This is a genomic window from Mesorhizobium sp. GW821-FHT07A06 (genome assembly GCF_059419085.1).
Genome location: NZ_JBWKRC010000004.1, coordinates 1 through 52551 on the forward strand (window position 1 = coordinate 1; position 52551 = coordinate 52551).

The window sequence follows — 52551 nt, forward strand, 5'->3', positions numbered from 1 at the left end:
CGTCATGCGAAAGATCGTCGTTACCCTAAATGCTAGACTAAGGGACGCCGCCATTTCTCAGAGTTGATGACGAAGTTTGGAGGCTTCAGCCAATCTCGAACGTTGGCGACGGCCGCTCGATACGAGCAGCGCAATCCCGGTCAGGAAGGAAACCTTCGAGAGCCTCGGCCTGCGAAGTCTCAGGTCGGGTCTTCGCGATGCAGGTCATGGATGGCGACGCCATCGACATTGGTCGGCAAGGTCAGCCACTTGCGATGACGCAAGGTGCGCTGGGTGTCTTCCAGGCCTGTCTCCCAGTGCTCACGCATCGAGGTGCCGGAGAATTCATAGTCCTTGGCGTGCCCCTCATAGCCTTTGTGCTGGTAGATCAGGTGCACGATGTTGACGATGCCGGCATCCGAATAGTCCGCGATCAGCGCTTCCTCCGCCGGCGTCAGCTGCTCCCTGGGCACGCGCTTCAGCGCATCGAGCAGGCGCATCTTCAGGCCATGGATGCGCTTGAAATTGTCCGTGTTCTGGCGCGTGCGGCTGGAATACATGATGTCCTTGTGGCGGGACAGCACGTCCGGCATGCTGCGCGGCAGCACGCCGCGGGCGCTGAACAGGTCGACCTGGAACACCAGGGAAGACCGGTCCTCTTCCTGATCGAGCAGATATTGCAGCGGCGTATTGGAAACGATGCCGCCGTCCCAATAGTACTCGCCCTCGATGCGGACGGACGGAAAGGCGGGCGGCAGCGCGCCGCTGGCCATGATGTGCTCGGGACCGATGCGCACCTTCTCGGTATCGAAATAGACGAAATTGCCGGTGCGGACATTGACCGCGCCGACGCTCAGCCGCTTCTTGCCGTCATTGAGGATATCGAAGTCGATCAGGCTCTCCAGCGTGTCCTTCAATTCGGCGGTGTCGTAGAAGCTGGTGGCGCCCTCGGCGCCCGGGTGCTCGAACCAGGGATTGGGATTACGCGGCTTGAAGAAGCCGGGCTGGCCCATGGTCATGGTCATCCATGACGAAGTGCGGTTGCGGATGTCGCGGTAGATGTCGCCTTCCGGCGTATAGGCCCAGATCTTGCGGCCGGAGATCGTCTGCCAGAACTGTTCGAGCCGCTGCAGGCGTCGGCTCTGTTCGTTGCCGGCAATGATCGAGGCATTGATGGCGCCGATCGAGACGCCGGACAGCCAGCTCGGCTCGCAGCCGGCATCGGCCAGCGCCTGGTAGACGCCGGCCTGATAGGCGCCAAGCGCGCCGCCACCCTGGAACACCAGGGCGATGCGGTCATACTGCGCCGAGATCTCCTCGATGGTGGCGGCGGCTTCCTTGTTTCGATTGCGTTCAAGCACGAATTTTCTCCGGCTGGGCTTTGCTGGTTGCGACCCGGTCGTGATCGGCAAGATAGTCGTGGACGACCTCGCCCAGCCCAAGTGTCAGATCGGCCTTGAAGTGGACGGCGGAGACGATGTCGAGCACCGGCAGCTTCGCCACGTCGGCCATGACATGGGGCCGCAGATCGAGTGCCGCGGGCGCCGTCCAGGCCTCCTTCAGGGTGATGTCCGTGAGGTAGTAGCGCACCAGCTCGCAAATGCGGGGCGTGCCGTCGACATGCGGGATGATCTTTATAAGGAAGTTTGGCGCGGCGAGTGCCGCGAGCACGGAATCGTGATCGGCTTCGCGGTGCTTGTAGCCCATCGTGCCCGTGGCGCACAGAACGCTGCCATAGTGCAGCGTGCCGACGATCACCTCGCCCTCATGGGCGATCTTCGGGTTGGCCAGTTTCTTCGGAAAACCCCAGAGCTCACGGCCGCCGGCGATCGGCGCGTCGTCGTCGAGATACATCGAATGGACATAGCCGCCATGCTGGCCCTTGTATTTCACCGGAATGACCTGGCCGGTCTCGGTGTAGTCGCCGAAGCCCGTGGAGTCAGGCATGCGGATGAATTCGTACTTGACCAGCGGCTCGTCGATTTCCAGCGGCGCCGGCACGACGGCCTCAAGCGCCTCGCGCGTCGTGCGATAGGTTATGATGATGTATTCGCGGTCGAAGAAACGGTAGGGCCCGGGCGGAAAAGACGGATTGGTCAGCGGCATCGCATAGGCGCGCTTCACGACATCGGCGATTTCCAAGCTGCCCCCCCAAGGTCCTGTCGGCGAATTTCGTTCAGGATGACCGCGCGAATGCGCTGCCGATTATGTTGCACGGCACCATGACAGTGCCGTGTCAGCCGGACGAGCATGTCTCGAGCCGGTCGAGAGCCGCGCCGAGGCTGTCGACCGGCTGTAATCGCATCGACACATGGCTCTGTCATTGTCATGCTGCGGCGCACAATTATATCCTCCTGTTCCCCTCCCACTTCTCGCGAGATCACCATGGGTTCCCTGTCTTCGAAGAATGCCCTCGTCACCGGCTCGACCAGCGGCATAGGCCTGGCCATCGCCCGCGCCTTTGCCGCCGAGGGCGCCAACGTCACCATCAACGGCCTCGGCGATGCCGCGGCAATAGAGCAGGAGCGCGCCGGCATCGAGAAGGATTTCGGCGTCAAGTGCCGCTATTCCGATGCCAACATGATGGACGGCGCCGCCGTCACGGCGATGGTTCGCGACGCCGAGGCGGCGTTCGGCGGCCTCGACATCCTGGTCAACAATGCCGGCATCCAGCATGTCGCGCCGATCGAGGAATTCCCCGACGACAAGTGGGAAGCGATCATTCGCATCAATCTCCTGGCGGCCTTCTACGCCATCAAGGCGGTGGTGCCGGGCATGAAGGCACGCAAATGGGGCCGCATCATCAACACGGCTTCCGCGCATGCACTCGTCGCCTCGCCGTTCAAGTCGGCCTATGTCTCGGCCAAGCACGGCATTGCAGGCCTGACCAAGACGGTTGCCCTGGAAGTCGCGCAGGACGGTATCACCGTCAACGCCATCGCGCCGGGCTATGTCTGGACGCCGCTGGTCGAGAAACAGATTCCCGACACGATGAAGGCGCGCGGCATGACCGAGGAACAGGTCAAGCATGATGTGCTGCTCGCCGCGCAGCCGACGAAGGAATTCGTCACCGTCGAGGAGCTTGCCGCGTTGGCACTGTTCCTGTGCTCGGATTCCGCCAGGCAGATCACCGGCACGACCTTGCCGATGGATGGCGGCTGGACGGCGCAGTAACGCATCGGTCGCAACATTTCCGTTTTTATCGACCGGTACCCAAAAGGCGGCTTCCTACCGCCGCGGGATATCCTGATCGCGGCCGCGGAGGATTGGGAGGTTTTGCGCAGCCATGGGCCGTGGGCGCGCCGCCACTGGCGTATCGCGAGGGTCAGGAGGCCTGTTCGAGCGGAGGAAGCTCAAGCAGCGCCTGGGCGGCCGCGACGTCGGTGATGAGAAGCTTGGCGTTGGTCGCCGCGATCCCGGCGCGGATGGCGTGGATCTTGCGCAGGCCGCCCGACGAGATGATCACCTTCGGCACCCTGCTGATGTCGGCGGGATTGATGGCCATGGCGCGATGGTTGACGGGATGGTCAAGCACATTGCCGTCGGCATCGACGAAATGGCAGAGCACATCGCCGACGGCGCCGGCATCCTTGAGGCTCTTGGCGTCCGACCAGTTGAGGATGCCGCGGCGGAAGATCGAAGCCTGGGTGCCTACATCGCCGACGCTGAGCAGCGCGATGTCGACGGCACGGGCCCGCTCATAGAGCTGTTTGAGATCGTCCTGTTTCCACAGTGCGTCGGCCAGTTCGCGGTCGGGCACAAAGACAGGCGCGGTGATCTGGTAGAGTTCCGTGCGGTAGAATTCGGCGAAGCGCCAGGCGACGGCCGAAGGATTATGCGCGGTCGCATGGGTCAGGCCGCCGAGCAGTGAAATGACGGTCATGTCGTCGACCTCGCGCCAGATCAGCGACCGCATGCAGACCTGCAGCGTGGCGCCCCAGCCAACCCCGATCGACAGTCCGTTGGTGACCTGTTCGGAAATGTAGCGTCCGGTCGCGTGGCCGACGACGGCCGCGACGCTCTCCTCGTCCTGGCTCGACGCGGGCACGACGATCGCCTCGGTCAGGCCGAGGTGCTTTTCCAGGTTCCGCTGCAGGCGGATCAGCGATTCGGCCTGCGAATTGATGGTGATCTGGACCGTACCGTCCTCACGCGTGGCCGCAAGCAGGCGCAGGGCCTTGATGCGGCTGATGTCGAGATGCTGGGCAACCTGTTCCTGGGTCAGGCCCTCGACATAATAGAGATAGGCGGCTCTCAGCTTGAGTTCGTCCTGGTCGGACTGGAATTTCGTCCGCCTCGGTCGCTTTTCCGAACCTGCCATGCCCACTTCCCTCAAGACGTATCCCCATTAGACGATTTGCCGGCGGAGGGAAATCACGCGGCCGCTCGCGCGCCGGCCGCCCGTCGAAATCCAGCAAGCGAAAAGCCTGCCCAAGTTCATCTTACGGAATTGTACAATAATTCTCAATATGGCATAAATGTACGAATTATGACGTCGCTCGGGCGCAGCCAGAAGGATATGATATGCGAATACTGCTCTCCAATGATGACGGAATCGACGCGCCCGGTCTGGCGATCCTGGAAAGGACGGCTGCGCTGCTGAGTGACGACATCTGGACCGTGGCGCCGAGCGGCAACCGTAGCGGCTTTGGCCATTCGATCACGCTGCGGCAGGCCTTTGCCGTTGAGCAGGTCGCGCCCCGACGCTATTCGTGCACCGGCACCCCGGCCGACTGCGTCATCGGGGCGATGCACTGGGTGTTCCGCGACGGCGCGAAACCCGATCTGGTGCTGTCGGGCATCAATGAGGGGCGCAACGTCGCCGAGGATGTCTCCTATTCCGGCACCATGGCGGTGGCGCGCGAGGCGGCGCTGTGCGGCATTGCCGGCGTGGCCTTCTCCATGCCACGCGACAGCCAGGCCTATGGCGATGACGAGGTCGCATGGCTGGCGGCGCGCATCGAAGGTTTTTGGAACACCCGCCAGGAATGGGCCCAGGAGGGACATTGGCTGAGTGTCAACCTGCCGCGCAATGTGCCGGCGCCGATGCGTTCGGCGCGCATCGGCCGCGACAAATGCGCGACGCGGGTGATCATCCATGCCGAGGATGGGCGCAGCGCCCGCATCGAGCCGCTGGCCGACCGCAACTACGCCACGACGCCGGGTGACGAAAACAGCCTGATCGATTCCGGCATTGCCTCGGTCACCTGCCTGAACTGGATGGGCCATGCCGTCGTGCCGGCGGGCGCCTTGTCGGAACTCGACGGGACCCTTGAACAGGCGGTCGCCTAGGACTTGATCCCGAAAAGATCGGACTAGAGCGTTTCACGGAAACGGCGAAACGCTCTATCTCTTTGTTTTTGAGGCAATTTCGAAGGGAAAGCGCTATGCGCCTTGCCCGGGAAAACCGCTCACACTTTTCCTGGAATTGCTCTAACCGGATTCGAACTGAAAAGGGCGCCCGGATCGCCGGCGCCCTTTTTTGTTCTCGATCGTGGCGCGATCAGTATTTCGGGTAGACCTCGAGCAGGCAGTCGTCGAGATAGCTGTTGACGAAGCCGGGGATGGTCACCGCGCGGGTTTCGATGCCGCCGTCGTCATGCAGCACGTGCTCGAGATAGCCGACCTCGCGGTTGCCACCCATTTCGGGCACCAGCTCCTCGCGGGTGGTGAAGGCGATGGACGAGCACCATTCGAGCCTCACACCATCGTGGCCGCGCGAGCGCTGCTGGTGCAGGTGCCCGCTGGCGATCATCTTGAGCTGCTTGTGCTCCATCAATTCGTGCAGGTTCTGTCGGCCGATCGGGTCGACTGTCCAGTAGGTCAGCTCGGTGCTTTCCGGGGTGTCGACATAGAGCGGCTGATGCGAGAACAGCGCCAGGTGCCGCTCACCAAGCGTCGCCAGCTGTTCGCCGATCCAGTCATATTGCTGCTGCTCGCCCTCCAGTCCCGAACCGACACGCAGCGAGTTGATGCCGAGCAGCCGCCAGTTGTCGCGGTCGATCGACCATCTGTCGGCGCCATAATAGCGCTCGTAACGGTGAAGCCTGGTCGGGCTGATGGCACTGCCCATGGCGGTTTCGGGTTGCGACAGGCGCGGATTGTCGCCGACATCGTGATTGCCGGGGATATAGCGGATGTCCTTGCCGGCGCGCTCCAGGAAGGAGCGGCAGAAGGGATAGTCTTCCTCGAAGCGTATGCCGTCGAGCGTGATGTCGCCGGTATGGATGATCAGGTCGTGATCGGCGGCCTTCAGCACATCGATCATGAGCTCGTTGTTCTCGTGAAACCGATGGGTTCGCGGCGAGAGGTGGGTGTCGGATATCTGCATAATTCGAATCGAGGCCATGGATCTCTCTTTGCCGGTGGGCGTGGTCTGATGCGTCGTCGCCTCAGAATTGTACAATTGTATTGACTTGAGAAAGATAGTTCAATATTCGATTTTAGCGATCAACGGATCGCCAGCCCGAGCGCGTCTTCGCCGCGCGGATTCCGGAGGGATCGGGCGGGAGGTTACCGGAACGGGGAGGCACCATGTCCGGCATCGAGATCAGGAACCTCAACAAGAGGTGGGCGACCTTTGACGCCGTGAAGGATGTCAGCTTCGAGGTGAAGCCCGGCACGCTGACGGTGCTGCTTGGGCCGTCCGGCTGCGGCAAGTCGACGACGCTGCGGCTGATTGCCGGCCTCGATGCGGTCACTTCGGGCCACATCTTCATCGGCGGCAAGGACGTCACCGTGCAGCCGCCGGCCAAACGCGGCTTGGCCATGGTGTTCCAGTCCTATGCGCTCTTCCCCCACCTCAGCGTTGCGGAAAACATCATATTCGGTCTCAAGGTGCGGCGGGTGCCGGCCGGGGAGCGGACGCGTCGCCTCAAGAAGGCAGCCGACATTCTCGGGCTGGGGGCGCTTCTTGACCGCAAGCCTTCCCAGCTTTCGGGCGGTCAGCAGCAGCGCGTCGCCCTCGGCCGGGCGATCGTGGCTGAGGCGTCGGTGTGCCTGATGGACGAGCCGCTGTCCAACCTCGACGCGCAGCTTCGCCACGAGATGCGCAAGGAAATACGCACCATCCAGCAGGCGTTGGGCATGACCATGGTCTACGTCACGCATGACCAGATCGAGGCGATGAGCCTTGCCGATCAGGTCATCCTCATGCGCGGCGGCCGTATCGAGCAGAAGGCGGAGCCGGCAGGGCTTTATCTGCGGCCCGCGACATCGTTCGCGGCAAGGTTCATCGGCACGCCGCCGATGAACCTCGTCTCGCTGGCCGATGGGCCGGCTGGCGCCATCATCAAGGGATCGGCGGGGCCGGCACTGGTCGAAGGCAAGGGCGATGGGCTGTCGCTCGGGCTGCGGCCGGAGGAGATCCGGATCGAGCCGGATGGCGTCGTGCCCGCCATCATCCGCGGCATCGAATATCACGGCGCCGACAGCATTCTGGAGTGCGCCGTCGGCGACCAGATTCTGCAGGTGCGCGTGGACGGCATCCGCCGGCAGTCCGTTGGCGACCAGGTGCGGCTGGGCTGGCTGCCCGACGCCATGCACGTCTTCGACGAGGCGGACGGCTACAGGGCCGAGCGCAAGGTGTTGGTCGGTCAGGCGGCCGGCGAGCGCGTGCTGCGCGCGGTGCCCTGACCTGCGGGGAACGGCCCACGGCCTCGAAGCAGGCCGATTGGCGACGACAACGAGAAAACATCACAAACCGGAGGAAACGATGTTTGCAAGAAGTGGCAAGTGGCTTGGCGCCGCGCTGTTGGGAGCAGGCCTGAGCCTCGGCGTGGCGCAGGCCGAGCCGGTGGAAATCAGTTTCTATTATCCCGTGGCCATCGGCGGTCCGGTGACCAAGATCGTCGACGACCTGATCACTCGGTTCGAGGCGGCCAATCCCGACATCAAGGTCAAGGCGATCTACTCCGGCACCTATTCCGAGACGATCAGCAAGTCGCTGACCGCGTTCAAGGCCGGCCAGCCGCCGGAACTGGCGGTCATGCTGTCGGCCGATCTCTTCACGCTGATCGACGAGGGCGCGATCGCGCCGATCGACGACCTGGTCAAGACCGACGACGACAAGGCCTGGCTCGCCGGATTTTCGCCGGTGTTCATGACCAACAGCAAGAGCGGGGACAAGACTTGGGGCATCCCGTTCCAGCGCGGTACGACCGTGTTCTTCTGGAACAAGGATGCCTTCAAGGCGGCCGGTCTCAACCCGGATGTCGGCCCGCAAAACTGGGAAGAAGTCGTCGACTTCGCCACCAAGCTGACCAAGCGCGACGCCAGCGGCAACGTCACGCAATGGGGCATGCAGGTGCCGTCGTCGCTGACCTCCTACTGGTTGCTGCAGGGCTATGTGGCCCAGAATGGCGGCACGATCGCCGATGTTTCGGGCGACAAGACCTATTTCGATTCTCCCGAGGTCGTCGAAGGACTGCAATACTGGACGGACCTGGCGCTCAAGCACAAGGTAATGAAGCCCGGCGTGATCGAGTGGGCGACCAATCCGAAGGACTTCTTCGAGGGCCGTGCCGCCATGATCACCACGACCAGCGGCAACCTGACCAATGTCAAGACCAACGCGCCGTTCCCGTTCGGCGTGCAGATGCTGCCGGAGCACAAGAAGCGCGGCGCGCCGACCAGCGGCGGCAACATATTCATCTTCAACGGCACGGCGCCCGAGAAGCAGCAGGCGGCCTTCCAGTTCGCGAAATGGCTGACCTCGGCCGATCAGGCCGCCGAATGGAGCATCAAGACCGGCTACATCGCGCCGCGCGACGATGCCTGGAACACGCCGGCGATGCAGGCCTATGTCAAGGAATTCCCGGGTGCCGCCGTCCCGCACGACCAGATCCCCTACATGGTGCCGGAGCTTTCGACGCACGAGAACCAGCGTGTCGCCCGCGTCATCGATGACGGCATCGAGGCCGCGTTGACCGGTACCAAGACGCCGGCACAGGCGATGAGCGATGCGCAGCAGGAAGCCGACCGCATCCTGAAGCAGTATCGCTGACCGATACGAAGGGCGGTGGGTCGAAGCCACAGTGACAGGAAAGGGTGTCTCGTGACACAGGGGCGAAATCAGATCACCGCGTGGCTGCTGCTGTTGCCGGCCGTCGTGCTGCTGGCGGCGTTCACCCATGTCCCGGCGGTGATGACGCTGGTCAACAGCTTCTACAACACGCCGCGCGGCGTACGCCCGGCAAAGTTCGTCGGGCTCGGCCACTACAGCGACATGCTGAGCGACCCGGTGTTCCTGGCCGCGCTGAAGAACAACGCCATCTATGCCATCGGCACGGTGCCGGTGGCGATCGGCCTCGCCATGCTGATGGCGCTGATCGTCAACTCGTCCATCCGCGGCAAGGCCCTGCTGCGCATGTCGTTCTTCCTGCCCACCATCCTGCCGATGATCGCGGTGGCCAACATCTGGCTGTTCTTCTACACGCCTGGCTACGGCCTCATCGACCGCTTCCTTGGCCTGTTCGGCTTTGCCGAGCGAAACTGGCTGGGTGATGGCTCGACGGCGCTGGGCAGCCTCATGGTGCTGGCGGTCTGGAAGGAGGCTGGCTTCTTCATGATCTTCTACCTGGCGGCGCTGCAGCAGATCAGCCCGTCGCTGTCGGAGGCCGCGGCTCTCGAGGGCGCCGGGCGCTGGTACTTCTTTCGCCGCGTCACCTTCCCGCTGCTGATGCCGACGACTTTGTTCGTGCTGATCAATGCCATCATCAATTCGTTCCGGCTGATCGACCACGTCATCGTCATGACCCGTGGCGGCCCCGACAATGCCAGCACGCTGCTGCTCTACTACATCTACCAGACGGCGTTCCGCTTCTGGGATACCGGCTATGCCGCCGCGCTGACCATGGTGCTTTTGGCACTGCTCGCGGCGCTCGCCTTCGTGCAGTTCGGCATTCTCGACCGGAGGGTCCACTACAAATGACCGTCACCGCTCTCCCCCAGCCGGTCCAGTCGCGCGAGCAGGGTTTCTGGCACGCCATCGAGGTGATCGGCTGCTATCTGCTCGGCGCGCTGTGGATCCTGCCGCTGCTCTATGCGGTGTGGATGGCGTTCCATCCCGCGGGATACGAAGTGCGCTTCGACGTCACGGCGCCCCTGACATTAGGCAATTTCATCCAGGCCTGGAACGCGGCTCCGTTCGCGCGCTATTTCCTCAACACCTTCGTGCTGATCACGGTCATCCTGGCCTCGCAATTCGTCATCTGCACGCTCGCCGCCTATGCCTTCGCCCGCTACGATTTCCGCGGCAAGACGCTGGTGTTCATGCTGGTGCTGATCCAGCTGATGATCATGCCCGAGGTGCTGCTGGTCGAGAATTACCGCACCATGGTCAAGCTAGGCCTCGTCGATACGGTGCTGGCGATGGGCCTGCCCTACATGGCCTCGGCCTTCGGCATCTTTCTTCTGCGTCAAGCCTTCCTGACCGTGCCCAAGGAACTCGACGACGCCGCACGCGTCGAAGGGGCCGGGCCGCTTGGCATACTGCTCAAGGTCTACGTTCCGCTGTCGCGCCCGATCTATGTCGCCTATGGGCTGGTCTCGGTCAGCTACCACTGGAACAATCTCCTGTGGCCGCTGGTGATCACCAATTCGGTCTCGACCCGGCCGCTGACGGTCGGCCTGCAGGTCTTCGCCTCGCCTGACCAGGGCGTACAGTGGAGCATCATCTCGGCAGCCGCGTTGATGACCTCGGCGCCGCTGCTGATCGGCTTCCTGCTGTTCCAGCGCCAGTTCGTGCAGAGTTTCATGCGGGCCGGCATCAAGTAGCCGCCTCTTGCCGGAACATCGCGGCGTCCGCCGCGCAGCTTTGCGGTTCGATGGCTGTTCGGCATCCCGGACAGCCTGCCGTAACGCGCGGCATCCGGCTTTTGCCACCGGCCATTCCGTGCCTGCCGGACGCCTCCGGAAGGGCACGAAAGTGCGGTAATTTTGGACATTAGTCTTGACAGAAATACAGATGTTCAATACCCGTCAAGCACTTGAACAAGCCTGCAATGTGGGAGGAATAAGCGGTATGGCTTCCAATATTTCGTTGACGGGCCTTGCCCGCGATCTCGATGAGCGTGGCAAGTCGGGCAAGCCCATCCGCATCGGCCTGATCGGCTCCGGCGAGATGGGAACCGACATCGTCACCCGCGTCGCCCATATGTCCGGCATCGAGATCGGCGCGATCTCGGAGCTGAACCTGCCGGCCGCCAGCAGGGCGGTGGATATCGCCTTCCAGGAAACCGGCCATGCGCGCGAAGTGTCGAACGCTTCGGCGATGACGGCTGCCATGGAAGCCGGCAAGGTGGCGGTCACCAACGACGCCAACCTGGTCATCAACAACGATCTCATCGACGTGGTCATCGACGCGACCGGCGTTCCCGCCGTCGGTGCCGAGATCGGCTTGCGCGCCATGGAGCATGGCAAGCATCTGGTGATGATGAATGTCGAGGCCGACGTCACCATCGGCGCCTATCTGAAGAGCGAGGCCGATCGGCTCGGTGTCACCTATTCGCTGGGCGCCGGTGACGAGCCGTCCTCATGCATGGAACTGATCGAGTTCGTTTCGGCCATGGGCCATCCGATCGTCGCCGCCGGCAAGGGCAAGAACAACCCGCTCAACATCGACGCCACACCGCCCGCCTACGAGGAAGAGGCCAAGCGCCGGCACATGAATGTGCGTATGCTGGTCGAGTTCGTCGATGGTTCCAAGACCATGGTCGAGATGGCGGCGATCGCCAATGCAACCGGCCTGGTGCCGGACAAGGCCGGCATGCATGGCCCCGCGGCGACACTCGGCGAGCTCTCGAAAGTCCTGGTGCCTGAAAAGGACGGTGGCGTGCTGTCCAAGGTCGGCGTCGTCGACTACTCGATCGGCAAGGGCGTGGCGCCCGGCGTCTTCGTCGTCGCCGACATGTCGCATCCGCGCATTTCGGAGCGCATGGAAGACCTGAAGATGGGCAAGGGCCCGTATTTCACCTTCCATCGCCCCTATCACCTGACCTCGCTCGAAGTGCCGCTGACCTGCGCCCGCGTCGTCCTCTACGGCAAGGCCGACATGGTGCCGCTGGCAAAGCCGGTGGCTGAAGTTGCCGCGGTCGCCAAGAAGGACATGCAGCCGGGCGAGAAGCTCGATGCGATCGGCGAATATTGCTACCGCGCCTGGATCATGACGGCGCCGGAAGCGCATGCGGCGCGAGCCATTCCCTGCGGCTTGCTGCAGGGCGGCTCGGTGACGGCGCCGATCAAGAAGGGCGAGCTCATCACCTATGCCAACGCGGCTCCCGCGCCGGGCTCCAAGATCGCGGAGCTGCGCGCTCGCCAGGACAAACTCGTCTACGGAACCGTGGGAGCCTGATCATGGCCACAGCCAGCAAAGCCGTCGCGGACAGCCGCGCCAACCTGCCTTTCGTCTATCGCCAGTACAGCGCCGAGCAGCTCAAGCAGGTGCTCTACAAGATGTACCTCATCCGCCGCTTCGAAGAGGGCGCGGAGGAAAGCTACATGCGCGGCCTGATCCACGGCACCATGCATCTGTCGATCGGCCAGGAAGCCAGTGCCATGGGCATCTGCATGCCGCTTGGCGAGGATGACCAGATCACCTCGACGCATCGCGGCCATGGCCACTGCATCGCCAAGGGTGCGGAGGTGAAGCGCATGTTCGCCGAGTTCTTCGGCAAAACCACCGGCTACTGCAAGGGCCGTGGCGGTTCGATGCACATCGCCGATGTCGCCAAGGGCAATCTCGGTGCCAACGGCATCGTCGGCGGCGGCATTCCGATCGCGGTCGGTGCCGCGCTCTCCTCCAAGATGATGAAGACCGGCAAGGTCGTCGTCTCCTTCTTCGGCGACGGCGCCAACAATGAGGGCGCCTTCCACGAAGCGCTGAACATGGCGGCCGTCTGGAAGCTGCCTGTCATCTTCGTCTGCGAGAACAACGGCTACGGCATGTCCACATCGACGGCCCGTTCGACCGCGGTGAAGAACATCGCCGATCGTGCCGCCGCCTATTCGATGCCCGGCGTCATCGTCAACGGCAACATCTTCTCCGAAGTCGCCGAGGCTTCGTACAAGGCCATCGAGCGGGCGCGCGCGGGTGAGGGGCCGACGCTCATCGAATCCAAGACCTACCGCCATCGCGGCCATTCCAAGAGCGACCGCAATCGCTATCGCACCAAGGAAGAGATCGAGGACTGGATGTCGAACCGCGACCCGATCACGCTGTTCGAGAACGAACTGCGGGAATTCGGCTTCATCGACGACAAGGGCATCGAGGCCATTCGCGACGCCGTGGCGCAGGAGATCGCCGACGGCATCGAGTTCGCCAAGGCGAGCCCTTCGCCGGATGTGAGCGAGACTGGAAATTACGTGTATACGGAGCAGGCGTGATGGACGCGATGGTGCGTGAACTGAGCTACGCCCAGGCGATCCAGGAAGCCATGGCGATCGCCATGGACATGGACGAACGCGTCTTCCTGATGGGTGAGGATATCGGCGTCTATGGCGGCGCCTTCCAGGTGACCGGCGACCTGGTCGACCGTTACGGCGCCGACCGGGTGATGGACACGCCGATCTCGGAGCTGGGCGGCGCGGGCGTCGCTGTCGGCGCCGCCGTCACCGGCATGCGGCCGATCTTCGAATTCCAGTTCTCCGATTTCGCCACGCTGGCCATGGAGCAGATCGTCAACCAGGCGGCCAAGATGCGCTTCATGCTGGGCGGCGAGGTTTCCGTTCCCGTGGTGATGCGCTTTCCGGCCGGCTCCGGCACGGGTGCCGCCGCGCAGCACAGCCAGAGCCTGGAGGCCTGGCTCGGCCATGTGCCGGGCCTGAAGGTCATTCAGCCGGCGACGCCCTATGATGCCAAGGGCATGCTTTTGGCCGCCGTCGCCGACCCCGATCCGGTGATGATCTTCGAGCACAAGCTGCTCTACAAGGTGAAGGGCCCGGTGCCGGAAGGCTACTACACGGTGCCGATCGGCAAGGCCGACATCCGCCGCGAAGGCCGGGATCTCACCATCGTCGCAACCTCGATCATGGTGCAGAAGGCGCTCGACGCCGCCGCCTCGCTGGAAGCCGAGGGCATCGATGTCGAAGTCGTCGATCTCCGGACCATCCGGCCGATGGACAAGCAGACCGTCATCGACAGCGTCAAGAAGACGTCGCGGCTGATGTGCGTCTACGAAGCGGTCAAGACATTGGGCATCGGCGCCGAAGTAAGCGCCATGATCGCCGAGAGCGAGGCGTTCGACTATCTCGACGCACCGATCGTGCGGCTGGGCGGCGCCGAGACGCCGATCCCCTACAATCCGGAGCTCGAAAAGGCCACCGTGCCGCAGGTTCCCGACATCATCACCGCCGCGCGCGACCTCGTGAAAGGGGTTCGCTGAGACATGCCGACAGAAGTCATTCTTCCCAAGGTCGACATGGACATGGCGACCGGACAGATCTCGCGCTGGTTCGCCACCGAAGGCCAGCAGGTCAAGAAGGGCGACGTGCTGTTCGAGATCGAGACCGACAAGGCGGCGATGGAGATCGACGCGCCGGCCAGCGGCGTGCTGCGCGACGTGACTGGCAAGGAAGGCGTCGACATTCCGGTCGGCGCGCCGGTCGCCTGGATCTATGCCGATGGCGAGGCTTATGGGGCCAAGCAAGACACGGCGCCAATCCCCCCCCTTGTGGGGGAGATGTCGACCAAGTCGACAGAGGGGGGCGCTGTCCCGCCAACGTCGCATTCTGTCACGCCCCCCTCTGCCTTGCCGGGCATCTCCCCCTCTGGGGGGGAGATCGGCCAATCGCCGTCGGGCGCACGCGCGACACCGCTTGCTCGTCGTCTGGCGCGTGAGGCGGGCCTTGCCCTTGCCAGCATCACCGGCACCGGTCCTTACGGCCGCGTGGTCAAGGCGGATATTGACGCGGCGATTGCCAAGGGCGGTGCCAAAGAGGCCCCAGCATTGGCTCCTGAAGCTCCCGCCGCCGCTGCTGCTTCCGCTCCTGCCGTGAAGGCGATGTCGGACGACCAGGTGCTGAAGCTGTTCGAGGAAGGCTCCTACGAGCTGGTCCCGCACGACAATATGCGCAAGACCATCGCGCGCCGCCTCGTCGAGGCCAAGACCACCATTCCGCATTTCTACCTGACGCTCGACTGCGAACTCGACGCGCTGCTGGCGCTGCGCACGCAGATCAATGCCGCCGCACCGATAAAGAAGACCGACAAGGGCGAGGCGCCCGCCTACAAGCTGTCGGTCAACGACATGGTCATCAAGGCGATGGCCATGGCGCTGAAGGCGGTGCCGGATGCCAATGCCTCATGGACCGAAGGCGCCATGGTCAAGCACAAGCATGCCGATGTCGGCGTCGCCGTCTCGATCCCCGGTGGGCTGATCACGCCGATCATCCGGCATGCCGACGAGAAGTCGCTGTCCACCATCTCCAACGAGATGAAGGATCTGGCGAGCCGTGCACGCAGCCGCAAGCTGAAGCCGGAAGAGTACCAGGGCGGCACCACGGCGGTGTCGAACCTCGGCATGTTCGGCATCAAGGACTTCGCCGCCGTCATCAACCCGCCGCATGCGACGATCCTGGCGGTCGGGGCCGGCGAGGAGCGGGCCGTGGTCAGGAACGGCGAGATCAAAATAGCCACCGTGATGTCGGTGACGCTGTCGACGGACCATCGTGCCGTCGACGGGGCACTTGGCGCCGAACTGCTGGTCGCCTTCAAGCGGCTGATCGAGAATCCGATGGGGCTGTTGGTATAGGGCGTGTTGACAATCGAGTGAGGCCGGCCTGCAAAGCCGGCTCACATTCAGAAACGACTTGTCAGGCGTCGACCCTTGACCCATCTTCCCCAGCGGATCGCGTTCAAGGGAGGCAAGCATGCCTGCATTCGACCCGTCTGACGTCAAAACCCTGTTCGGCAAGGTCATGAGTGCCTCGCCGTCCGATATCAAGCTTGTGGCGCAGCGCCTGCACGATCACGCTTTCGAGCCGCGCATGTCGGCGGACGAGACGAGGCAGCTTGTCGCCAGCCTTGGTTATGACAGCCTGGACGCGTTCTGCGCCGATATCGGCCTGCCCGTCCATATTGCGGAGCGCTGGAGCCGTTTCGGCGTTTCCGGCGAGATGAAGCAGGTGTTCACGCTGCTGGCGGCCCAGCGCAGGCGGGTTGCCGAGGCGATCGCCGAATTCGAATCCATGACGCATGTCGGCGTCGAGGATTTCTTGCGCGAGCGCGGACTTATCTAGCTCGAACCGACGGTCAGAGCGAAAGCTGTCTTAGCCGCCCTTGGCCAGCAGCGCCGTGGCCGTTTCGCTGTCGGTGATCAGCACGTTGGTGCTGACGGCTTTCAGCGCGGCCAGGATCGCGGCCACCTTGCGTTTTCCGCCAGCGGCCAGCACGACATTCGGCACCTGGCCGACCATTTCGAGATCGATGGCCATGACGCGCCCGTTGACTTCGTGATCGACCAGCCTGCCGGCGGCATCGACGAAGTAGCACAGCATATTGGCGACCGCGCCTTTCGCCTTCAATGGCGCGATCAGCGATGACGGCACGATGCCATGGCGGAAGATGGTGGCGTCCGGCGACATGTCGCCGACGGTGAGCAGAGCAATGTCGGCGGCCGCGGCGCGGCGGCGCACGTCCTGCAGGGTCGGCTGTGCCCACAGGAGATCGCGAAGCGAAGGATTGTCCACCATCACCGGCGCGGTGATCTGGTAGCTGTCGACCTCGAAGACATCTGCGACCTTGGCCGCGACGATCGACGGGTTGATCCATTGCGAATGCGGCAGGCTGCCGACAAGTGCCACCACCGAAGCGCGCTTCAGCTGCCGGCGGGCGAGGAAACCCAGGCTGGCATGGAGCGTCGCGCCGCCGCCGATCGCCAGCGTCATGCCGTCCCGCATCTGCTCGCCGAGATAGGCCGCCACCGCATGGCCGATCGCCTTCTCCAGATGCTCGTGCGCCGAGGGTGTCGGGATGACGACAGCGGCGTTGAGGCCCCAGCGTTTTTCCAGCTGCCGCTCGAGCGCCACCTGCTCGGCGGTGGGCGCGTTTATCATGGTGACGACGATGCCTTCCGCGGTGCAGGCGGCCAACGTGCGCATGACCTTCACCCGGGAGACATCGAGCTTCTCGGCGATCTGCTCCTGCGTGAAGCCCTCGACATAATAGAGCCAGGCCGTCTTGACGTTGAGGTCCGACGAGACCATCGGCAGGCGAGCCGGTCTGGGTTTTTCGGCGGGCATCGGTTCTGGTCCCTCATGAGCCATGATCTGGCGGCGTTGCCCTCATCGGAGGAACGCCGGCCGGATGTCAACTGGATGCCGGCTTGCGGCATTCCGATTGTCGCACATCTCTGTTCATTTGTAATTGACATTGTACATATGAACATATTTTGTGGGTTCCACGCGCTGTGTCATCCACCAGTCATATGCGCCGTGCAGGGAGGAAGAGACGGGGAGCCGGCCAAGGGCCGGACCGGTCATGCACAGACAAGACAGGAGGTTTCATGAAGACGCTATTCATCAAGTTGCTGGCCAGCCAGCTGGCGCTCGCCGCAACTTTGTTTGCCGGCGTGGCAAGCGCCGAAACACTGACGCTCTATACATCGCAGCCGGAAGCCGACGCGGCCAAGACCGTGGATGCCTTCAAGAAGGCGCAACCCGGCATCGACGTGACCATCTATCGTTCCGGAACCAGCGACATCCTGACCAAGATGGCGGCCGAGTTCGCCGCCGGAAGCCCGCAGGCCGACGTGCTGTTGATCGCCGACGCGGTCTCAATGGAGCTGCTGAAGAAAGACGACAGGCTGATGGCCTATCCCGAGGCCAAGCTCGACGGCATCGAGGCCGACGCCTATGACGCCGACAAGACCTATTTCGGCAGCAAGCTGATCACCACCGGGATTGTCTACAACACCGCTGCCGCGGAAAAGCCGGAGCATTGGGCCGACCTTGCCAAGCCGGCCTATGCCGATGGGTTGGTCATGCCGAGCCCGCTCTATTCGGGAGCGGCCGCCTATCTGCTCTCGGGTTTCGCCGGGGATACGAACTATGGCTGGGATTTCTTCCAGAAGCTCAAGACCAACAACACCGTCAGCGTGCGCGGCAATGGCGCGGTGCTGAAGTCTGTGGCATCGGGCGAGAAGCCCTATGGCATCCTCGTCGACTTCATGGCGATGAACGCCAAGAAGAAGGGGTCGCCGGTCGAGTTCGTGTTCCCCTCGGAAGGCGTTCCGGCGGTGACCGAGCCGGTGGCCATCATGAAGACAGCCAAGAACGTCGACGGCGCCAAGAAATTCGTCGACTTCATTCTGTCGGACGAAGGCCAGAAGCTGGCGCTGTCCATGGGCTATCTGCCGGCACGCGCCTCGGTCGGCCGCCCCGACTGGCTGCCGGAAGGCGTCAATGTCAAGCTGATGCCGTTCGACACCAAGGCAATCGTCGCCAAGACCGACGCCGATAAGGCGAAGTTCCAGGAACTGTTCGGCGGCTGAGCCGGCAATCACGGGGGATGCCGGTCAGACGGCATTCCCCGCGTCGGCGGATCGATCCCAGGAAGCACAATCATGTCAACACGCGTCAGGGAAAGCCGGGGGCAGGAAATGGCCCTGACGGCGGCGGTGGCGGTCGTCATCGTGCTGCTTTCGCTGCTGCCCATGCTGCGCCTCGTCAAGGAGATCGTGGCACCCGGCGGAACCCTGTCGACCGTGGCCGTGCAGGCTGGGCTGAGAAGCCCGGCGACCTGGATCGCGACATGGCACACACTGGTCGTCGGCATCGGCGGGACATTGCTTGCCGTGCTGTCGGGAACGCTGGTTGCGGTCCTGGTCTCGCTGACCGACATACGCGGCCGCGGCGCTTTGGTGCTTTGCTACGTCATGCCGCTGATGATTGCGCCGCAGGTGACGGCGCTGGCCTGGCTGCAACTGTTCGGCCCGGCAAGCCCGTTCCTCAAGCTGTTCGGCGCCGCACCGCCACTGGGCACGAAGAATCCGCTCTATTCGACCTCGGGCATCATCCTGCTGCTTGGCGTGCAATACGGCCCGCTGGTCTTCCTGCTGGTGCGGGCCGGCCTGCGCAAGCTGCCGCGCGAACTGGTCGAGGCCGCACGCGCCGGTGGCGCCGGCTGGTTCACCGTGCTTGTCACCATCGTGCTGCCTTTGATGACGCCGTCGATCATGGCGGCCGCGGCGCTGGCCTTCGTCTCCTGCGTCGGCAATTTCGGGATTCCGGCCTTTCTCGGCATTCCCGCCAACTATCTTGTGCTGCCGACGCTCATCTATCAGAAGCTGGCAGGCGGCGGTCCGGCGGTGCTCGGCGAAACCGCGTTCCTCTCGGTGCTGATCGGGGTCATCGCCATGGCCGGCATCCTTGCCCAGGAGGTGATGAGCCGCCGCCGCGACTACCGCATTTCCTCGACGTCGCTGCCGGCTGAGCCCTACGAACTCGGCCGCTGGCGGCCCGCCGTCCAGGCCGGCATGTGGCTGCTGATCGTGCTGGTACTGTTGCTGCCGCTGTTCGGGCTGGTGCTGACCTCGCTGGTGCCGGGCTATGGCATCGCATTGACCGCCAAGACGGCGACGCTCGACAATTACCGTTTCGTGCTGTTCGAGCACGATGCCGCAAAGCGCGCCTTCTTCAACAGTTTCTGGCTGTCGATCGCGGCGGCTTTCTTCGCGGTCATCGTGGCCGTGCCTGTCGGCTATCTCATCGCCTGGGGCAAGCAACGCTGGGTGCGGCTGCTCAACCTGTCGGTCGAACTGCCCTATGCCTTGCCCGGCGTGGTGCTGGCGATCGCCTCGCTGCTGCTGTTCCTGCGGCCGATCCCGTTCACCGGCATCCAGCTCTACAACACGGTCTGGATCATCCTCTATGCTTATCTCGCCCGCTTCCTGGTGCTGGCGCTGCGGCCGACCATCAGCGGCTATCACCAGATCGACAGGGCGCTGGAAGAGGCCGCGCAAGTGGCCGGCGCCGGCCTGTTCACGCGCATGCGTACCATTGTCTTTCCGCTGGTCGCCCCGGCGGCGATCGCAGGCGGCCTGTTGATCTTCATGACGGCGCTCAGCGAACTTACCGTCTCGGCACTGCTGTGGTCCTCAGGCTCCGAGACGATCGGCGTGGTGATGTTTTCCTTCGAGCAGGGCGGCGATTCCAACTATGCGGCGGCGATGTCGGTCATCACGGTCGCGGTCACCTTCGTGCTCATGCTGGTGACCAATCTGCTTGCCCCTCATCTTCCGAGCGGAGTTCTGCCATGGCGCGATTGACCCTAGACAATGTGACCAAGAGCTTCGCAGATTTCGACGCGGTGAAGGATGTCTCGATCGACGTTGCCGACGGCGAGTTCCTCGCTGTGCTCGGGCCCTCCGGCTGCGGCAAGACTACTTTGCTGCGGCTCGTCGCCGGCTTCGAGAAGGTGACATCGGGCGAAATCCGCATCGGCAGCGAGGTCGTGTCGGCCAAGGATGGCAGCGTCGCGCCGGAGAAGCGGCGCGTCGGCATTGTCTTCCAGAATTATGCGCTGTGGCCGCACATGACGGTTGCCGAAAACATCGGCTATTCGCTGAAGGTGGCGAAGCTCGACAAGGCGGTTGCGCGCCAGAAGGTCGAGGACGCGCTCGCCTTGGTCAATCTGCAGGGGCAGGGCGAGCGCCGGCCGGCCAATCTCTCCGGCGGCCAGCGCCAGCGCGTGGCATTGGCGCGATGCCTTGTCGCCGCGCCCTCGCTGGTGCTGTTCGACGAGCCGCTCGCCAATCTCGACGTGCATCTCAGAGCCTCGATGGAGGACGAGTTCGCAGCCTTCCACAAGCGCACCGGCACAACCATCGTCTACATCACCCATGATCAGGCCGAGGCAATGGCGCTGGCCGATCGCATCGCGGTGATGGATCACGGCAGGCTGGCGCAGCTGGCGACGCCACGCGAGCTCTATCATGAGCCGGCAAATGAAATGGTGGCATCCTTCATCTCGCAAGGCATATTGCTGCCGGCGGATGTCCTGACGGGCGAAGAAGGCGGCCATTGCAAGGTCAAGGTTCTCGGAGCCGAGCTGGTGGTCCGCTGCCGCCCCGGCGAGCGACCGCGTGCGGGCGCCAGGATCTGCTGCCGGTCCGCGGATCTCGATGTCTCGCAGGATGGTCCGGGCTTCGATGGCCTCGTCAAGCGGGTGATCTATCAGGGCGGCGCGGCGCGCGTCGAATTCATGCCTGCCGCCGGCCCTGGGCTTACCTTGCATTTCGAGCAGCCCGACCCGGTCACGCTCGAGAGCGGGGCCCAGGCGCGGCTGCGGATAAGGTCCGGATGGCTCATCCCGGCGGAGGCGGCATCGTGATGATGCTGGACCTGCTTGGCGGCTTTGGGGAGAAGGGCCGCACCAGCCTCGCTGTCAGCAGTGGCGACGACCGCATCCTGCTCGATGTCGGCATCAAGGTTGGCGCTTCCGGGGCGGAGTATTATCCGGCGCTCAGCGGATCGGTCGGCGATATCGATGCGCTTTTTGTCTCGCACGCCCACGAGGATCATGTCGGCGCGCTAAGCTGGCTGTTGTCGCGCGGCTATGCCGGCCCGGTCTTCATGACGGCCGAAACGCGCGACGAGGCGCCGGCCACGCTCGCCGCCTATGCCGAGCCGGAGGATCTCGGGCGCTTTCCGTTCCCGCTCGATCGTGTCGAAATCTTCGAACCCGGCGACACGTTGAAAAGTGGCAAACTCACGATCCGGACCGGGCGGTCGGGACATGTCGTGGGCGGCGTCTGGTTCGCTGTCGACAACGGGAAAAGCCGCGTCGCCTATTCGGGCGATGTGGTGCCGGATAGCCATGTATTCGTTATGGACACGATCCCGCATTGCGATCTTCTGGTCTTCGATGCCTCCTACGGCGCCGATCCCGTATCTGGGGCGGCGCGGGCGCGGGAAATTTCCGAATGGGTGGCAAGGCATCCGCAGGGGTGCCTCCTGCCGACGCCTTTGTCGGGGCGGTCGCTGGAATTGATCGCCGCGCTGCCGGGCCCGTTTGCCATCCATGCCGGCATGCGTTCCTCCCTGGAAGGGCAGATTGGCGCCACGGCGGCCTTGTTGCCTGGGGTTTCCGAACGCCTGCATGCCCGGCTAGCAAGTGCCGCCGACTGGACTGATGCCGATCCCTTGCCTTCGCTGCCGTTGCTGGCCGATGACGGCATGGGCGAGGCCGGGCCGTCGTCGCGCCTGTTGCCGCGCGCAGATCAGGCTGGGTTCCCTGTGCTGCTCACCGGGCATCTGCCGGCTGGTTCTCGGGGTGATCTCCTGTACAGAGCCGGCAGGGCCGACTGGGTGCGCATGCCGACCCATCCGACGCTGTCGGGAAATGTCGCGATCTGGGAGAGGGCGGGAGAGCCTGAAGCGCTCGGTCATTCCTGTACCACCGATCTTCTCGCCGACCTCAAGAGCCACATCCCGTCACTGCGCGCGCAATGCCGCACAGGCCAGCGCATCATGGTGCCGCAAGGAAGCAAATAATGAGAATCCTGATCTGCAATGACGACGGCATCGAGGCGCCGGGCCTTGCCCGCCTCGCCAACGCCGCCGGCGGGTTGAGCGACGATGTGTGGGTGGTCGCGCCCGACGGCAAGCGCACCGCCGCCGGTTCGTCGCTGACCATCGCCAGGCCGTTGACGATGCGGCGCGTCAAGCCGAACTGGTATTCCTGCTCCGGCACGCCGGCCGATTGCGTGGTGAGCGCGATGACGTGGCTGTTCGCCGACGCCAGGAAGCCGGATCTGGTGCTGTCGGGCGTCAATGACGGCCGCAACGTGGCCGAGGACCTCGCCTATTCCGGCACGCTTGGCATTGCCCGGGAGGCAACCTTCTGGGGGGTGTCGGCGATCGGCTTCTCGCGGGTGAAAAACCCCGATTTCACTGACGGCGACGACCGGTGGCTTGGCGCGCTGATCGCTTCATTGTGGCAGTCGCGTGCCGATTGGGCGACAGAGGGCCATTGGCTCAGCATCAACCTGCCGACCGCCTTGCCGGCTGAAATCCGCCAGCCGCGCATTGGCCGCGACAAGATCGGCCGCACCGCCGAAATCGTGGAAAGCGACGGCGATCGCACGGTCATCACGGTTCCGCGCGGGCGCGCCCATGCCAGTGAGCCGGGCGACGAGAACGAGGCGATCGATGCCGGCTTCGTCAGCATCAACCGGTTGAACTGGTTTGGCGAAACGCGGCTGGATGAGCGGTTTCTGGATGGGATTCCGGGCTGATCTTCTGCGTTCGATCGTCGAGATCACCAAGCTGTCAGCGGCCAAATTGCGCTAATCTGGTGCTTATGCTTGAAGCCGCCGCCATTTCATTCCAAATCGAACAGCGTGAAGGATGAGGCAAGAGAACGGCGTCGGAATCTGTTGTGGGGCATCCCCGCATCGCTGATCCTGCATGCCTTGATCGCGGCGCTCCTGGTGTACGGCCTGCCCCCGCCTCCCCAACAACCGCAGGAGGAGCAGCCGGTCAATGTCGCGATCGTGCCTCCGCCCGATCAGCCAAAGCCAAAACCTGTTCCCCCGCCGCCGCCCAAGGAAGCCAAAACCGAAAAGCCACCGGAACCCAAGGTCGAAAAGCCGCCCGAGCAGCCGCCCAAGCCGGCGAACACTCCAGCCCTGAAGCCAGTTTTCCAATATGGCAAGAAGGATACCGGACCGGAGAAGTCTGTCGACGGAGGCAGCGCTCAAGCCAATGCGCCGTCGCCGGCCAAGGATGAGGCCGCGAAGCCGCCAGTCGAACCGAAGCCCGCGCTCTCCCAATCCGCTCCTCCTGCAAATCCCGAGCAAAAGGCAGAGTCCAGCAAGCCCGACGAGAAGCCGGTAACCGCCCCGCCGGATGCCAAGCCCGCGCAAAGCGAGGAGAAGCAGACGACCGAGGAAGCCGACAAACAGCAACCAGACAAACAGGAGGCGGCACCGCAAACCGCCGAAAAGCAGGCGGTCGTGGCGCCGAAGCCATTGGCTGCCCAGGCCGGCGACAAGCCAGCGCCGCCACCCTCAGCCGAAAAGGCAAAGCCCAAACCCGCAAAGACGATGAATTTCAAATCCGCAAAAGCCTTCAAGGCGCCAAGCGGGAAGACAGGCAAGTCAAATCCCGCGAACACCGCGGCCGGATCGCCGATGTATTCCGGCCTTCCGGGCGTCCGAAAGCTTTATTCGCAGGGCGCGACCGGCGACGCGTTGGCCACAAGCTCCATGGACAACGTCCCGCGCGATCAGCGCGTTGCCAACCTTTGCGGCAACGTTCTGAACCAGGAATTGCAGAGCGCCGATTATTCGCCCAAATGGGTGCCGACCATTCCGCTGAAGACAGGCAATGTCCTCAATCCTCCGCAGTCCGCCTTCAGCACGAGAACAACGTGGTACAGCCTGAATTTCCGGTGCGAGGTCGACGCGGATGCGACGAGGGTCCTGTCCTTCAACTTCCGTGTGGGACCGTTGATCCCGCCCGGCGAATGGACGCGACTTGGATTAACCAAGTATCCGCTGAACTAAGGCCGGCACGCCGAGCACGGACAGTTATCGGCTAACGTCATGCCGGTCAGCAAAGGCGAAATCAGTACCAGCCGCCGTCAGCCGCGCGCCATGGCATGGCCACCGCCGGTGTAGCCAATTGCCGTCATGCCGGCGGCAATCGCGCTCGGGCTGCCCTGATGGGGTGATCCAAAATCGACAAGCTGTCAGCAGCCAATTTGCGTCAATCCAGTGCTTACGCTTGAAGCCGCCGCTATTTCATTCCACATCGGTCAGCATGAAGGACGAGGCACGAGAACGGCGTCGGAATCTGCTGTGGGGCATCCCCGCATCGCTGATCCTGCACGTGCTTGTCGCGGCGATCCTGATTTATGGCCTGCCAATTCCTCCCCAAAAGCCGCAGGAGGAGCAGCCGGTCAATGTCGCGCTCGTGCCTCCGCCCGATCAGCCGAAACCGAAACCTGCTCCCGTGCCGCCGCCCAAGCCACCCGAGCCGAAGGTTGAAAAACCGCCTGAGCAGAAGGTCGAAAAACCACCTTCGCCGGAAAAGCAGCCTAATAAGCCACCGCCAGTCGAGGTCCTGAAGCCCGTTTTTCAGTTCGGCGACAAGGATGCCGGTCCGAGGAAATCCCTGGATGGGGCCAGTGCTCAGGACAGTTCGCCGGCGCCGGCCAAGGATGACGCTTCAAAGCCGCAGGCCGAGCCGAAGCCCGCGGACAGCCAACCTGTCCCGCCGACAGACTCCGAGGCAGCTAAACAAGAGGCAGACAAGCAGGCGGCGCTCGACGCCGCCAAGCAAGAGGGCGCGGCACCAGCGCCTTTGGCTGCCGACGGCGAGATCGAGCTTCCCACATCAGCCGAAGCGCCGAAGCCCAAACCCGCGAATGTGCCGAAGCCCAGCCCCTCAAAGGCCTCGAAGTCTGCATCGCAGCGCTCTTCGAGTCTGCCAGGCGTTCGCAAGCTCTATTCGCAAGGCGCTACCGGCGATGCGCTGGCCACGACCTCGATGGGTGGGGTGGCTCGCGGTCAGCGTGCCGCCAGACTTTGCGCCAGCGCGTTGCAGCAGCAACTGCTGGATGCCTCTTATTTTCCCAAATGGGTGCCATCCGTTCCACTGAAGGTGGGCAATATTCTAAACGCCCCGGATGTCGCCTTCAGCACGACAACCGCATGGTACTACCTGAGCTTTCGCTGCGAGGTCGACACGGATGCGACCAAGGTGCTGTCCTTCAACTTCCGTGTGGGGGCAGCAATTCCGCCCAGCGAATGGGCCGGTCTTAAATTACCCAGTCCCTACTAGAACAGTTCACCGTTTCACGGAAACGCCGAACTGTTCTGCTCTTTGTTCGGACGCAATTCCGGACGGAAACCGCTACACTTTTCCTCGAATTGCCCTGGATCAGGCCGGCACGCCAAGCCCCGACAATTGCCGGCTAACTTCTTGCCAGTCGGCACAGACGAAATCGGCACCAGCCGCCGTCAGCCGCGCGCCATGTTCGGCATAGGTGTGGCCGCCCCCGGTGTAGCCGATCGCCGTCATGCCGGCGGCGACCGCGCCCTGGATGCCGAAGGGGGAATCCTCGATGACGATGCAGTCGGCCGGGTCGGCGCCCAGCCTGGCGGCGGCGAACAGGAAGATGTCGGGCGCCGGCTTGCCGTTCTTGACCATCGAGGAACTGTAGATCGCATCGCCGAAGAAATGCGCCAGCCCGGTGACGGCAAGGCTGTGGTTTATCCGCTCGACGGAGGATGACGAGGCAACGCAGCGGTCGCCCTCGAGCGTTTCCAGAAACGCTGTTATGCCAGGGGTCGGCTTCAATTCCTCGGTGAACAGGACCTTGGTCTCGGCCCAGATGTCGCCGTCGGCGGCGGCGGGAAACTGGTGGCCGGTCAATTCCCTGATCCGCACGATGATGTCGGACTGCTTCATGCCGACGCACTGGGCGATGATGCCGCCATGGACGCCGGGCATGCCGTGCTTTTCATAGACGCGCTCATAGGCCCTGGCTGCCAGCGGCTCGCTGTCGACGAGCACGCCGTCGCAATCGAAAATGATAGGCCTTGGTCGCGCCACGCACTTGTCTCCTCAAGTCAATTTCCGCACATCGCTATCGGCAAAAAGTCAAATGTTCAATAGCGCGATGGCTGAAGGCGCCTGGGGCTCGAAACCGAAGAGCAGTCAAAGCTGGCGCAGGGCATCGCTTGCGCGGGAGGACCCGAGCGCTCGCTGCATGGCTTGCCGCGACTGTGCGCGGTCGGGCGTGATCCAGTTCGGCTCGGCACCGAGGAAGCGGTCGAGGAAAGCCACCGCATAGGCCGGCATCTCAGTGACATTCTCGCGATAGGACCACCAGGTGCGCAGGTCGTCGGCGCATTTGTCGATGCTGGGCGCCGTGCCGAACTCCTGTTCGTAGATGGCTGAGATCACCGAGACGCAGTAGTTGGTGTAGAGGAAGCCTTCCGGCCAGAAGCGGATGATTTCCAGCGTGCCGGCATTCTGATCCGTCTCGATGAGCCGCGCGAGACCGGAGATCTCCCTGGCCGGCGCCTGTTTGATCAGTTCGCGCAGCACGAGGCCGGCGGCAAAGACGATGAAGTCGGCGCGGTCTATCGCGGCAAAGCGCTTCTGCGCCTCCATGATCTCGACCCAGTCGAGAAAAGCTCGGGTGAGCTTCGCCTCGTCGATTTCGTAACGCACGCCGAACGTGTCCGAAACCACCTTGGCGCTGCCGCGGAAGGTGGCGCGGAACCAGCGCAACTGCCGCAACCGGTGGCGCAGGTCGGGCATGAGGGCCAGTTCATCCCTGAAGGGCAGTTCCATTGCATGCATCCCGTTTGGTGGCAGGTTAGCACAGCCGCGCCGCCGCCGAAATCGGCCGCCGGTCCTGTGGATGACCGCGATCAAGGCTAATATCATACATATTGACATTCTCGGAAACAAATGTTCTCACTTTGCTGTTGTCGCGCGCCGGTCCAAGGTGCGGTGCAATCGAGGCTTCGGGAGGAGAACCGAATGGCGATTTGGCAGTGGGGACTGCTTCTGCTGGTTATTGTGTGGGCGCTGCAGTCGCTCGGCGTCTGGCTGCAGATGCGGCACTATTCGGATGTCTTCCGGGGCGTCACCGACCAGTACAAGGATGGCTTCGTCGGAGCCGGCAATTTTCGCGGCCGGCTGGCCAAGGGCACCATCGCGCTTGTCGTGGTGACGCCCGACCTGATCGTGCGCCGCATGATGGTGATGAGCGGCCGTTCCGTTTTCACCAAGTTCAAAAGACATGAAGAATTCGAGGGTGTTCCCCTCGATCGACTCCGGTCCAACCCTGCGATCATGGGGGAGGGGGAACCCGGTGTGGCCGAGGCCGTGAAGCGGGCGATCGAACAGATCGACAAAGCACGGTCGGAGCCGGGGAAGAAGCCGGGCCTAACCGGCTTGAATGTAGCAAGGGCCTAGAGTCGGATGATTTCAGGTCTGTTCGACCTGAAATCTGAATCCGCCTCTAAATCAAAGGGATAGAGCATGATGTCGTCCGAAAGCCGTTTCACACTTTTCGGCATCATGTTCTGAGGACGCCGTGCGCCGACTGGGATCAACCGGCCGACCGGCATAAGGAGGAGAAATGTCTGTATTTTCGTTGTTGGCGCAGCATGCCGACATGGCCGTGCACAATCTGCATGTCGCAGGTGCGATGGTCTCGGATGCTGCATTGCATGGCAAGCTCGCCGTCGAGCATGCTTCCGATCATCTCGTTGTCCTTGCGCAAGCAGACAGCGGGCCCATCACCGTCGACCAGTTCAAGGAAAAGCTGAAGGACGTCCAGCAGGAAGAGCAGCTCGGCTGGCTGACCGCCATCGGCAAGTACTTCATCGGCATCTTCCAGAAGGGCGGCGAAGTGTTCGCCGGCTTCGTCACCGGCATTATTCCTACGCTGGTGGTGCTGATGACCGCTTTCTACGCCGTCACCGAACTGGTCGGCGAGGAGCGCGTGCATGGCCTTGCGCGCGGCGCCGGCAGGATTGCCTTGACCCGCTATACGCTGCTGCCGCTGCTGGCGGTGTTCTTCCTCACCAATCCGATGGCCTATACGTTCGGATCGTTCCTGGAAGAAAAGCACAAGCCGGCTTTCTATGACGCGGCCGTGTCCTACGTGCATCCGCCGCTTGGCCTGTTCCCGCACATCAATCCCGGCGAATATTTCGTCTGGGGCGGTATCCTCGTGGCTCTGCTCGAGCTTGAGAAGAAGGGCGTCGTCGTCGCCGGTTACCACGTCAAGGTGGCGATCTGGTACGCCATTGTCGGCCTCGTCGTCATCCTGCTCAAGGGCATGCTGACCGAGCGGATCACCACCATCATGGCACGCCGCCAGGGCGTCGAGCTGTAAGGGCGGGGAGGACAATCATGGCCAAGACATACAAAGCCGTAAAGATCTCCCGGGGTTCCACCGGCTGGGGCGGCCCGCTCGTCATCGAGCCGACCGCGCAGCGCGACAAGGTCGTCTCCGTAACCGGCGGCGGCATCCATCCCGTGGCCCAGCTTATCGCCGACATGACCGGTGCCACGGCCGTCGACGGCTTCAAGGCGCCGCCGGTCGAAGGCGAGATGGCGGTTGTCGTCGTCGATTGCGGCGGCACCGCACGATGCGGCGTCTATCCGCGCAAGCGCATTCCGACCGTCAATCTGACGCCGGTCGGCCAGGCTGGGCCGCTCGCCCAGTTCATCACGGAGGACATCTACGTTTCGGGCGTGAAGCCGGCCAACGTCACAATGGCGGACGGGTCCGAGGCGGTCACCACCGCGGGGGGAGCAGCATCGATGAGTTCAGGCAACAACACTGCAGCCGCGGCGCCACAGCCGCTGCCGAGCGAAGGCGGGCTGATCGGCCTGATCAGCTCGATCGGCCGCGTCATGGGCCGGGTGGTCGGCATTTTCTTCAATTCCGGCCGCCGTACCATCGACCAGGTGGTGCGCAACGTGCTGCCGTTCATGGCCTTCGTGACCATGCTTATCGGCCTGATCCTCTACACCGGCATTGGCGATGTGCTCGCCCAGCCGATGGGGCCGCTGGCCAACAACATCGTCGGCCTGCTGATCATCTCGGCCATTTGCGGCCTGCCGTTCCTGTCGCCCATCCTGGGGCCAGGCGCTGTCATCGCGCAGGTCATCGGCGTGGCCATCATCGGCCCGCAGATCGCCAACGGCACGATTTCGCCGGCGATGGCCCTGCCAGCGTTGTTTGCCTACAACACCCAGGTCGGCTGCGATTTCGTGCCTGTCGGCCTGGCGCTCGGTGAAGCCAAGCCGAAAACCATCGAAATCGGCGTGCCGGCGGTGCTCATCAGCCGCCAGATCATGGGCCCGGTCTCGGTGTTGATCGCCTGGGTCGTCTCACTGATCGTGTTTTAAAGAGAGTAAGGAAATGAGGTTCGCCATATGACGGTTCTGTTGAGAACACGGGTCACTTCCATCGGACCCGAAGTGGCGGATCTTGCCGAAGGGGGCGTGCTCATCCTGTTCGCGGATGGCTCGCCGCCGGAGCTTGCGGAAGTCTCCGTCCTGCACAAGACGGAGCAGGGACCAAGTGACGGAGCGCCCGCCAAGGGCGCTTCGATCACCGTCGGTTCGGTTTCAGCCGTCATAACGGCGGTTGGCTCAAGCGCATGGAGCAAGGTGCTCGAGATGGGCCATGTCGTCATCTCGTTCAACGGCGCCACCGAGGCCGAGAGGCCGGGCGAGATCTGCGCATCGCGGGTCGATACCCAGGCCCTCGTGGCCGCCCTGGAGACAGGCGCGATCATCACCATCGCCGCCTGAACACACTCGCGCTGGGACTGTCCGGTCTTGGCGCCAAGAGCAATTCCAGGAAAAGTGTGAAACGGTTTTCCGTTCGGAATTGCGTCAAAACAAAGAGTTAGAGCTATCTCGCCGTTTCTGTGAACTGGCAGAAATAGCTCTGGGAAAAGCAGAGTATTTGCCATGGAACGCTCGACCATCGTCAGGGTGCATGAAGGTTTGCATGCCCGTCCCGCCACGCGGTTCGTCAAACTCGCCAAGGGTTTCGAATCCGATGTCGAACTGGTCAAGGACGGCAAGGCTGTCAGCGCCAAGAGCTCGGTCAAACTGATGCTGCTGGCGGTCAAGGAAAACCAGGAAGTCACCGTTCGGGCGAACGGCGCGGATGCCATCGAGGCGATCGAAGCGCTGATCGGCTATCTCGAAAACCCCAAGGCTGGTCTCGACGACGAAGCGGGGCCGCAGAGCCCGGCCAACGATGCCGGGCCGGAAGCGGCAGCCGCACCAGCGGCCGAATCCGCGCTCGCGGCATCCGGCGAAGCGAATGGCCTGCGCGGTGTCGCGGCAAGCGAGGGTGTCGCGATCGGGCCGGCTTTCGCGCATTTCCCGCCTGATATCACCGGGCAGGGCCGCACGCTGCAGGCTGAAGAGATCCCCGGCGAGATCGACAGGTTCCGCGCCGCCGTCGCCGCCGTCCAGGCGCGCATGGATCGCGCCTTGGCGCAGGACAGCCTGTCGGCCGGAGACCGTGGCATCGTCGCGGCACTCAGGGATATCGCCGCCGATGACAGCCTGACCGGCGAGGCCGAGAAGGCGATCAAGGGTGGCAACGACGCGATCTCGGCCGTCATCACCGCCGCGTCCGCCATCGCCGCCGATTTCAGCGCCGTCGACGATCACTACCTCAATGCGCGCGCTGATGACGTTCACGCCGTGGGGCGGCAGATCTGTCTCGTCCTGCTTGGGCAGGACGACGTCAGCCTCGAGAACATTCCGCAGGGAGCCATCCTGATCGCCGACGATATCGGCGCCTGGGACCTGGCGCGCGCGCCGCTGAAACGCATCGGCGGGGTGATTTGCGGCCATGGCGGCGCCACCTCGCATATCGCCATCATTGCCCGCTCGCATGGCATTCCGGCGGTGCTGGGCCTCGGCGACCAGATCAATGCCTTGCGCACGGCTCGCGACGTGGCGCTCGACGGCAACACCGGCCATGTCATCATCGACCCCGACGAGGCGACGCGTGCCGAATTCGCCGGCCGTGTCGAAGCGGCGGCGAGCGAGCGTGCCGGCCTGACCGCCTTCAAGACGGTGACGCCGAAGCGCGCCGACGGCAGGGTGATCGAGGTCGCGGCCAATATCGGTTCGCTCGAGGAAATCGAAGCGGCGCAGGAGGCCGGAGCCATGGGCGTCGGCCTGTTCCGCACCGAGCTTCTGTTCATGCGCCACATGCATCTGCCCTCCGAAGACATGCAGGCCGAGACCTATGCGGCGCTGGCCAAGGCCTTCGATCCCTATCCGGTCATCGTGCGCACGCTCGACATAGGCGGCGACAAGCCGATCGCCGGCATCGAGTTTCCCGGCGAGGAAAACCCCTTCCTCGGCTGGCGCGGCATCCGTATGTGCCTCGACCGGCCCGATATCTTCAAGCGTCAGCTCAGGGCGCTGCTCAGGGCGGCCGTGCACGGCAACATCAAGGTGATGCTGCCGATGGTGTCCGATATTTCGGAAGTCACGCGCACCCGCGTGCTGGTCGATGAATGCGCCGCCGAACTCAAGGCCGAAGGCGTGCCGCATGCGACGTTCGATCTCGGCGTGATGATCGAGACCCCGGCCGCCGTGCTGATCGCCCCGGCGCTGGCCAAGGAAGTGGCCTTCTTCTCGATCGGCACCAACGACCTGACCCAGTACATCATGGCCGCCGACCGGCTGAACCCGACCGTGGCCAAGCTCAACGACGTCACCAATCCAGCGGTCATGTCGGCGATCGAGCTTACGGCAAAAGCCGGCGTCGCCGCCGGCATCATGGTCGGCATGTGCGGCGAGGCGGCCGGGCGACCGGACCTGATCCCGGCCTTCGTGAAGATGGGGCTGACCGAACTTTCGATGAGCCCGGCCTCGATCCAGCGCGCCAAGAAAACAATCACGGCCATGATAGCCGGGGAATAGATTTCCGAAAGCGCTGCTGGGGCTTACGGCAAATGCGCAAGCAAGGTGGCGAAGACAGGCGTCAGCTCATCGACCGGGCTTGCCTTGGCGCAGGCCTGCAGGATGCGGTCATGACGGATATCGACCGCCAGGATCGCGATCTCCAGCATGTCCGGCTCCGGCGCGCCGTCACGCCCGGTGGTCGCCAGGCCGCAGGCCAGAACGACTGGCGCCAGGCAGCTTATGTCGAGGGCCCGCTCCCCCGCCATTTCCGGCGCGGCTTCGCCAAAGCGGACCGGACGCTGGCCGAGCAACTCGACCAGCAACGCAGCGCAGGTGGCCGCGATTGCCGGCAGCCCGGCACCCGGCGCGGCCAGGGCCGCCAGCAGATCGGCATGGCGCTTTCGCATGGCGGCGTGAGCGGCTGCGAAATCGGCTTCATGGATGCGGGCGTTTTCGACCTTGAGCCCGGCAAGCACCGCCTTGGCCAGATAGTACATATCGCGCCGGAAGAGGCGCTCGGCGCTCAACTGCCGCTCTTCGTTTCCGGCCGGGAAATAGGTGCCAAGGCCCTTTACGGTCGTGCCGTCCACCTTGATCGGACGCTCATGCGGGACAAAGGATTCGGCGATCGACAGCGCTTCGTCGACGGCGCTGGCGGCATGGCTGAGCAGGCCTTCGATGCCCTTGCCCGGAAACGGCGGCAGATGACTGGTCGCCTCGCGCAGGACGCTGGCGTCGCCGCTGCCGTCATGGCGGCTCTGCCTGATGATGTCCCGGACTTCCCGCAACCGGTCCTTCAGGTTGACGCGGACGTCTTCGGAGATTTGTCGGAGCATCGCGGTTTGCCTCGAAAGTGCCGTGGAATGCCGCCTGCAAGGGGCGGCCACCAACTCTACATTGTTCCTATCGATTGGTAGATCAATAGGCGATACTAGACCAGCACGCAGAATCGGTGACGGCGCGCGCGTTCGTCACCGCGGGGGAGGGATGATTTGGCCAGGCGACGACAAATCGACGAAGGTCGGGCGGGTGCCGAAGCGACCGAACAGGTCGTCAGCGAAAGCCGGACGGATCGTCTGAGGATTCGGGCCGCCTGGATGTATTTCGTCGAGCAGATGACGCAGAACGAGATCGCCGACGTGCTTGGCGTTGGCCGCGTCACCATTGTGCGCATGCTGGCGGAAGCGCGTTCGCGCAACGAGGTCAAGATCACCATCGAGAGCGAATTGTCGGAGATCGTGCGGCTGGAGCGCGCGCTGGAGCGGACGTTCGGCCTGCAGCAGGCGCTGGTGGCACCGCTCACCGCGCCGAATGCCGACCCGATCCCCGCGATCAGCGCCAAGACCGGGATCTTCCTGTCCGATACGATGAAATCCGGCATGCGCGTCGGCGTCGGCTGGGGCCGGACGTTGTTCTCGAGCCTGCCGTTCATCAGCGCCAAGTCGCTCTCCGAGTTCAAGGTCATCTCGCTGCTGGGCGGCGTTGGCGTCGCGCGTCGCTACAATCCGGCGGAGTTCGCCTGGCGGTTCGCCCAGGTTTTCCAGGGTGACGGCTATCTCATTCCGACACCGGCAGTTGTCGACAGCGTCGAGACCAAGATAGCGCTGGTGGAGCGCTGCGGCCTGCAGGAAATCTTCGAGATGGCCGACACGCTTGACGCCGTGCTGCTGTCGATCGGCGGCATCGCCTCGGCGACGACCTTCTATCGGGGCGGCTTCCTCAAGGAGGCGGAGCGCGAGGCGCTGGTGTCGCGCGGCGCGGTCGGAGACCTTCTGTTCCATTTCTTCGACCGCAATGGCGATCTGGTCGACCATCCGATCAACAGCCTCGTGATGTCGGTGGATGTCGACCGCCTGCGCAAGGCGCCGATCCGCATCCTGACCTCCGGCGGCGAGGAGAAGATCGAGGCCCTGCTCGGCGCCATGAACTTGATCGCGCCGACGATCCTGATCACCGACGAGGAGAGCGCGAGGCGCATGCTCGAGGCGGTCAGCGCAGGCTGAAGGACCCCGTAATGTAATCGGGCCAGGCCTGCTGCTCGTCGAAAACGGCGGCAAGATCCGGTGTGTCCGCCAGTATCCCGCTGAGAACCAGTGCCGTGGCGATGCCGGAACCGTTTCCGCCCGCAATGTCATGCTCGACGCTGTCGCCAACGCAGACCACACTGGCGCGATCGGGCTCGCCGGCCAGTGCCAGTGCCGCGTCGAAAATCGCCGGATAGGGCTTGCCGATGCGGATAACGCTGCCGCCGAGGTCTTCGTAGAGATCGGCGATCTCGCCCGCGCCGAAACGGGGTCCGACCGCTGTCAGCATGATCCGGTCGGGGTTAGTGCAGAAGCACGGCACCTGATGCGCCGCCGCCGGGGCAAGCAGCCGGCGATAGTGGTCGAGGTCATGGCGGTCGCCCTCGCTGGCCGAGATCAGCACCAGTTCGGCGTCTTCGCCAGCCTGTGTCAGCACAAAGGGCAGGCCGTCGACCGCGGTGCGGTCGTCGTCGCGGCTGATCAGCAGGCACTTTGTCCCCGGGCGCAGTCTTCCCGATGCCGCCATGTCATTGAAGGAGCGCCACGCCACCTCGCCGGAGGAGACAAAATGGTCCCAGCTTCCGGCGGCGAAGCCGAGCTTCAGCAGGCGATCTTCATTGGGCCTGGCGCGCTTGCCGGAGTTGGAAATCAGCACCACCGTCTTGCCTGCGCGCTTCAGCGCCGACACTGCCTCCACAGCGCCTGGATAGGGGGCCCGGCCGTCATGCAGCACGCCGAACTGGTCGAGCAGGAAGACCTGGTAGCGCTGAGCCAGCGGTCCGATACCGTCGAGTCGTTCGATTGTTTTCGCGCTCATGGGAGTCCTGCCTTGCTTGCGCCCCTCAGCGCCAGCCGCGCGGTGCCGGCGGCGGCCTCGTCGGAAAGTGCGGGCAGGAAGTCGACGCCGAGCTTGCGCCGCCGGATATCAGTCCAGGCCGGATTTGCGGCGCCGCCTCCCACGCTCCGGACCGATGTCAGCGCCGGCGCGCCAAGTTCGGCCAATCTGCGATAGCCGAGTGCCTCGATCGCGGCCATGCCTTCCAACATCGCCTTGAGATAATCGGTGTCGTCAGCCGGCCTTGGGGCAAGGCGTGGCCGCAGGGTCGGATCGGCGATCGGGAACCGCTCGCCTGGTGTACTGAGCGGGTAATAGTCGAGGCCGGTCTCGGTCGTGGGATCGATTGCCGCGCTAAGCTCGATGATCCGCGCCAGTGGAAAATGCTCCGCCAGCACCTTGCCGCCGGAATTCGACGCACCGCCGGCCAGCCAGGCGTCGCCGAGGCGATGGCTGTAGATGCCGAAGCGTGGCGCCGAGATCGGCCGGTCGGACAGGATCTTGACGGTCAACGAGGATCCCAGGGCCGTGACGCCGTCGCCGGCCGCCGTGGCGCCCGTCGCCAGGAACGAGGCGCAGCCATCCGTGGTGCCGGCGACCACGACAACATTGCGCGGAAGACCGAACAGCTCCGCGGCAGCCGCGGTGAGCGAGCCGGTGACGTCGCCAGGCTCGACGACATCAGGCAGCAAGTCCATGCGCATGCCGGTGGCCGCGATCCAGTCCGGCCAACGGCGGGCTTCGACGTCATAGCCTGTCTTCAGGGCATTGTTCTCGTCGCTGACATCGAAGTGGCCGGAAAGATTTCCGGCAATCCAGTCGGCCTGGTGCAGCACGGCCGCGATATCGGGCAGATGCTGGAACCGCAACGCCTTGGCGAGGCCGGAGGTCGCGCCGTGGGCGGCGCTTGCGTCCGGCGCCTCGCGGGCGATCGCGGCCAGTATATCCCCTTCGGCGACCTTGTCGTTGTACATCAGCGGCTCCGCCAGCGGCCGCCCGGTAGCGTCGACCGGCAGCAGCGTGCCCGACGTGCCGTCAATGGCGATGGCGCGGACGGAGGCGCGGTCGATGCCCGAAAGCAGTTCCGTCAGAGCCGCCTGGACCGCTTGCCACCATGCCGAGGGGGCGCGGGGATCCTCGCCGAATCTGTCGAGCCGGACGGTGGACTGGCCGGCAATCGAAAAGTCCGGGCGCATCGCGACAGCGCGCGCGCCCGATGTGCCGATGTCGATGCCGATGACAAGTGGCATCATGTCTTCCGTCCTTTGCTAGCCGGCGGCGTTCAGCTTCTGGCGATACTGCTCGGCGTCCCAATTGACCAGTTCGTCATTCTCGGCCGCGGTGAGATAGCTCAATCGGGCCGCGACATCGACGCGTGCCGTCACGTCGGCCAGGCAGCGCTGCATGGCGTCTGCGCCGGCGCTGGCGTCGCCGCGCATCAGCACACCGGCGTCGGGAAACAGGATCGCAACGGGTGCCGCGCCAAGCCGCGCGGTGACTCCCGCGGCGTCTTCGCCTGGCCTCGCCGCGACCGAGCCCTGGCCGAGGAAGATGACGTGGTCGGGATAGAGGCTGCCGGCCCCGGCCATGCGGCGGCTTTCCGGATCGAGCGCGACGGCATGGGCTTCAACATCCGCCGGCAATCGGTAGACGCCTTCGCCGGCAAGCGCCGTCAGGGCCGCGATGTCGGGCGCGATGGTCGCGCGCGCCGGGCGCGCCAGCAGCGACCGGACGCGGCCGAGCAGACGCTCCGCCTCGGCGACGGTTTCGGCGGCGACGACCAGCCCGTGATTGCCGAGGATCAGTACGTCGACGCCAGGCCGCAGCTTCTCGGCAATGCCGCGGGCAAGCGGCAGGCCCGGCCGGAAATACGGTACGTAGGCCCATTCGATGCCCCCCAGCCGCTTGGCGACCTGGGCTTCGCCATCGGCCTGCACGGCAAGCGAAATCGTGTCGACGCAGTGGACATGCAAAACCACGCGTTGCGGCATCAAGGCGTGCACCGTGGTCTCGATCGATGGGCGCAGGCCGCGCGGATTAAGCGCCGCAATGGCGAAGCCCTGCGGCTTGTCGGCGGCCGGGTCGCGCTCCTCGACCGCCTTGAGCAGCGGCGCCATCGCCACCGGCACCATGATGTCGTCGGTGAGCGCATCCTTCAGCCAGGTGCCGGACGCCTTGATCCAAAGCGTGTCGCCGGCCTTGAGCGAGGTGTTGCCGCCCGCCGCCTGGGTCATATGCGCGTCCAGCCCAATGCCGGCTGAAAGTGCCCGCAGGGCCGCCAGTTCCTGCGCGTCAGCTTCGGTTGCCATGGCGCCTTTCCTTCCACGCTGCACGAAATCCGGCCGCTCGGGCCGCTGTCGGCGCTGATATCGCAGATGCGAGCGACTTGCGTCAACAGTGATCTACTATCATCAAAACTGGCTTGCAATCTCACTAATGTTGAGTAAGTTGCGCCAATTGCCGTGAGAAAATGGCATTGGGAGGAAGAAGGTGAGCGACTCCGGCCGCCAGCGTCAGATCGTCGAACTGCTGCGGGATCGCCCGTTTGCCTCGGTGCGCGAGCTGCAGGAGCGGCTTGGCGTTTCGGCTGCAACGGTCAGGCGCGACATCGACCGGATCGACGAGGCCGGTGAGGCGCGCAAGGTCTATGGCGGCATCTCGGCGCTCGACGGCGCCTCGCAGGCGGGCATTGCCTATGCCCGGCCCTATGACGAAAACCGCGACCTCGCCGTCGAGGCCAAGCGGCAGATCGCGGCCGTAGCGGCGACCATGGTGCGCGACGGCGACGCCGTGATCGTCCATGGCGGTTCGACCTGCTTCCACCTCGGAGTCAAGCTCGCCGACCGCAACATCCGCCTCTACACCAATTCGATGCCGCTGGCCGCCTATCTCAGCGACCATGGCCATTGCAGCCTCACTGTTGCGGGTGGTGAGCTGCATCGCGAGCCCGGCATCATCCATTCCCTGACCCAGGCAACGCCCTTCTACGCATCGAAATTCTTTCTCGGCGCGCAAGGTCTCAACCAGGAAGGGGTGCTGGAATCGCACCCCCTGCTGGTGCGCTCCATCGCCGACCTCAGCCTCTGTTCCGATCAGATCGTGGTGCTGGCCGACAGTCGCAAGCTGTCGATCCACGCGCGCAATGTCGCGCTGCCGCTGTCGCGCATCGGTACGCTGGTCACCGATGACGGGCTGTCCGATGCCGACGCGCGCATGCTGGAAGATGCCGGCGTCATGGTGCGGATTGCGTCCACTTCGGGGGCGATCCCATGAGGCTGGCGGTGCTCGATTTCGGCAAGACCAATTCGAAGCTGTTCGTCTTCAGCCAGGACGGGCGCATTCTCGACGAGCGCCGAACCCAGCCGAAATGGGCGCGCAAGGACGGGTTCAGCGTGCTCGACGAGGCCGAGCTCCATGACTGGGCACTCGGTGCCGTCACGGACGCCGTCGAAAACCATGGCGTGGAAGGGGTGATGGTGTCCGGCCATGGCTGCACCTTTGCTCTCGTCGATGACGCGGCGCTGACGCATCCGATCCTCGACTACGAGCAGGAGCCGCCGGCCGAAATCGCCGCGCGGATCGATCGCAGCATTCCGGATTTCGCCGAGACGTTCTCGCCTCGCCTGCCGCTCGGCTTCAACTATGGCCGTCACATGCTGTGGCTGCAGGAGGTCGATCCCGATGCGTTCGCGGCGGCGAAATCGATCCTCGGCTATCCGCAATATTGGAGCTGGCGCCTGGGCGGCCGGGCAGCATGCGAAGTGTCCTATCTCGGTTGCCATTCGCATTTGTGGGCGCCGCGCAAACGCGATTTCTCCTCACTGGTCGATGCCCAGGGATGGCGGGGGCGGATGCCGGCCTTCGAGCGCGCCGGCACGGTCATCGGCGAACGGCGCCTTGCAGGCGCGGCGCGGCCGATCGCCATCCACAATGGCGTCCACGACTCGAATGCGGCGCTGCATGCCTATCGCCGGCAGGACCTTGGCCCGCTGACCGTCGTGTCGACCGGCACCTGGGTCATCGTGCTCAATCCCGACTGTCCGCTGGAAGTGCTCGACCGTGAGCGCGACATGCTGGTCAATGTCGATGTCGACGGCGGTCCGGTGCCGACCATCCGCTTCATGGGCGGGCGCGAATTCGCCGTCATCAGCGACGGCTGGCAAGGCGCGATTCCGCATGGCTCGATCCAGCAAGCGATCGACGCCGGCATCATGGCGCTGCCGAGCTTCGCGCCGGGCGGGCCGATGCCGGACAGTGCCGGCCGGCTGGTCGGGCGCACGCCCGATGCCGGAGAACGCGCCGCGGCGGCTCTGCTCTATGTGGCGCTGATGGTCGATCTCTGCCTTGACCTCATCCATTCGCAAAACACCGTTATTGTCGATGGCGGGCTGAACGCCGGCGGCCTGCTTGCGGGGCTCATTGCGCAATTGCGCCCCGGCCAGGCCTTCCTGCAGGGCGCCTCGCTGGAAGGCAGTGCCACGGGGGCCGCGGCGCTCGCCTTCGAGAGCGTTGGGCGCGAATTCGCCGCCGAGGCGCCAGAGGCGGTGTATGCGGCGGGCTTCGGCGGCCTCGCCGGCTATCGCGACGCTTGGCGCGATCGCATTGCCGCGCGGGGCGCCGCCGTCAAGGCTGCGGGCGGTGTACGATGAGCGTGCCGGCGCAGAAACACGCAAGCAGTCATCCAGTGCTGGAGATGCGCCACATCTCCAAGACCTTCGGCGCGATCCGCGCCCTGCACGATGTCTCGCTCACCGTCCATGCCGGCGAGCTGCACGCGCTGATGGGCGAAAACGGCGCCGGCAAGTCGACGCTGATGAAAGTGCTGTCGGGCGCCTATCGGCCGGATCCCGGCGGCGAGATCCTGATCGATGGCGCGCCCGCCGCGACCGGCGATCCGATCAAGGCGCGCGCCGCGGGTATCGCGGTGATCTACCAGGAGCTGTCGCTGGCGCCCAACCTGACGGTGGCCCAGAACATCTTCCTCGGCAACGAGCCGCGGCGCTTCGGCATCGTCGACCGTGACCAGTGCAGCCGGCGCGCGAACGAAATCATCGCGCGGCTCGGCGTTTCCTTCTCTGCGCGTGTCCTGGTCTCCAGCCTGTCGCTCGGCGAGCGCCAGATGGTCGAGATCGCGCGTGCGCTATCGACCAATGCGCGCATCATCGTCATGGACGAGCCGACCACGTCGCTGACCTCGCGCGAGACCGACCGGCTGTTCGAGGTGATCGCGACGCTGAAATCGCAAGGCATCGCCATCATCTACATCAGCCATCGCATGGAAGAGGTCTACCAGCTCGCCGATCGCGTCAGCGTGCTGCGCGACAGCGGCTATGTCGGCACGCTGGAGCGCGCCGACCTCAGCGCTTCGCGGCTGGTGTCGATGATGGTCGGACGCGATCTCTCCGCCTTCTACAAGAAGGATCATCGCCCACCGGACGAGAAGCGCGCGGTCGCGCTCTCGGTGCGCGGCATGTCCGACGGGCGGCTGTTGAAGAACTGTTCGTTCGACCTCCACAAGGGCGAGGTTCTGGCCCTGGCGGGTCTTGTCGGTTCCGGCCGCACCGAACTCGCCCGGCTGATCTTCGGCGCCGACAAACGCATATCGGGCACGGTGGAGCTCGAGGGCAAACCGATCTCCATCGGCTCGCCGCGCGAGGCGCTCGAGGCCGGCATCGCCTACCTCACCGAGGACCGCAAGGAACTTGGCTTGTTCCTCGACATGTCGATTTCCGACAACATCAACATGGGCGTGCTGGCCAGGGACGCGCGGGCCGCCGGATTCCGTGATTTCAGCGCCGCCGACAGGCGTGCGGCAAAAGCGATTACCGACCTGTCGATCCGAACCCGTTCGGCGCAGGCCAATGCGGGCTCGCTGTCGGGCGGCAACCAGCAGAAGGTGCTGCTCGCCCGGCTGCTGGAGACCGAGCCGAAGGTCGTCATCCTCGACGAGCCAACCCGGGGCGTCGATGTCGGCGCCAAGTCGGAAATCTACCGGCTGATCGACAATCTCGCCAACAAAGGCATCGCCATCGTGATGATCTCCAGCGAATTGCCCGAGGTGATCGGCGTCGCCGACCGCGTGCTGGTGATGCGCGACGGCACCATAGCGGGCGAGGTGACTGCATCCGGGGGCGAGCCGCTTCGTCAGGAAGCGATCATGGAACTTGCGACGGGAGCGGCCCAGGAATGACCGACAGAACGACGACGAGCGTGGATCAGGCCGCGGTCAGAAGCCGCCGGCTGCGAACCGCATTTGCCGCACTTGGCATGCTGCCGGTGCTGGTGCTGCTGGCGGCCGGCTTCCAGTTCATCAATCCGCGCTTCCTTACCCAAACCAACCTGCTCATCGTCACACAGCAATCGTCGATCAACATCGTGCTGGCGGCCGGAATGACCTTCGTCATCCTCACCGGCGGCATCGACCTGTCGGTCGGCTCCATCCTCGCCGCCGCGGCGATGGTGGCGGTGCTGGTGTCATTGGTGCCTGACTGGGGTCTCCTCGGCGTGCCGGCGGCCATCCTGGCCGGCCTCGGCTTTGGCCTCGTCAACGGGCTGCTCGTCGCCTATGTCAGGCTGCCACCCTTCATCGTCACGCTGGGTTCGCTGACCGCCGTGCGCGGCATCGCCCGCCTGCTCGGGCAGGACACGACCGTGTTCAACTCCGACCTGCCGTTCGAATTCATCGGCAACGGCTCGCTGTTCGGCATTCCGTGGCTGGTCATCATTGCACTGTCGGTCGTCGTGCTGTCCTGGCTGGTGCTCAAGCGAACGGTGCTTGGCACATGGATTTATGCCGTCGGCGGCAATGCCGAGGCGGCGCGGCTGACCGGCATCAAGGTGCCGCTGGTGCTGCTCTTCGTCTATGGCGTTTCCGGCCTGCTCGCCGGGCTCGGCGGCGCGATGTCGGCGGCAAGGCTCTACGCCGCCAACGGCCTGCAGCTCGGCCAGTCCTACGAACTCGACGCCATCGCCGCGGTCATCCTGGGCGGCACCAGCTTCGTTGGCGGCGTCGGCTCGATCTGGGGCACGCTGATCGGCGGCCTGATCATCGCGGTGCTCTCAAACGGGCTCATCTTGGCCGGCGTCTCGGACATCTGGCAGTACATCATCAAGGGATTGGTCATCATCGTGGCGGTCGCCCTCGACCGCTACCGGCTCCAGGCAGGGGCGAGAACGTGAGTGACCTGGTCGCCGGCTTCAAAGGCCGGCTTGTGTAACGCACCGTGAGAGGCGCGGGGCAATCGGAGGAAGTAAGCGTAATGAAAACCATCGCCAAACTGCTCTGCGGCGCCGCATTCGCGGCCGCCGCCATCGCGCCGGCATCGGCCAAGGACCTCAACAAGGTCGGCATCTCGGTCGGCCTGCTCGGCAACCCCTTCTTCGTCGCCACCATCAAGGGCATCGAGGACGCGGCCAAGAAGATCAACCCGAAGGTCGAGGTGACGTCGGTGTCGGCCGACTACGACCTCAACAAGCAGGTCTCGCAGGTGGATTCCTTCATCGCCGCCGGCGTCGACGTGATCATGCTCAACGCTGTCGACGCCAAGGCGATCGCACCGGCGGTGAAGAAGGCACAGGCGGCCGGCATCATCGTTGCCGCCTTCGACGTTTCGGCGCCGGGGGCCGACGTCACCGTGATGACCAACAACGTCAAGGCCGGCGAGGAAGCCTGCCAGTACCTGGTCGACCACACCGGCGGCAAGGGTGACTACATCATCCTCAACGGCCCGGCGTCGTCGTCGATCCTGGAACGGGTCAAGGGCTGCAAGAACGTGCTTTCTCAGCATCCCGACATCAAGATCCTCTCGGACGACCAGAACGCCGAAGGTTCGCGCGATGGCGGCCTGAAGGTATTCCAGTCGCTGCTCACCCGTTTCGACAAGATCGACGCGGTGTTCGCCATCAACGATCCGACCGCGATCGGCGCGCAGCTCGCCGCCAAGCAGCTCAACCGCTCCGAGTTCATCATCACCGCGGTCGACGGCGCGCCCGATATCGAGAAGGAACTCTCTTCCGGCACCTCGATGATCAAGGCCTCGGCCTCGCAGGACCCCTATGTGATGGCCGGCCAGTCGCTGACGATGGCGGCGGAGTTGCTCGCCGGCAAGAAGCCGGCGGAGGCAACCGTGCTGCTCGATCCCAAGCTGATCACCGCCGAGAACCTGAAGGACTACAAGGGCTGGACCGCGGCCCGCTGATCAGTCCGACACAAGCGCGGCCGGATTGATCCGGCCGCGCCTTCCTCATCGCCGCTAACCCGGAGACGATCATGTCGCGCATCGGAATCCATTCTTTCGTCTGGTCGGCAAGCTCGGCGCAGAGCGAGCTCGAACGCACGCTGGCCAACACCAGGGAGGCTGGCTTCGACCTGATCGAATTCTCCTATCTCGATCCCGCCGACGTCGACATTGGCGGGCTTGCCAAACGTATCGCCGATCTCGGCCTCGGCGTGGCGATCAGCATAGGATTGCCTGGCGACGGCGACATATCGAGCGCCGACAAGGCGGCAGCCGCGCGAGGCGTCGATATCCTCAACGACACCATCGCGCTGACGCGCGACCTTGGTGGCCGCAAGGTCGCCGGGATCCTCTCGACCAGCCACGGCCTGCAGGTCGAAGCGCCGACGCGCGACCAATGGAACCGCAGCGCCGGAACACTGGCCAAGGTCGCCGAGACGGCGAAGGCGGCCGGCGTCACGCTCAATCTCGAGATCGTCAACCGCTTCGAAAGCAATCTGCTCAACACCGCCGCGCAAGGGTTGGCCTTCATCGAGGACACCGGGTCGGACAACATCTTCCTGCATCTCGACACGTTCCACATGAACATCGAGGAGGCCGATGTCGGGCTGGCCATCCGCCATGCCGCAGCCAAGATCGGGTATGTCCATATCGGCGAAAGCCATCGCGGCTTCCTGGGCACCGGCAACATCGACTTCGCCGCGATTTTCGATGCACTGACGGCAATCGGCTACGCCGACGATCTCAGCTTCGAATCCTTCTCCTCGGAGATAGTCGATGAGAACCTGTCGAAGAAAACCGCGATCTGGCGCAATCTGTGGACCGACAACATGGCGCTTGCCAAGCATGCGCGCGCCTTCATCGGTCTCGGTTTGGAAACGGCGCGCCGCAAGGCTGAACTCGTCTCGGCCCGGCACAAGCCGTAGCGCGGGAGCGGGCAGCAGGGCGTTCCAAGCTGGGTTACCCGATGCGGAAACGCCGCTGGTTCCCCAGGCATTTGCATTGCTCCCGTCATGCGCATCGGCTATCCGACCTCTCGGACAGATGAAGCAAAAGGAGCCAGGCATGACGAACAAGACGATCCTGAAATTCGGCCCCGTCGAACACGCGGAAGCCGGCGACCTGCCTGGCTGGATCGCGGTCGAGGGCCAGCCGACCATGCAGACCGCCGTCCAGCACACGACCGCGGACGGCAAGGTGATATCGGGAACCTGGCGGGCGTCGCCCGGCACCTATCACGCGACCTACACCGATTACGAGTTCGTGCACATGATCGCCGGGCGCATCATCATCACGCCGGATGGCGGCACGCCTGTCGAAGTGGGCCCTGGCGATGCTTTCGTCGTGGAAGCCGATTTCAAGGGAACCTGGAAGATCATCGAGCCGGTGACCAAGCATTTCGTGGTCAGGGTTGGCTGAGCCAGCCTGATCGAAGTTGCGGCATGAGAGGCCCGCCATGGCGAACCATGGCGGGCTTTTCCTTGCCGGCTTGACGGGCTGCCTCGCTTGGGCATGCGGACGCCGTGCCTCTCATGACACGCGTCGCCATCGTACGGTCCGTACAGGACGATGCCTGCTTCGACTACGTCATCGGCAAGGCCGAGCGTTGGAGAAGGCTTGTTTGCGAGCTCGTGAAGTCGCCCAGGAAAACGCACATCGGCAACGGACTGCCGTTGCCGGAGCATGCTCGAGACCTATATCCGCTAGCGCATTTGTGACCGAACGGGCCCCCAAATTGCCTGTCGTGGTGGAGGCAATCGCGTTCGGTCGTGCCACCCGCAGCGAGAGGATACCGATATGACAAGGTTCAATTCCACGGTCAGGCTGATGGCCGTGACGGCCTTGATGGTTCTGCATCAGGGGTTGGCAATGGCGCAGATGCCTGCGCAGCAGCCGGACGCCAAGTCGTTCAAGCTTGGCGAGCTTGACATTATCGCCTTGCACGACGCCCAGTTCGTGAAGCCAAACGATGGCACGACCTTCGGCCTCGATCACAGCCCCGCGGAAGTCGGCGAATTGCTCAAGGCCGCGGGGGCTCCGGCTGACGCCATCACGCTGAGCGTCGATGCCTTGCTGGTGAAATCAAAGGACAGCGTTGTGCTGATCGACACTGGGGTCGGCGGCGCGCTGCAGGACAGCCTGTCCAAGGCCGGGGTGAAAGCAGGTGACGTCAGTGAAATATTGATCACCCATTCTCACCCCGATCATATCGGAGGACTGGTCAAGGATAGGCAACTCGCTTTCCCCAACGCCACGATACGGATGTCGGACGTGGAGTGGAATTTTGCCAAGTCCAACAAGGCAGTGGCCGATATCGTCAAGGTGATCGCCGATCACGTGAAACCGTTCAAGGCCGGCGCCCAGATGGCCCCCGGCATCACCTCGGTAGCGCTCAAGGGCCATACGCCAGGCCATGTCGGCTATCAGATCAAGTCCGGAAAAGAACGGCTTTTCGATATCGGCGATACCGTGCACAGTTCGATCCTCTCGCTCGCCAGGCCCGACTGGGCGGTGGCCTTCGACGGCGACAAGCCGGAGGCGGAACACAACCGGGCCAAGACTTTGGCGACACTGGCCAAGGACCACGAAATGATCTTTGCGCCACATTTCCCCTTCCCGGGTGTCGGATATATCGAGAAAGACGGCGATCACTTCAAATGGGCGCCGAGCGACAAGCCTCAGTAGGCTTCCGGTCCTTGGTCAAAGAGGGTTATGGCGCGGTGACTTGGAGCGGCAGCTGTCTGCCCATTGGCGCGCTGAAGGAGCAACCATCGCCTTCGAGAATGCGCCATCCGCGCGATCCTGTATTTGGGTCGTGACGAAATAGACGCGAATACCGGCTGAGGCCAAGTTGTGCGGTCCAGGCACTACATTTGGCTCGACAGTCGCCACGGGCGACAAACAGGTCTTGAAGCCGGGCCTCGTTACTGCCGTTCAGTTCGAGCTGGCCGGAGGGTGCGCGCCCAATCTCAGAGCAGCCGTCCCAGGAGGGCGATCAGCTCACTCTGCTTATGGGTGTCGGTCTTCTGAAAGATTGCCTTCAACCTATGCCTGGCCGTTTCTGAGGCGATCCCCAGCATATCGGCGGCTTCCTTTGGTGAATGGCCAAGCAAGAGCACTTCGCACAGCCTCTGTTCGGCGGGTGTCAGACCGAAGGCATGGGCCAAATCGGCTATCGTGGTGGCTTCGGCCGGCGTCGACAGGTTGCGCACGATGAGCAGAAAGAGCGGGCCGCCCGAAAAGAGGGAACGAAACCCGGACACGCCAGGAAGGCGCACAATGCCGATCTGATGCGCGTTATCGGCAAAGAAAACCCGTGTCGTCGCGTCCGGCTCCAGGCCTGCCGCCAAAAGCCTGAGCGTATCCGCCAGCCAGCCATTAATGTCGCTTGCCAGGATGGAAAACTTGCCCTCCCGCATCGAAACCACTTTGCAGCGCTGGAATTCACTCTCCGCCCGTGCGTTTGCTTCCGTGACCGTCAACTGCTCGTCGACCACGCATGCGATGTCGCCGGGGCGCGAGACGATCGCCGAAGCCGATCTCTCGCGGTCCAAGGTCTGTTCGAACAGACGCGCTGCTTCCATGGAGCGGAGCAGGGGCCTGTTGATGCCGCGCAGCAGTTCCGCCACTGGCTCGTCATAGCGGCGGGCACGGGTGACGCTATAATGTACCCCGACAGCCGCCAGGTTCTCGCAACTCGCCTCCAGAATGATCGCCGCCCCCGCGCGCATTTCGGGATCAAGCCAATCGTAGAACTCCGTATGGCTGAAGCTGCCGGACGGGCAGTCGCGCTCGCTGACGAGCACCGTGCCGGACGGCACGGAACGCATGGGCCGAATCCATGGATTCAAGGTGCAATAATGCGCCCGATAGCTGGACTCGTCATCCGGGTCCATGTTCAGGACGCGGTCATAGTCGACCCTGTTCCGGCGCAGGTTGAAACGCTGGAACACGATGCAGGTACCCGGCAGCGCAGCGCCAAGCTGCTCGACAAAATCGTCCCACGCGCTCGGGTCGAAAACGGCGCGGTCGGCCGTTTCGGCAATCCGGGCGGACGTCTCGGTTATGAATTTCCCGTCAAATACGATATTCTGCAATTTGCTCCCCCAAGCCATCCTAATTTCATCATACGGATGGTAAAAATCAAGGGCGGCGGTCAGGTTCGTTCAGGACGAACCGCAGCCTGCAAACTCCATATGATTGTTGTGCAGCCCGGCAAGGTCTGCCGCCGCACCAGTCCAAATCGGGAGCACGATTTGCAGCTGTCACCCCCATTTGGGTGTTGATGGTCCCTATCCGTGTTGCGAGAGGGGTAAGCGGTATTGGCTCTTCCAATTGGGGGCGGGAGGTCTGTTCTCCGGCCGCAGATGGACTTGGCAATACTGAACCGGGCACAGTGGGGGCAGCAGTGAAATCAGCGATTTTCATTTCTTCGCGCGCCAGGGCGTCCGGCCTGCGCTGCACAACGTCGTTGCTGAGCATGGCGGTGGCCATTGCCGCCACGGGTGCGGCTTCCGCGCAGCAGCTGCCGTCCGGCGGCACGGTGACCTCCGGTTCGGCGACAATTTCGCAATCAGGTCCCAACCTGCTTGTCACGCAGACGTCGCGGAACGCCATCCTGTCGTGGCAGAGCTTCTCCATTGGCGGCTCGGCAAGCGCGCATTTCGAAAACGGCACGGGGGCCACGCTCAATCGGGTCACAGGCAATTTGCCCTCGTCCATAGACGGCTCGCTCACCGCGACCGGCTCGCTGTACCTGATCAACCCGGCAGGCGTCGTGGTCGGCACCAGTGGCATGGTGCGCACCGGCGGCTCGTTCATCGCCTCGACGCACGACACGACCGACGCCGATTTCCTCGATGGTGGCGGCCTCACCCTCAAGGGAGACAGCAAGGCCGGCGTCGTCAATCGCGGTGCAATCGTCTCGCAATCCGGCGATGTCGTGCTGACGGCGCGCCGCGTCGAGAACGCCGGCGATATGTACGCGCCCAATGGTTCGGTCGGGCTGCTCGGCGGCTACGAGGTCGAACTGCGCGACACGTCGCTGGCGGACGGCAAGTTCGCCGTCAAGGTCGGCGGCAGCGACACCGAAGTCGTCAACAGTGGATCGATCCGCGCCGCCGAGGCCGAGTTGCGCGCCAACGGCGGCAACGTCCAGGCTCTCGCCGGCAACACCGGGAAGATCATCAAGGCGACCGGGGTGAAAAAGGTCGGAGGCCGCGTCTTCCTGACCGCCGGCGACGGCGGCTCGGTGACGGTCACGCAGCGCGTCGTTGCGCGCCGCGCCGTCCAGCCGGCGCAAAAGGCCGTGGTCGCGGCACTTCCCGACTTCGGGCCGCTTCCTGCCGCACGGCCGGACTTTTCCGGCGGCGAGGTGCATGTGGCCGGCGGCACGGTCAGCCTCGGCGGAGCGATCGACACGGCGGGGGCGGGCGGCGAGGGCGGAACGATCACGGCGACGGCGGCCGGCGGCACGCTTTCGCTGTCCTCGATCGCGGCGCTCGACGCCTCGGGCGACAGCGGCGGCCTGATCCTGCTGGGCGGCGACTACCATGGCGGGGCGGACCCCGCCACCCGCCATCTCGGCACGACGCTGGCCAGGGCCGCGTCTGTGACGGTCGACGCCGGGGCGACGATTGCCGCGAACGGCACAGCGGGTAACGGCGGCAAAGTCGTGGTCTGGTCGGACGGGAAGACGGACTTCGCCGGCACGATCAGCGCCACGGGCGGCGGCGCCGGCGGTCACGGCGGCAACGCCGAGGTGTCCGGCAAGGCCGTGCTCGCCTATACCGGCTTCGCCGACCTCTCCGCCGCGAACGGCTCCTTCGGCACGCTGTTGCTCGACCCCTACAACGTCACCATCTCCAGCGGTACGGACAGTCTGGGCGGCGGACCGGGCTTCACCGCCGGCGCCAACGACAGCGTCATCAATGTGGCGACGTTGCAGGCCGCGCTGGCCGGCGCCAACGTGGTCGTCTCCACAGGCTCCGGCGGCGGCCAGGCCGGCGACATCACCGTGGCGGCACCGGTCAGCTGGTCGAGCGGGTCGACGCTGACGCTCGACGCCTATCATTCCATCGCCATCAACGCGCCGATCACCATCGCCGGCGCGGGCGGGCTCAGCCTCGTCACCAATCACGGCGGCAGCGGCGGCACGCTGTCCTTCGCCGGCGGCGTGCAATACACCGGCACGCCGGGCAGCGGCCAGTCGCTCGCCATCAACGGCCAGTCCTACACGCTGCTCTACTCCATGAGCGATTTGCAGGGCATAAACAATGGGCTGAACGGCACGTATGCGCTGGCGAGGTCACTCGATGCGACGGGCCTGACCGGCTGGGTACCGCTCGGCACGAATGGTGCCGGAACAATATTGAACAGCAACCACGGCTTCGCCGGCACCTTCAACGGCCTCGGAAACACCGTGAGCAACCTGAATGTTGATATCGGCAACAACAACTTTGCCGGGCTGTTCGGCTATTCCAGCGGGACCATCAGTGACATCGGTCTGAACGGCGGTTCCGTTAAAGGAGCCAATTTTGTCGGCGGGCTAGTCGGGTACCAGGGTGGCAGCATCACGCGAGCCCATGCAACCGGCCAGGTCACAGGCGGAGACAACATCGGCGGATTGGTCGGGTACCAGGGGAGTGGCAGCATCACGCAAGCCTATGCGACCGGTCAGGTTACAGGCGGAAACAACATCGGCGGATTGGTCGGGTTTCGGGGTGGTGGCAGCATCGCTCAAGTCTACGCCACCGGTTCGGTCAAGGGCACTGACTCTGTCGGCGGGCTGGTCGGGGTTCAAACTTACGGGGTCATCGCCCAAGCCTACGCGACTGGCTCGGTTAAGGGCACTGAGTATGTCGGCGGGCTGGTCGGGATGCAATATGGCAACATCTACCAAGCCTACGCCACCGGCAATGTGAGCGGCAGTTACGCTGTCGGTGGGCTGGTTGGAGAGCAGCGGGACGGCGACGGCCGCATCGAGCAAGCCTACGCCACCGGCATGGTAACGGGCACCAGCAACGCAGTCGGCGGGTTGGTAGGGAGTCAGTGGGACGGCAGCATTATCACTGACAGCTACTTCGACAACTTTTCGACGGGACAATCCCTGGGTGTCGGGGACGGTTCTCAGGCCGGTATCACCGCCGTCACCAGCGATCCGATGCAGGCCGGAGCGGTGAACTACGCCTACAAACAGCCCGCCTATTCCGGCCTGAGCTTCACCACGACGCCTGGCGACAGCGGCTGGTACATGATCGACGGCCAGACCCGGCCGTTCGGGGCGTGGGAATATTCCACCACCATCGTCAACGGCCACCAGCTGCAACTCGTCAACATGGACCTGAACGCCAGCTACCGGCTGGCGCGAAGCATCGATCTCGGCCCCGACCTCGCCTCCGCGATCGCCAACGGCAGCACCACCTATGCCGGCATGTGGCGTCTGGGCAGTTTCGTGCCGCTCGGGACGGACGGTGCCGGAACAAGGCTGAACAACAGCAACGGGTTCGCCGGTTCTCTCACCGGGCTCGGCAACACCATCGCCAATCTGACAGTCGACATTGGCGGCAACGACTACGCCGGGCTGTTTGGTTATTCGAGCGGCCGCATCAGTGACATCGGCATGGTTGGAGGGGCGATCAACGGCAGGTTCTCGATTGGCGGGCTGGTCGGAGAACAATTTGGCGGAAGTATCGCCCGGGTTTTCACTACCGGTTCGGTCAGCGGCGACTTCGATGTCGGTGGGCTGGTCGGCTTCATGAACTATGGCAGCATCAGCCAAGCCTACGCCACCGGATCGGTCCGTGGTGTTGGTGCATATTACAGCGGCAGTGGCTCCGTGGTAGGCGGGTTGGCCGGGAATTTGCGCGTTGTTGATGTCAGTCAAGTCTATGCCACGGGTGCTGTTAGCGGCATGAATGAAGTCGGCGGATTGATTGGAAGGCAAGAAGGCAGCAGCATCGATCGAGCCTACGCCACCGGTTCGGTCAATGGCGGTTACTATCTCGGTGGGCTAGCCGGGATTAGCTTTAGCGGTAGCCTCACGCACGCCTATGCGACCGGTCAAGTGACCGGCACCGCCTTCGTTGGCGGGTTGGTCGGGTACCAGTCCAGCGGTAGCATACTGCAAACCTATGCGACAGGGACAGTCACAGGTGCCACTGACGTTGGCGGGTTGGTCGGGTATGAGGCTGGCGGAACCATCGTCTCCAGCTACTTCGACACGGATGCGACGGCGCAGACCCTCGGCGTAGGCACCGGCTCGCAGGCAGATGTCACCGCCCTGAGCAGCGGGTCCGGAGGTGCTTTCGTCAAAGCCAACTACGCTGGCTTCGACTGGACCGTATGGGCGCCGCCCGCTGCGGCGGCAGGCAGTTCGCCGGCCTATCGTCCTGAACTTTACGGTGTTTCAGGCGTTGTCGGCGTCGAGGTCACCAGCAGCGGTTCCCAGACTTACGGCGAAACAAACCCGGACTATTCAAGTGCCGTAACCTATCTTGGCCTTGGATACTGGAATTCGATGGCAGTGCCGATTCAAATCTCCAGCAATGCAACGGCACAAAGCGATGTCGGTTCCAACTACAGCGTAACCGCGAGCGGCGGGGCTGCCGTGCGCACACAAGGTGGCGCAGCCCGGCTTGTCTATTTGTCGGATACGGGAACATTTAGCGTCACACCCGCTACGCTGACGGTGGCGGCGAACACGGCCTCGAAGGTCTACGGCAACCTCGACCCGACGCTCGGCTACACGGTGAGCGGTTTCAAGCTCGCCGACAACGCCTCACTGCTGACAGGAACCTTGAGTCGGGCGGCGGGCGAGAACGTCGGCTCCTACGCCATCGGCCAAGGCAGCCTCTCGGCCGGCGGCAACTACACCATCGCCTATACCGGAGCCAACCTTGCCATCACTCCGGCGACGCTGACGGTGGCGGCGAACACGGCCTCGAAGGTCTATGGCGCCCTAGACCCGACGCTCGGCTACACGGCGAGCGGCTTCGTCAACTCCGACAACGCCACATTGCTGACTGGCGGCTTGAGCCGCGATGCCGGCGAG

The 52551-nt window shown here is 64.0% G+C and carries 45 protein-coding genes; 33 read left to right on the forward strand and 12 right to left on the reverse strand.

Annotated elements, in window-relative coordinates; translation table 11 throughout:
• Positions 1–179 precede the first annotated feature (179 nt).
• Both AC07SZ_RS14250 and AC07SZ_RS14255 read right to left on the reverse strand, forming a co-directional pair.
• Positions 180–1340 carry a patatin-like phospholipase family protein gene (locus tag AC07SZ_RS14250; protein ID WP_494914734.1) on the reverse strand — a complete coding sequence of 387 codons (1161 nt, stop codon included), beginning with the start codon at positions 1338–1340 and terminating at the stop codon, positions 180–182.
• Positions 1333–2121, reverse strand: coding sequence for an acetoacetate decarboxylase (locus tag AC07SZ_RS14255; protein ID WP_065005520.1), 789 nt, complete (start codon positions 2119–2121; stop codon positions 1333–1335). The genes AC07SZ_RS14250 and AC07SZ_RS14255 overlap by 8 nt, the downstream gene beginning before the upstream one ends.
• Positions 2122–2364: 243 nt before the next feature.
• Between AC07SZ_RS14255 and AC07SZ_RS14260 the strand changes: the two genes are divergently transcribed.
• Entirely contained in the window at positions 2365–3153 is a 789-nt protein-coding gene (locus AC07SZ_RS14260) for a 3-hydroxybutyrate dehydrogenase (RefSeq protein WP_056575916.1), read from the forward strand.
• 151 nt (positions 3154–3304) lie between these two features.
• On the opposite strand, the gene AC07SZ_RS14265 is transcribed toward AC07SZ_RS14260, so the two are convergent.
• Positions 3305–4300, reverse strand: a complete 996-nt coding sequence (locus tag AC07SZ_RS14265) for a sugar-binding transcriptional regulator (protein WP_056575918.1) — start codon at positions 4298–4300, stop codon at positions 3305–3307.
• 203 nt (positions 4301–4503) lie between these two features.
• Here AC07SZ_RS14265 and AC07SZ_RS14270 point away from each other — a divergent pair, with 203 nt between their 5' ends.
• Positions 4504–5271, forward strand: a complete 768-nt coding sequence (locus tag AC07SZ_RS14270) for a 5'/3'-nucleotidase SurE (protein WP_056575920.1) — start codon at positions 4504–4506, stop codon at positions 5269–5271.
• Between the two features lie 211 nt (positions 5272–5482).
• Here the strand turns inward: AC07SZ_RS14270 and AC07SZ_RS14275 are convergent, their stop codons facing one another.
• Entirely contained in the window at positions 5483–6328 is an 846-nt protein-coding gene (locus tag AC07SZ_RS14275; RefSeq protein WP_056576543.1) for a metallophosphoesterase family protein, read from the reverse strand.
• A 185-nt stretch (positions 6329–6513) separates the two neighbouring features.
• On the opposite strand from AC07SZ_RS14275, the gene AC07SZ_RS14280 reads away from it, so the two are divergent.
• The 9 genes from AC07SZ_RS14280 (at position 6514) to AC07SZ_RS14320 (ending at position 16215) form a co-directional block, all read left to right on the forward strand.
• Positions 6514–7614: an ABC transporter ATP-binding protein gene (locus AC07SZ_RS14280; protein WP_494914737.1), complete on the forward strand. Its 1101-nt coding sequence runs from the start codon at positions 6514–6516 to the stop codon at positions 7612–7614.
• A 79-nt stretch (positions 7615–7693) separates the two neighbouring features.
• Positions 7694–8983 (forward strand): ABC transporter substrate-binding protein, encoded by a 1290-nt coding sequence (locus tag AC07SZ_RS14285; protein ID WP_056575923.1) that lies wholly within the window; start codon positions 7694–7696, stop codon positions 8981–8983.
• Positions 8984–9034: 51 nt separating this feature from the next.
• Complete coding sequence (locus AC07SZ_RS14290) at positions 9035–9910, forward strand: carbohydrate ABC transporter permease (RefSeq protein WP_056575925.1); 876 nt, start codon at positions 9035–9037, stop codon at positions 9908–9910.
• Positions 9907–10755: a carbohydrate ABC transporter permease gene (locus tag AC07SZ_RS14295; RefSeq protein ID WP_494914738.1), complete on the forward strand. Its 849-nt coding sequence runs from the start codon at positions 9907–9909 to the stop codon at positions 10753–10755. Before AC07SZ_RS14290 ends, AC07SZ_RS14295 begins: the two co-directional genes overlap by 4 nt.
• A gap of 247 nt (positions 10756–11002) precedes the next feature.
• Positions 11003–12331 carry an NAD(P)H-dependent oxidoreductase gene (locus AC07SZ_RS14300; RefSeq protein ID WP_056575929.1) on the forward strand — a complete coding sequence of 443 codons (1329 nt, stop codon included), beginning with the start codon at positions 11003–11005 and terminating at the stop codon, positions 12329–12331.
• Positions 12332–12333: 2 nt separating this feature from the next.
• Entirely contained in the window at positions 12334–13362 is a 1029-nt protein-coding gene (locus AC07SZ_RS14305) for a thiamine pyrophosphate-dependent dehydrogenase E1 component subunit alpha (protein ID WP_081295028.1), read from the forward strand.
• A complete protein-coding gene (locus AC07SZ_RS14310) occupies positions 13362–14360 on the forward strand; it encodes an alpha-ketoacid dehydrogenase subunit beta (protein ID WP_494914740.1) in 999 nt (332 codons plus the stop codon). Before AC07SZ_RS14305 ends, AC07SZ_RS14310 begins: the two co-directional genes overlap by 1 nt.
• Positions 14361–14363: 3 nt before the next feature.
• Positions 14364–15728: a pyruvate dehydrogenase complex dihydrolipoamide acetyltransferase gene (locus AC07SZ_RS14315; RefSeq protein ID WP_494914741.1), complete on the forward strand. Its 1365-nt coding sequence runs from the start codon at positions 14364–14366 to the stop codon at positions 15726–15728.
• 118 nt (positions 15729–15846) lie between these two features.
• A complete protein-coding gene (locus AC07SZ_RS14320) occupies positions 15847–16215 on the forward strand; it encodes a hypothetical protein (protein ID WP_494914743.1) in 369 nt (122 codons plus the stop codon).
• A 30-nt stretch (positions 16216–16245) separates the two neighbouring features.
• On the opposite strand, the gene AC07SZ_RS14325 is transcribed toward AC07SZ_RS14320, so the two are convergent.
• Positions 16246–17217, reverse strand: coding sequence for a sugar-binding transcriptional regulator (locus AC07SZ_RS14325; RefSeq protein ID WP_056575935.1), 972 nt, complete (start codon positions 17215–17217; stop codon positions 16246–16248).
• Between the two features lie 263 nt (positions 17218–17480).
• Between AC07SZ_RS14325 and AC07SZ_RS14330 the strand changes: the two genes are divergently transcribed.
• From AC07SZ_RS14330 to AC07SZ_RS14360, 7 genes are all read left to right on the forward strand, one after another.
• On the forward strand, positions 17481–18467 hold the full coding sequence (locus AC07SZ_RS14330) for an ABC transporter substrate-binding protein (protein WP_494914745.1): 987 nt from the start codon (positions 17481–17483) through the stop codon (positions 18465–18467).
• Between the two features lie 72 nt (positions 18468–18539).
• Complete coding sequence (locus AC07SZ_RS14335; protein WP_494914747.1) at positions 18540–20243, forward strand: ABC transporter permease; 1704 nt, start codon at positions 18540–18542, stop codon at positions 20241–20243.
• Positions 20231–21307, forward strand: a complete 1077-nt coding sequence (locus tag AC07SZ_RS14340) for an ABC transporter ATP-binding protein (RefSeq protein ID WP_494914748.1) — start codon at positions 20231–20233, stop codon at positions 21305–21307. Before AC07SZ_RS14335 ends, AC07SZ_RS14340 begins: the two co-directional genes overlap by 13 nt.
• Positions 21307–22470, forward strand: a complete 1164-nt coding sequence (locus AC07SZ_RS14345; RefSeq protein ID WP_494915174.1) for an MBL fold metallo-hydrolase — start codon at positions 21307–21309, stop codon at positions 22468–22470. Before AC07SZ_RS14340 ends, AC07SZ_RS14345 begins: the two co-directional genes overlap by 1 nt.
• Positions 22470–23213: a 5'/3'-nucleotidase SurE gene (locus AC07SZ_RS14350; RefSeq protein ID WP_056575942.1), complete on the forward strand. Its 744-nt coding sequence runs from the start codon at positions 22470–22472 to the stop codon at positions 23211–23213. The genes AC07SZ_RS14345 and AC07SZ_RS14350 overlap by 1 nt, the downstream gene beginning before the upstream one ends.
• A 105-nt stretch (positions 23214–23318) precedes the next feature.
• A complete protein-coding gene (locus AC07SZ_RS14355) occupies positions 23319–24485 on the forward strand; it encodes a DUF930 domain-containing protein (RefSeq protein WP_494915175.1) in 1167 nt (388 codons plus the stop codon).
• Positions 24486–24741: 256 nt separating this feature from the next.
• Positions 24742–25764 carry a DUF930 domain-containing protein gene (locus AC07SZ_RS14360; protein WP_056575944.1) on the forward strand — a complete coding sequence of 341 codons (1023 nt, stop codon included), beginning with the start codon at positions 24742–24744 and terminating at the stop codon, positions 25762–25764.
• Positions 25765–25863: 99 nt separating this feature from the next.
• Here AC07SZ_RS14360 and AC07SZ_RS14365 read toward each other — a convergent pair whose 3' ends face one another.
• Positions 25864–26538: an HAD family hydrolase gene (locus AC07SZ_RS14365; protein WP_056575946.1), complete on the reverse strand. Its 675-nt coding sequence runs from the start codon at positions 26536–26538 to the stop codon at positions 25864–25866.
• Between the two features lie 105 nt (positions 26539–26643).
• Positions 26644–27285: a hypothetical protein gene (locus AC07SZ_RS14370; protein ID WP_056575948.1), complete on the reverse strand. Its 642-nt coding sequence runs from the start codon at positions 27283–27285 to the stop codon at positions 26644–26646.
• 192 nt (positions 27286–27477) lie between these two features.
• Here AC07SZ_RS14370 and AC07SZ_RS14375 point away from each other — a divergent pair, with 192 nt between their 5' ends.
• The 5 genes from AC07SZ_RS14375 to ptsP all read left to right on the forward strand — a co-directional run bounded on the left by AC07SZ_RS14375 (position 27478) and on the right by ptsP (position 32421).
• The gene (locus AC07SZ_RS14375; RefSeq protein WP_056575950.1) at positions 27478–27915 is read left to right on the forward strand and encodes a transcriptional regulator GutM; all 438 of its coding nucleotides are present in this window, start codon (positions 27478–27480) and stop codon (positions 27913–27915) included.
• 166 nt (positions 27916–28081) lie between these two features.
• Positions 28082–28843 (forward strand): PTS glucitol/sorbitol transporter subunit IIC, encoded by a 762-nt coding sequence (srlA, locus tag AC07SZ_RS14380; RefSeq protein ID WP_027054143.1) that lies wholly within the window; start codon positions 28082–28084, stop codon positions 28841–28843.
• 17 nt (positions 28844–28860) lie between these two features.
• On the forward strand, positions 28861–29865 hold the full coding sequence (gene srlE / locus AC07SZ_RS14385; protein ID WP_056575951.1) for a PTS glucitol/sorbitol transporter subunit IIB: 1005 nt from the start codon (positions 28861–28863) through the stop codon (positions 29863–29865).
• Between the two features lie 27 nt (positions 29866–29892).
• On the forward strand, positions 29893–30273 hold the full coding sequence (locus AC07SZ_RS14390) for a PTS glucitol/sorbitol transporter subunit IIA (protein ID WP_056575953.1): 381 nt from the start codon (positions 29893–29895) through the stop codon (positions 30271–30273).
• Between the two features lie 162 nt (positions 30274–30435).
• Positions 30436–32421: a phosphoenolpyruvate--protein phosphotransferase gene (ptsP, locus tag AC07SZ_RS14395; RefSeq protein ID WP_494914753.1), complete on the forward strand. Its 1986-nt coding sequence runs from the start codon at positions 30436–30438 to the stop codon at positions 32419–32421.
• Between the two features lie 23 nt (positions 32422–32444).
• On the opposite strand, the gene AC07SZ_RS14400 is transcribed toward ptsP, so the two are convergent.
• Positions 32445–33239 (reverse strand): hypothetical protein, encoded by a 795-nt coding sequence (locus AC07SZ_RS14400; RefSeq protein ID WP_056575957.1) that lies wholly within the window; start codon positions 33237–33239, stop codon positions 32445–32447.
• A gap of 156 nt (positions 33240–33395) precedes the next feature.
• Between AC07SZ_RS14400 and AC07SZ_RS14405 the strand changes: the two genes are divergently transcribed.
• Entirely contained in the window at positions 33396–34406 is a 1011-nt protein-coding gene (locus AC07SZ_RS14405; RefSeq protein WP_056575959.1) for a sugar-binding transcriptional regulator, read from the forward strand.
• Here the strand turns inward: AC07SZ_RS14405 and AC07SZ_RS14410 are convergent.
• The 3 genes from AC07SZ_RS14410 to AC07SZ_RS14420 are packed head-to-tail and all read right to left on the reverse strand — an operon-like array spanning position 34393 to position 37571.
• The gene (locus AC07SZ_RS14410; RefSeq protein ID WP_494914755.1) at positions 34393–35244 is read right to left on the reverse strand and encodes a TIGR01459 family HAD-type hydrolase; all 852 of its coding nucleotides are present in this window, start codon (positions 35242–35244) and stop codon (positions 34393–34395) included. The two genes, AC07SZ_RS14405 and AC07SZ_RS14410, sit on opposite strands and share 14 nt — an antisense overlap.
• Complete coding sequence (locus tag AC07SZ_RS14415) at positions 35241–36515, reverse strand: FGGY-family carbohydrate kinase (RefSeq protein ID WP_494914757.1); 1275 nt, start codon at positions 36513–36515, stop codon at positions 35241–35243. The genes AC07SZ_RS14410 and AC07SZ_RS14415 overlap by 4 nt, the downstream gene beginning before the upstream one ends.
• A 15-nt stretch (positions 36516–36530) precedes the next feature.
• The gene (locus AC07SZ_RS14420; protein ID WP_494914759.1) at positions 36531–37571 is read right to left on the reverse strand and encodes a class II aldolase/adducin family protein; all 1041 of its coding nucleotides are present in this window, start codon (positions 37569–37571) and stop codon (positions 36531–36533) included.
• Positions 37572–37752: 181 nt separating this feature from the next.
• Between AC07SZ_RS14420 and AC07SZ_RS14425 the strand changes: the two genes are divergently transcribed.
• The 8 genes from AC07SZ_RS14425 (at position 37753) to AC07SZ_RS14460 (ending at position 46184) form a co-directional block, all read left to right on the forward strand.
• Positions 37753–38535, forward strand: coding sequence for a DeoR/GlpR family DNA-binding transcription regulator (locus AC07SZ_RS14425; protein ID WP_494914761.1), 783 nt, complete (start codon positions 37753–37755; stop codon positions 38533–38535).
• Complete coding sequence (locus AC07SZ_RS14430; RefSeq protein WP_056575969.1) at positions 38532–39911, forward strand: FGGY-family carbohydrate kinase; 1380 nt, start codon at positions 38532–38534, stop codon at positions 39909–39911. Before AC07SZ_RS14425 ends, AC07SZ_RS14430 begins: the two co-directional genes overlap by 4 nt.
• Positions 39908–41452 carry a sugar ABC transporter ATP-binding protein gene (locus tag AC07SZ_RS14435; protein ID WP_494914763.1) on the forward strand — a complete coding sequence of 515 codons (1545 nt, stop codon included), beginning with the start codon at positions 39908–39910 and terminating at the stop codon, positions 41450–41452. Before AC07SZ_RS14430 ends, AC07SZ_RS14435 begins: the two co-directional genes overlap by 4 nt.
• Positions 41449–42441 carry an ABC transporter permease subunit gene (locus AC07SZ_RS14440; protein WP_056575973.1) on the forward strand — a complete coding sequence of 331 codons (993 nt, stop codon included), beginning with the start codon at positions 41449–41451 and terminating at the stop codon, positions 42439–42441. The genes AC07SZ_RS14435 and AC07SZ_RS14440 overlap by 4 nt, the downstream gene beginning before the upstream one ends.
• Positions 42442–42521: 80 nt before the next feature.
• On the forward strand, positions 42522–43460 hold the full coding sequence (locus AC07SZ_RS14445) for an ABC transporter substrate-binding protein (RefSeq protein ID WP_494914765.1): 939 nt from the start codon (positions 42522–42524) through the stop codon (positions 43458–43460).
• A 71-nt stretch (positions 43461–43531) separates the two neighbouring features.
• Positions 43532–44425 carry a sugar phosphate isomerase/epimerase family protein gene (locus tag AC07SZ_RS14450; RefSeq protein WP_494914767.1) on the forward strand — a complete coding sequence of 298 codons (894 nt, stop codon included), beginning with the start codon at positions 43532–43534 and terminating at the stop codon, positions 44423–44425.
• Between the two features lie 139 nt (positions 44426–44564).
• Positions 44565–44918 (forward strand): cupin domain-containing protein, encoded by a 354-nt coding sequence (locus tag AC07SZ_RS14455; protein WP_056576558.1) that lies wholly within the window; start codon positions 44565–44567, stop codon positions 44916–44918.
• Between the two features lie 378 nt (positions 44919–45296).
• On the forward strand, positions 45297–46184 hold the full coding sequence (locus tag AC07SZ_RS14460) for an MBL fold metallo-hydrolase (RefSeq protein ID WP_494914769.1): 888 nt from the start codon (positions 45297–45299) through the stop codon (positions 46182–46184).
• Positions 46185–46468: 284 nt separating this feature from the next.
• Here the strand turns inward: AC07SZ_RS14460 and AC07SZ_RS14465 are convergent, their stop codons facing one another.
• A complete protein-coding gene (locus AC07SZ_RS14465; RefSeq protein ID WP_494914770.1) occupies positions 46469–47596 on the reverse strand; it encodes a helix-turn-helix transcriptional regulator in 1128 nt (375 codons plus the stop codon).
• 311 nt (positions 47597–47907) lie between these two features.
• Here AC07SZ_RS14465 and AC07SZ_RS14470 point away from each other — a divergent pair.
• A partial coding sequence (locus AC07SZ_RS14470) for a beta strand repeat-containing protein (protein ID WP_494914771.1) occupies positions 47908–52551 on the forward strand: 4644 nt, incomplete at its 3' end.

Excerpts from the sequence above, each read along its gene's own strand:
- AC07SZ_RS14280 (WP_494914737.1), top strand. The coding sequence starts at position 6,514 with ATGTCCGGCATCGAGATCAGGAACCTCAACAAGAGGTGGGCGACCTTT.
- AC07SZ_RS14275 (WP_056576543.1), bottom strand. The coding sequence starts at position 6,328 with ATGGCCTCGATTCGAATTATGCAGATATCCGACACCCACCTCTCGCCG.
- AC07SZ_RS14340 (WP_494914748.1), top strand. The coding sequence starts at position 20,231 with ATGGCGCGATTGACCCTAGACAATGTGACCAAGAGCTTCGCAGATTTC.
- srlA (WP_027054143.1), top strand. The coding sequence starts at position 28,082 with ATGTCTGTATTTTCGTTGTTGGCGCAGCATGCCGACATGGCCGTGCAC.
- srlE (WP_056575951.1), top strand. The coding sequence starts at position 28,861 with ATGGCCAAGACATACAAAGCCGTAAAGATCTCCCGGGGTTCCACCGGC.
- AC07SZ_RS14330 (WP_494914745.1), top strand. The coding sequence starts at position 17,481 with ATGAAGACGCTATTCATCAAGTTGCTGGCCAGCCAGCTGGCGCTCGCC.
- AC07SZ_RS14450 (WP_494914767.1), top strand. The coding sequence starts at position 43,532 with ATGTCGCGCATCGGAATCCATTCTTTCGTCTGGTCGGCAAGCTCGGCG.
- AC07SZ_RS14300 (WP_056575929.1), top strand. The coding sequence starts at position 11,003 with ATGGCTTCCAATATTTCGTTGACGGGCCTTGCCCGCGATCTCGATGAG.
- AC07SZ_RS14460 (WP_494914769.1), top strand. The coding sequence starts at position 45,297 with ATGACAAGGTTCAATTCCACGGTCAGGCTGATGGCCGTGACGGCCTTG.
- AC07SZ_RS14375 (WP_056575950.1), top strand. The coding sequence starts at position 27,478 with ATGGCGATTTGGCAGTGGGGACTGCTTCTGCTGGTTATTGTGTGGGCG.
- AC07SZ_RS14335 (WP_494914747.1), top strand. The coding sequence starts at position 18,540 with ATGTCAACACGCGTCAGGGAAAGCCGGGGGCAGGAAATGGCCCTGACG.
- AC07SZ_RS14265 (WP_056575918.1), bottom strand. The coding sequence starts at position 4,300 with ATGGCAGGTTCGGAAAAGCGACCGAGGCGGACGAAATTCCAGTCCGAC.
- AC07SZ_RS14295 (WP_494914738.1), top strand. The coding sequence starts at position 9,907 with ATGACCGTCACCGCTCTCCCCCAGCCGGTCCAGTCGCGCGAGCAGGGT.
- AC07SZ_RS14270 (WP_056575920.1), top strand. The coding sequence starts at position 4,504 with ATGCGAATACTGCTCTCCAATGATGACGGAATCGACGCGCCCGGTCTG.
- AC07SZ_RS14440 (WP_056575973.1), top strand. The coding sequence starts at position 41,449 with ATGACCGACAGAACGACGACGAGCGTGGATCAGGCCGCGGTCAGAAGC.
- AC07SZ_RS14370 (WP_056575948.1), bottom strand. The coding sequence starts at position 27,285 with ATGGAACTGCCCTTCAGGGATGAACTGGCCCTCATGCCCGACCTGCGC.
- AC07SZ_RS14455 (WP_056576558.1), top strand. The coding sequence starts at position 44,565 with ATGACGAACAAGACGATCCTGAAATTCGGCCCCGTCGAACACGCGGAA.
- AC07SZ_RS14310 (WP_494914740.1), top strand. The coding sequence starts at position 13,362 with ATGGACGCGATGGTGCGTGAACTGAGCTACGCCCAGGCGATCCAGGAA.
- AC07SZ_RS14435 (WP_494914763.1), top strand. The coding sequence starts at position 39,908 with ATGAGCGTGCCGGCGCAGAAACACGCAAGCAGTCATCCAGTGCTGGAG.
- AC07SZ_RS14285 (WP_056575923.1), top strand. The coding sequence starts at position 7,694 with ATGTTTGCAAGAAGTGGCAAGTGGCTTGGCGCCGCGCTGTTGGGAGCA.
- AC07SZ_RS14345 (WP_494915174.1), top strand. The coding sequence starts at position 21,307 with ATGATGCTGGACCTGCTTGGCGGCTTTGGGGAGAAGGGCCGCACCAGC.
- AC07SZ_RS14445 (WP_494914765.1), top strand. The coding sequence starts at position 42,522 with ATGAAAACCATCGCCAAACTGCTCTGCGGCGCCGCATTCGCGGCCGCC.
- AC07SZ_RS14410 (WP_494914755.1), bottom strand. The coding sequence starts at position 35,244 with ATGAGCGCGAAAACAATCGAACGACTCGACGGTATCGGACCGCTGGCT.
- AC07SZ_RS14400 (WP_056575957.1), bottom strand. The coding sequence starts at position 33,239 with ATGCTCCGACAAATCTCCGAAGACGTCCGCGTCAACCTGAAGGACCGG.
- AC07SZ_RS14390 (WP_056575953.1), top strand. The coding sequence starts at position 29,893 with ATGACGGTTCTGTTGAGAACACGGGTCACTTCCATCGGACCCGAAGTG.
- AC07SZ_RS14305 (WP_081295028.1), top strand. The coding sequence starts at position 12,334 with ATGGCCACAGCCAGCAAAGCCGTCGCGGACAGCCGCGCCAACCTGCCT.
- AC07SZ_RS14350 (WP_056575942.1), top strand. The coding sequence starts at position 22,470 with ATGAGAATCCTGATCTGCAATGACGACGGCATCGAGGCGCCGGGCCTT.
- AC07SZ_RS14360 (WP_056575944.1), top strand. The coding sequence starts at position 24,742 with ATGAAGGACGAGGCACGAGAACGGCGTCGGAATCTGCTGTGGGGCATC.
- AC07SZ_RS14430 (WP_056575969.1), top strand. The coding sequence starts at position 38,532 with ATGAGGCTGGCGGTGCTCGATTTCGGCAAGACCAATTCGAAGCTGTTC.
- AC07SZ_RS14325 (WP_056575935.1), bottom strand. The coding sequence starts at position 17,217 with ATGCCCGCCGAAAAACCCAGACCGGCTCGCCTGCCGATGGTCTCGTCG.
- AC07SZ_RS14415 (WP_494914757.1), bottom strand. The coding sequence starts at position 36,515 with ATGATGCCACTTGTCATCGGCATCGACATCGGCACATCGGGCGCGCGC.
- AC07SZ_RS14315 (WP_494914741.1), top strand. The coding sequence starts at position 14,364 with ATGCCGACAGAAGTCATTCTTCCCAAGGTCGACATGGACATGGCGACC.
- ptsP (WP_494914753.1), top strand. The coding sequence starts at position 30,436 with ATGGAACGCTCGACCATCGTCAGGGTGCATGAAGGTTTGCATGCCCGT.
- AC07SZ_RS14420 (WP_494914759.1), bottom strand. The coding sequence starts at position 37,571 with ATGGCAACCGAAGCTGACGCGCAGGAACTGGCGGCCCTGCGGGCACTT.
- AC07SZ_RS14320 (WP_494914743.1), top strand. The coding sequence starts at position 15,847 with ATGCCTGCATTCGACCCGTCTGACGTCAAAACCCTGTTCGGCAAGGTC.
- AC07SZ_RS14260 (WP_056575916.1), top strand. The coding sequence starts at position 2,365 with ATGGGTTCCCTGTCTTCGAAGAATGCCCTCGTCACCGGCTCGACCAGC.